This is a genomic window from Cyanobacteria bacterium FACHB-DQ100, assembly GCA_014695195.1.
In the GTDB taxonomy this organism is placed as follows: domain Bacteria; phylum Cyanobacteriota; class Cyanobacteriia; order Leptolyngbyales; family Leptolyngbyaceae; genus Leptolyngbya.
The window spans coordinates 1-49,977 of the sequence record JACJNW010000015.1 but is presented as its reverse complement, the minus strand read 5'-3'; the positions used below and the strand labels follow the sequence as shown (position 1 = coordinate 49,977).

Annotated in this window: 44 protein-coding genes and 4 pseudogenes; 30 read left to right on the top strand and 18 right to left on the bottom strand. The window is 48.1% G+C overall.

Annotated features, from left to right (window positions below; all coding sequences use genetic code 11):
- The first annotated feature begins 205 nt into the window (after nt 1-205).
- Entirely contained in the window at nt 206-463 is a 258-nt protein-coding gene (locus tag H6F51_04000) for a hypothetical protein (protein ID MBD1821660.1), read from the top strand.
- Between the two features lie 42 nt (nt 464-505).
- Here H6F51_04000 and H6F51_03995 read toward each other — a convergent pair.
- Both H6F51_03995 and H6F51_03990 read right to left on the bottom strand, forming a co-directional pair.
- Nucleotides 506-634, bottom strand: a pseudogene (locus tag H6F51_03995) (IS982 family transposase).
- Between the two features lie 105 nt (nt 635-739).
- Nucleotides 740-2,320, bottom strand: coding sequence for a DUF4070 domain-containing protein (locus tag H6F51_03990; GenBank protein MBD1821659.1), 1,581 nt, complete (start codon nt 2,318-2,320; stop codon nt 740-742).
- Between the two features lie 936 nt (nt 2,321-3,256).
- Between H6F51_03990 and H6F51_03985 the strand changes: the two genes are divergently transcribed.
- The 14 genes and pseudogenes from H6F51_03985 (at nt 3,257) to H6F51_03920 (ending at nt 20,350) form a co-directional block, all read left to right on the top strand.
- Nucleotides 3,257-4,063 (top strand): WecB/TagA/CpsF family glycosyltransferase, encoded by an 807-nt coding sequence (locus tag H6F51_03985; GenBank protein ID MBD1821658.1) that lies wholly within the window; start codon nt 3,257-3,259, stop codon nt 4,061-4,063.
- Nucleotides 4,064-4,085: 22 nt separating this feature from the next.
- Entirely contained in the window at nt 4,086-5,459 is a 1,374-nt protein-coding gene (locus H6F51_03980; GenBank protein ID MBD1821657.1) for an O-antigen ligase family protein, read from the top strand.
- On the top strand, nt 5,456-6,784 hold the full coding sequence (locus H6F51_03975; GenBank protein ID MBD1821656.1) for a flippase: 1,329 nt from the start codon (nt 5,456-5,458) through the stop codon (nt 6,782-6,784). The genes H6F51_03980 and H6F51_03975 overlap by 4 nt, the downstream gene beginning before the upstream one ends.
- A gap of 67 nt (nt 6,785-6,851) precedes the next feature.
- Nucleotides 6,852-7,496: an FkbM family methyltransferase gene (locus tag H6F51_03970; protein MBD1821655.1), complete on the top strand. Its 645-nt coding sequence runs from the start codon at nt 6,852-6,854 to the stop codon at nt 7,494-7,496.
- Nucleotides 7,497-7,512: 16 nt separating this feature from the next.
- Nucleotides 7,513-8,442 (top strand): annotated as a pseudogene (locus H6F51_03965) (glycosyltransferase family 2 protein).
- A 121-nt stretch (nt 8,443-8,563) separates the two neighbouring features.
- A complete protein-coding gene (locus H6F51_03960) occupies nt 8,564-9,817 on the top strand; it encodes a glycosyltransferase family 4 protein (protein MBD1821654.1) in 1,254 nt (417 codons plus the stop codon).
- Between the two features lie 50 nt (nt 9,818-9,867).
- Nucleotides 9,868-10,935: a glycosyltransferase family 4 protein gene (locus H6F51_03955; protein ID MBD1821653.1), complete on the top strand. Its 1,068-nt coding sequence runs from the start codon at nt 9,868-9,870 to the stop codon at nt 10,933-10,935.
- 58 nt (nt 10,936-10,993) lie between these two features.
- Nucleotides 10,994-12,256 (top strand): glycosyltransferase family 4 protein, encoded by a 1,263-nt coding sequence (locus H6F51_03950; GenBank protein MBD1821652.1) that lies wholly within the window; start codon nt 10,994-10,996, stop codon nt 12,254-12,256.
- Between the two features lie 46 nt (nt 12,257-12,302).
- Nucleotides 12,303-13,466: a glycosyltransferase gene (locus tag H6F51_03945; protein MBD1821651.1), complete on the top strand. Its 1,164-nt coding sequence runs from the start codon at nt 12,303-12,305 to the stop codon at nt 13,464-13,466.
- 6 nt (nt 13,467-13,472) lie between these two features.
- Nucleotides 13,473-14,372, top strand: coding sequence for a glycosyltransferase family 2 protein (locus H6F51_03940; GenBank protein MBD1821650.1), 900 nt, complete (start codon nt 13,473-13,475; stop codon nt 14,370-14,372).
- Between the two features lie 3 nt (nt 14,373-14,375).
- Nucleotides 14,376-15,533 (top strand): glycosyltransferase family 61 protein, encoded by a 1,158-nt coding sequence (locus H6F51_03935; protein ID MBD1821649.1) that lies wholly within the window; start codon nt 14,376-14,378, stop codon nt 15,531-15,533.
- A 6-nt stretch (nt 15,534-15,539) separates the two neighbouring features.
- On the top strand, nt 15,540-16,526 hold the full coding sequence (locus tag H6F51_03930; protein MBD1821648.1) for a hypothetical protein: 987 nt from the start codon (nt 15,540-15,542) through the stop codon (nt 16,524-16,526).
- A gap of 142 nt (nt 16,527-16,668) precedes the next feature.
- Nucleotides 16,669-18,123, top strand: coding sequence for an SLBB domain-containing protein (locus H6F51_03925; protein ID MBD1821647.1), 1,455 nt, complete (start codon nt 16,669-16,671; stop codon nt 18,121-18,123).
- 34 nt (nt 18,124-18,157) lie between these two features.
- Nucleotides 18,158-20,350, top strand: coding sequence for a polysaccharide biosynthesis tyrosine autokinase (locus H6F51_03920; GenBank protein MBD1821646.1), 2,193 nt, complete (start codon nt 18,158-18,160; stop codon nt 20,348-20,350).
- Nucleotides 20,351-20,672: 322 nt separating this feature from the next.
- Here H6F51_03920 and H6F51_03915 read toward each other — a convergent pair whose 3' ends face one another.
- The gene (locus tag H6F51_03915) at nt 20,673-21,230 is read right to left on the bottom strand and encodes a Uma2 family endonuclease (protein ID MBD1821645.1); all 558 of its coding nucleotides are present in this window, start codon (nt 21,228-21,230) and stop codon (nt 20,673-20,675) included.
- Nucleotides 21,231-21,327: 97 nt separating this feature from the next.
- Between H6F51_03915 and H6F51_03910 the strand changes: the two genes are divergently transcribed.
- The 5 genes from H6F51_03910 to H6F51_03890 all read left to right on the top strand — a co-directional run bounded on the left by H6F51_03910 (nt 21,328) and on the right by H6F51_03890 (nt 25,326).
- Nucleotides 21,328-22,200, top strand: coding sequence for an ABC transporter permease (locus H6F51_03910; GenBank protein ID MBD1821644.1), 873 nt, complete (start codon nt 21,328-21,330; stop codon nt 22,198-22,200).
- A gap of 187 nt (nt 22,201-22,387) precedes the next feature.
- Nucleotides 22,388-22,789: a hypothetical protein gene (locus H6F51_03905; protein MBD1821643.1), complete on the top strand. Its 402-nt coding sequence runs from the start codon at nt 22,388-22,390 to the stop codon at nt 22,787-22,789.
- Between the two features lie 36 nt (nt 22,790-22,825).
- The gene (gene cobQ, locus H6F51_03900; GenBank protein ID MBD1821642.1) at nt 22,826-24,295 is read left to right on the top strand and encodes a cobyric acid synthase CobQ; all 1,470 of its coding nucleotides are present in this window, start codon (nt 22,826-22,828) and stop codon (nt 24,293-24,295) included.
- Nucleotides 24,296-24,435: 140 nt separating this feature from the next.
- Nucleotides 24,436-24,675, top strand: a complete 240-nt coding sequence (locus tag H6F51_03895; protein ID MBD1821641.1) for a (2Fe-2S)-binding protein — start codon at nt 24,436-24,438, stop codon at nt 24,673-24,675.
- A gap of 66 nt (nt 24,676-24,741) precedes the next feature.
- Nucleotides 24,742-25,326, top strand: coding sequence for a hypothetical protein (locus tag H6F51_03890; GenBank protein MBD1821640.1), 585 nt, complete (start codon nt 24,742-24,744; stop codon nt 25,324-25,326).
- Here H6F51_03890 and H6F51_03885 read toward each other — a convergent pair.
- Entirely contained in the window at nt 25,323-25,757 is a 435-nt protein-coding gene (locus H6F51_03885; protein MBD1821639.1) for an SRPBCC family protein, read from the bottom strand. The genes H6F51_03890 and H6F51_03885 overlap by 4 nt on opposite strands.
- 70 nt (nt 25,758-25,827) lie before the next feature.
- Here H6F51_03885 and H6F51_03880 point away from each other — a divergent pair, with 70 nt between their 5' ends.
- Nucleotides 25,828-26,748 carry a HEAT repeat domain-containing protein gene (locus tag H6F51_03880; GenBank protein MBD1821638.1) on the top strand — a complete coding sequence of 307 codons (921 nt, stop codon included), beginning with the start codon at nt 25,828-25,830 and terminating at the stop codon, nt 26,746-26,748.
- Between the two features lie 112 nt (nt 26,749-26,860).
- Here H6F51_03880 and H6F51_03875 read toward each other — a convergent pair whose 3' ends face one another.
- The 6 genes and pseudogenes from H6F51_03875 to H6F51_03850 form a co-directional block, all read right to left on the bottom strand.
- The gene (locus tag H6F51_03875; GenBank protein ID MBD1821637.1) at nt 26,861-28,147 is read right to left on the bottom strand and encodes a pyridoxal phosphate-dependent aminotransferase family protein; all 1,287 of its coding nucleotides are present in this window, start codon (nt 28,145-28,147) and stop codon (nt 26,861-26,863) included.
- 211 nt (nt 28,148-28,358) lie between these two features.
- The gene (locus H6F51_03870; protein MBD1821636.1) at nt 28,359-29,246 is read right to left on the bottom strand and encodes a hypothetical protein; all 888 of its coding nucleotides are present in this window, start codon (nt 29,244-29,246) and stop codon (nt 28,359-28,361) included.
- Between the two features lie 41 nt (nt 29,247-29,287).
- Nucleotides 29,288-29,809, bottom strand: a complete 522-nt coding sequence (locus H6F51_03865; protein ID MBD1821635.1) for a hypothetical protein — start codon at nt 29,807-29,809, stop codon at nt 29,288-29,290.
- Between the two features lie 164 nt (nt 29,810-29,973).
- Nucleotides 29,974-31,047 carry an aromatic ring-hydroxylating dioxygenase subunit alpha gene (locus tag H6F51_03860; GenBank protein ID MBD1821634.1) on the bottom strand — a complete coding sequence of 358 codons (1,074 nt, stop codon included), beginning with the start codon at nt 31,045-31,047 and terminating at the stop codon, nt 29,974-29,976.
- 106 nt (nt 31,048-31,153) lie between these two features.
- Complete coding sequence (locus H6F51_03855; protein ID MBD1821633.1) at nt 31,154-31,381, bottom strand: ferredoxin family protein; 228 nt, start codon at nt 31,379-31,381, stop codon at nt 31,154-31,156.
- A 347-nt stretch (nt 31,382-31,728) separates the two neighbouring features.
- Nucleotides 31,729-31,923, bottom strand: a pseudogene (locus tag H6F51_03850) (DUF4278 domain-containing protein).
- Between the two features lie 226 nt (nt 31,924-32,149).
- Between H6F51_03850 and H6F51_03845 the strand changes: the two are divergent.
- Nucleotides 32,150-33,601 carry a glycoside hydrolase family 13 protein gene (locus H6F51_03845; protein ID MBD1821632.1) on the top strand — a complete coding sequence of 484 codons (1,452 nt, stop codon included), beginning with the start codon at nt 32,150-32,152 and terminating at the stop codon, nt 33,599-33,601.
- Nucleotides 33,602-33,718: 117 nt separating this feature from the next.
- Here H6F51_03845 and H6F51_03840 read toward each other — a convergent pair whose 3' ends face one another.
- Nucleotides 33,719-35,149, bottom strand: coding sequence for a phosphoglucomutase/phosphomannomutase family protein (locus H6F51_03840; GenBank protein ID MBD1821631.1), 1,431 nt, complete (start codon nt 35,147-35,149; stop codon nt 33,719-33,721).
- A 13-nt stretch (nt 35,150-35,162) separates the two neighbouring features.
- On the opposite strand from H6F51_03840, the gene H6F51_03835 reads away from it, so the two are divergent.
- The 7 genes from H6F51_03835 (at nt 35,163) to rpsD (ending at nt 41,341) form a co-directional block, all read left to right on the top strand.
- On the top strand, nt 35,163-35,414 hold the full coding sequence (locus tag H6F51_03835; GenBank protein ID MBD1821630.1) for a hypothetical protein: 252 nt from the start codon (nt 35,163-35,165) through the stop codon (nt 35,412-35,414).
- Nucleotides 35,383-36,519, top strand: a complete 1,137-nt coding sequence (locus tag H6F51_03830; protein MBD1821629.1) for an MFS transporter — start codon at nt 35,383-35,385, stop codon at nt 36,517-36,519. Before H6F51_03835 ends, H6F51_03830 begins: the two co-directional genes overlap by 32 nt.
- A 474-nt stretch (nt 36,520-36,993) precedes the next feature.
- Nucleotides 36,994-38,370, top strand: coding sequence for a PAS domain-containing protein (locus tag H6F51_03825; GenBank protein MBD1821628.1), 1,377 nt, complete (start codon nt 36,994-36,996; stop codon nt 38,368-38,370).
- 63 nt (nt 38,371-38,433) lie between these two features.
- On the top strand, nt 38,434-39,756 hold the full coding sequence (locus H6F51_03820) for a serine/threonine protein kinase (GenBank protein ID MBD1821627.1): 1,323 nt from the start codon (nt 38,434-38,436) through the stop codon (nt 39,754-39,756).
- A 75-nt stretch (nt 39,757-39,831) separates the two neighbouring features.
- On the top strand, nt 39,832-40,167 hold the full coding sequence (gene psb28 / locus H6F51_03815) for a photosystem II reaction center protein Psb28 (GenBank protein MBD1821626.1): 336 nt from the start codon (nt 39,832-39,834) through the stop codon (nt 40,165-40,167).
- A complete protein-coding gene (locus H6F51_03810; protein ID MBD1821625.1) occupies nt 40,167-40,661 on the top strand; it encodes a MogA/MoaB family molybdenum cofactor biosynthesis protein in 495 nt (164 codons plus the stop codon). Before psb28 ends, H6F51_03810 begins: the two co-directional genes overlap by 1 nt.
- 71 nt (nt 40,662-40,732) lie before the next feature.
- On the top strand, nt 40,733-41,341 hold the full coding sequence (gene rpsD / locus H6F51_03805) for a 30S ribosomal protein S4 (GenBank protein MBD1821624.1): 609 nt from the start codon (nt 40,733-40,735) through the stop codon (nt 41,339-41,341).
- A gap of 94 nt (nt 41,342-41,435) precedes the next feature.
- Here rpsD and H6F51_03800 read toward each other — a convergent pair whose 3' ends face one another.
- The 3 genes from H6F51_03800 to H6F51_03790 are packed head-to-tail and all read right to left on the bottom strand — an operon-like array spanning nt 41,436 to nt 44,101.
- Entirely contained in the window at nt 41,436-42,458 is a 1,023-nt protein-coding gene (locus H6F51_03800; protein ID MBD1821623.1) for a 50S rRNA methyltransferase, read from the bottom strand.
- A gap of 53 nt (nt 42,459-42,511) precedes the next feature.
- Nucleotides 42,512-42,931, bottom strand: coding sequence for a hypothetical protein (locus H6F51_03795; protein MBD1821622.1), 420 nt, complete (start codon nt 42,929-42,931; stop codon nt 42,512-42,514).
- Nucleotides 42,932-42,967: 36 nt separating this feature from the next.
- Entirely contained in the window at nt 42,968-44,101 is a 1,134-nt protein-coding gene (locus H6F51_03790) for an AI-2E family transporter (protein MBD1821621.1), read from the bottom strand.
- Nucleotides 44,102-44,291: 190 nt separating this feature from the next.
- Between H6F51_03790 and eno the strand changes: the two genes are divergently transcribed.
- Nucleotides 44,292-45,587: a phosphopyruvate hydratase gene (eno, locus tag H6F51_03785; protein MBD1821620.1), complete on the top strand. Its 1,296-nt coding sequence runs from the start codon at nt 44,292-44,294 to the stop codon at nt 45,585-45,587.
- A 23-nt stretch (nt 45,588-45,610) separates the two neighbouring features.
- Here eno and H6F51_03780 read toward each other — a convergent pair.
- The 4 genes and pseudogenes from H6F51_03780 to H6F51_03765 form a co-directional block, all read right to left on the bottom strand.
- Nucleotides 45,611-46,256: pseudogene (locus tag H6F51_03780) on the bottom strand (Uma2 family endonuclease).
- Nucleotides 46,257-46,341: 85 nt separating this feature from the next.
- Nucleotides 46,342-48,576, bottom strand: a complete 2,235-nt coding sequence (locus tag H6F51_03775; protein ID MBD1821619.1) for a glycoside hydrolase — start codon at nt 48,574-48,576, stop codon at nt 46,342-46,344.
- A gap of 71 nt (nt 48,577-48,647) precedes the next feature.
- A complete protein-coding gene (locus tag H6F51_03770) occupies nt 48,648-48,884 on the bottom strand; it encodes a NifU family protein (GenBank protein ID MBD1821618.1) in 237 nt (78 codons plus the stop codon).
- 88 nt (nt 48,885-48,972) lie between these two features.
- Complete coding sequence (locus H6F51_03765; protein ID MBD1821617.1) at nt 48,973-49,614, bottom strand: DUF3386 domain-containing protein; 642 nt, start codon at nt 49,612-49,614, stop codon at nt 48,973-48,975.
- Nucleotides 49,615-49,977: the final 363 nt, after the last annotated feature.

Here is a 49,977-nt window from a genome sequence, read left to right as displayed (position 1 = left end):
GGCGCTTAATCGCATGATTCAGATTGCCAAACCGGATAGCTATCACGTTGAAGCTTAATCTCGGCTTTTCTCAATCTCAGAACAGTCTCTTTTTCGATTCATGCAACAAAGCCTTGGGAACCTATTATTTTTCTGGATTTAAGCATCTCCCAAAAGTGTAAATTTGCAATAGCCTTTACCAAAGGGGCAGGCTCTCCTTTTGGTTGTGTCGCAAAAAATCCTGACTACGCTACAGAAAGAGCAGTTACACGCTAAAACTTCGACGAATGAGAAAGAGGCAGGGTTGGTCTTTCCAGTGCAGGTGCGACTCAAGCAGCATTCGGTTCGAGTGAATGGTCAGGAGGTTCCCCTTACCCCCGGCATGGCAGCCACCGCTGAAGTTGTCACGCGTCAGAAAACTGTACTCAGCTTTTTGCTAGACCCGATCACGGGCAGTTGGGATCGGGCCTTTTCAGTGCGCTAAGGGGAACCAGAGAGCGAAACTTTTTAACGTCAGTTCGACAGATTAGAAGATGGCAGGAGGCGGAGCAGGCAAGCCTTTTGGTTGCAAGTCGAGCGAGGGTAACTTGGGCTGATAGGTGTAGGCAATCAATCCTGCCAATAGGTTGACGAGGAAGTTCCAGCCACTGGGATGATCCGGCGGACAGGCGACCACCTGTTTGCTATAGCCAGTTTTGAGCAAAAAGTTACACAACCTGGTGAAATCAATGCCCCAAAAGCAAGCTCGATCGCATCGGGTCTAGGCGACTGCAACCGTTTCGTTCAGCCGGGGAGGATTGAGCGGATCATGTCCGATCTGCTGAGCAATGCGCTCTCTTGCCAAGCTACGGTATTCAGCAAAATGCTCCCCGGCTGCACACAATCCAATATAGAGATTCAGCGATCGCGGTCTGCGGCGGATCATTTCCCAGAGTTGCCGCCAAAACTGTGCACGAATGTCTTTTCGACAAATGCCCTGAAGCCAAATCACCTGCATGATTAATCGGAGTCCCTTTCCGAGTGGGAAATGTAAGCTTTGACGCAACCGTGGATTCGGAGCAATGTCTAGGCAGTGCTGAAAACAACGCTTTAGATAGTTCGCGGGTTCATACAATGTCCAAAGCGTACTGATATAGTCGTGAGCAATCTCATCGAGCGATCGAGTGGGATGAAAATTCATTAAGGTATTTTGATCACCGACCTCTAGGGCATCTTGGTGAGTCCGCCGCAGTCGGTTCTCTCGCTTGAGTCGTTCCCATAAATCGGTATTGGGAAGCGCCTGAAGAATCCCTAACATGGGTTGTGGAATCTGGGTTTCTTCCACAAACGCTCGAATGCGATCGCCCGCCCCCGATCGCTCTCCATCAAATCCGAGAATAAATCCAGCATAGATTAACAATCCTGCCTGCGCGATCGTGTGACACGCTTCAACTAAAGGACTGCGGGTGTTTTGATATTTACGAGTTGTTTGCAGACTATCTTGATCGGGTGTTTCAATCCCCAGGAACACCCCATAGAAGCCTGCTTGCACCATCAAATCTAACAGTTCTGGATCATCAGCCAGATTGACGGATGCCTCGGTGACAAAGGTAAAGGGATAATGATGTGCCTCCATCCACGGAATCAGATCGCGCAAGAATCGTTTAACATTGCGCTGATTGCCAATAAAGTTGTCATCCACAATAAACACTGAGCCGCGCCAGCCGAGATCATAAAGAGCTTGAAGTTCTGCGAGCGCTTGCTGCGGCTCTTTAGTCCGGGGCTTACGTCCGTAAAGCGTGATGATGTCACAGAATTCGCAGTTAAACGGACAACCCCGCGAGAACTGAATCGCCATCATCAAATAAGCATCTAAATTGAGTAAATCAAAGCGCGGAATCGGACTCGTGGTTACATCGGGCTTCTCCACGCTGCGAAAGACTCCTTGTTCTGCTCCGGTTGCAAGGGCAGCAATCCATTGTGGAACCGTCAGCTCTCCTTCATCTAACACAAGATAGTGGGCACCTGAAGCTAAAGCTTCTTCTGGCAGCGATGTCGGGTAAGGCCCACCCACCGCAACTTTCTTACCGCATTGCACTGCTTTTTGAATCAAGGCATGAAAATCGGTTTTTTGTGCCAGCATTGCAGACAGAATGACTAAATCACACCAGTTCCAATCGTCGTCGGTTTCGAGTTGCACATTGCGATCGCAAAACCGCACCTCCCACTCGGCTGGCAGCAATGCAGCGGCCGTCAATATTCCAAGCGGTGGAATAAAGGCTTTCAGTCCTGCCATCTGCATAAAGCGATCGTACGACCAAAACGTTTTAGGAAACTTGGGATAAAGCAAGAGCACTTTCATAGACCATTCTCACTAAGGATGAGGGGCAATCGTGCAGCACATCGTCAAGCGTAGCGACCAAAGGGGATACATTGCCCTTTGCAGTAAAAGTTGTAAAGTCTAGTAATTCATTTTGAGGTCACTTTATCAGTAATGTTAAAGAAGGTTATAAATTTTAAGATTCGCAAGACGTATTTTTGAAACGGCAATCGATCGGGAAGACGGGACGACGGAGCTTGCAGGTCGGCGCAAGCAGAAGCAACATTCCACAGCAGTGTTACCAGATCGCTGGTTTGAAGAAGTGTCGCACGACTTCGAGCATCGAACAACCAAAGGAATAAAATTCTCCTTTCTTCTTCAATGTGATGTAACACCTTAAACGGGGAACTCTACAGACATATAAATAAGTAAATGATAGCGAGGGAATCAGGGTGATGAGCTAATCCTGGAAGCAACGTTAGAGCAGTGCTATAGCGTTTTTAGACCGTGCTAGCTGTAACAAACTTCAAATAGTGAATCCACATGAGCTTAGGGTCTCAAGATCACTAAGACTATGCAGTTGTGGGGTAGCTTTGAAGGTCATTCAGATCTCAGTTGCCTCAGCGTAGCTATCTATCTGTTTTGGCGTACTGTCTACGCTCTCAGTAGAGCGGAGAAGCCGAATTCTCGGATTCGTGTGTTCAGAGTGTCGTTTTAGTTGATCTACATGGTGCTATGAATACTGCCTCAAATTAATCAGAACTAGAAGCTTAAGTCACTACTGCACCCTAAGAACAATTGGCTCCTATGGATACGAGTTTGAAAGAGACGTTTCCCTTCCTTGAGGTTGCCGAATTCTCGGATTCGTGTGTTCAGAGTGTCGTTTTAGTTGATCTACATGGTGCTATGAATACTGCCTCAAATTAATCAGAACTAGAAGCTTAAGTCACTACTGCACCCTAAGAACAATTGGCTCCTATGGATACGAGTTTGAAAGAGACGTTTCCCTTCCTTGAGGTTGTGGATGTTCGTGTTACTGCTTTAGATTTTGAAGGCCAAATTTCCTTAATGATGCAATGGGCGAAGCAGCAAAAGAGTAAAAGCGTTTGTGTGGCAAACGTCCATATGCTAGTGGAAGCCCGTCGAGATCCTGCATTTGCCGATATTTTGAAGAAGGCTGATCTCGTTACTCCAGATGGGATGCCCTTAGTGTGGATGTTGAGGTGGTTAGGGCAGCCCAGACAAGACCGAGTTGCTGGTTTAGATATTATCTTGGCGCTCTGTAGCCGTGCGATCGGAGAGGACGTAGGAATTTTTCTCCTAGGTTCAACACCTGAAATACTGGGACGCATGAAGGCGAGATTTGAAAGCGAGTTTCCAAATCTGAAAATTGCAGGTGCTGCACCACTGCCGTTTCGTCCTTGTACAGAAGCGGAAGAGCAAGCAATCGCGCAAACGATTAACGAGAGTGGCGCAGGATTAGTTATGGTTTCTTTGGGATGCCCTAAGCAAGAGGCATGGATTGCCAGACAAAGGGGTAAGGTGCAAGCTGTCATGATTGGTTTAGGTGGGGCTTTCCCGGTTTATGCGGGACTGAGAAAACGCACTCCTCGCTTGATTCAAAATGCTGGGCTGGAATGGTTATACCGTCTTATCCAGGAGCCAAAAAGACTATGGTGGCGGTATGCCAGCACAATTCCAATATTTATATTGCTGGCAGTGAAACAGCTAGTCGTATCTAAGGTATATCAGGGAAGTCTAATAAAGCAGACTGAGCAGATTTAACGAATCGCAGAAGGCAGAAGCTATGAGGGAGATCTTTTTTAATCCGATAGTCTTACTGCTCGTTGCAATGATTGGGGCAATCTACCTGCTGCTTTTTTCGTCTTGGGTGACGCGTGAGGAGAATAACCATCGTTTGCGCTGGCTGATTACATTTATCTTTCTATTTAGTGGATTGCATCCAACCGTTGCGCCATTCCCTTATTTTCAGCCAGAAGCGCTCGCTGGGTTCGATAAGTCTCCTGAATCTGCATTTGTGCAATTGACTTTCTATGGTGCGATTGCTCTTCTACTAAGCTCTTGGTTTAGGAATTTCTTTAGCGGCTTGCTCTACCTGGGCAGGAATCCGTTTTTGTTCGGGTTATTGCTCTTGGCGCTGTTGTCTGCTTTTTGGTCAGAGACTCCGATTTTATGTTTTAGGTACGGCTTGGTCTTTCTATTTGCGACTCTGTTCGCGATTCATATTGCTAGGGAGTACAGCTTTAAAGCGCTATGCGTCATACTCCGACGATTGGCATTTGTAAGCGGCATTATTAATTTGTGTTCGCCTGCGATCGTGCCCTCACTAGCAATTAAAGACAAAGGACTATCTGGAATTATGCCTTTTCCAATTGATCTCGGTAATTTTCTGGCGTTCGGTGTTGCGCTCTGGGTTTCTTATGGCTTAGATGCTCCTAAACAAGAGCGCTGGAAGGCATTTGCGATCGCAGGCTTTTTGGGCATGGTGATGTTAATGGCGAATTCTGCTCAGAGTATCTTTATCTGTGTTGTCTTAACGGTCTTAGTCATTGTTCTACAATCGGTGAAATTCTTGGATAGTAAATACTTTCCAGTGTTGCTAATCGGGGGGCTAATTTTAGCAATTGTAACCTCTGTGATTATGCAGTATTTACTTCCACTCATTTTCGCGGCTTTGGGCAAAGATATGTCACTGACAGGACGAACAGAGTTTTGGCCGCAACTGATCGATCGCTTAGAGCAGCATAATTTGTTTGTAGGCTACGGCATTAATAGCTTTTGGCAAGCTTGGCGTGGAGATGATGATCCGGCTCATGGCATTATCATTTATGGTGGTTTTATTCCAACTCATGCCCACAATGGTTTTATTGATTTAGCATTGAGTTTGGGAGTGCTTGGACTCATCCTGTTCTTTATGTCTTGGTTTGTCGGACTCGCTCAAGCAGTGAAGTACAGCCTGCAAAACGGCTCAGCAGATTGCAGTTTGCCACTTCTGATCTTGGTTTACCTAGTTTTCTTCAACGTCTCACACACACTGCTGACAGGTGCAAACTATATTTGGGTGTTGTATACGATCGCATTAAGCCGCTTGCAGATTGAATACAGACAGCAAAGAAAGTCGGCTCCTGAACTTCAATCTGTCAGGAGCTTACCGGTATGAATCAATCCTGGGTTCAACTTCTGCCTCCGTTTCTTCGCACTAAGCTGGAGGGGCGCTATACCGTACAAAAGATTCTTGGCAATACGGGATGGTTGCTTATTGATCGAATTCTCCGCATGGGATTGGCGCTGATTCTAGGCGTTTGGGTTGCTCGATACTTAGGGCCAGAGCAATTTGGACTGTTTAACTATGCGATCGCTTTTTCTGCGCTCTTCAGCCCCATTGCGACATTGGGGTTAGAGGGGCTTGTGGTTCGCGATATTGTGCAGTCTCCTGCTGATAAAGATGAAATTCTAGGTACGACTTTCCTGATTCGATTGGTAGGTGGCATTTCGGCTTGGTTGTTATCGTTGGGTGTAATTTACTGGATGCGCCCAAACGATGCCATGATCCAATGGCTTGTAGGAATTACTGCCGCAGGATTTATCTTTCAATCCTTTGACATTATTGACTCCTGGTTCCAATCACAGTTGCAATCAAAGTATTCAATTCTTGCAAAAAGCGCCGCCTTCATCTTTACGGTTGGGGTGAGAGTAACACTCATTCATATTAGAGCGCCCCTGATTGCCTTTGCTTGGGCAGCCTGTTTTGAGGGCATCCTAATTGCAATTGGACTAATTGCAGCCTACTGCTCTAGAGGATTTTCTTTGACCTCGTGGCGAGGAAATATCACTCGCGCTCGGACATTGCTGAAAAACTGCTGGGCTTTAATTCTGTCAGGCTTGGCGATCATGACTTACATGAAGATTGATCAGGTGATGTTGAATGAAATGATGGGAAGTGAAGCGGTTGGAGTGTATTCAGCAGCCGTGAAGCTGTCTGAGATCTGGTATTTTGTGCCGATGGCTCTGACTTCCTCAGCCTTTCCGGCGATTGTAGAACTACGATCGAAAGATATTGATCTGTACTATCAACGACTACAAGGTCTATTTAACTTTCTGGTACGGCTTGCTTATGCGATCGCGCTCCCAGTCACTTTTCTAGCAGGATGGCTGATTATGCTTTTGTTTGGCAGCGATTATGCTGCATCTGCACCCATCTTAGCAATTCACATTTGGGCAGGTGTGTTTGTGTTTCTGGGGGTGGCTCAAGAGTCGTGGAGCTTTGCTGAGGGGTTTCTCAAGCTGTCATTACAGAGGACTCTGATCGGTGCGGTGATCAATGTGCTGCTCAATTTTATTCTGATTCCAATTTACGCTGGAGTCGGTGCGGCAATTGCAACGGTGATTGCTTATGGATGTGCGGTGGTCGTAACAAACTTCGTTGATCCCAGAGCAAAACGGATTTTGGCGTTACAACTCAAAGCACTTTTCTTGGTTGGATAACTTCTTTGGATAACTTCTGATGAAAACACTTCCTATGCTGCTAAAAAACAATCTGAAAGACTTGAAAATGACTCTTCGGGATGGGCACTCCAGAAAGTCCTATTCGCAAGAAGGTGAGGATCTGATTTTGCATCGTGTGTTTGAGACTGTCGATCGTGGATTTTATGTGGATGTGGGTGCTCATCATCCTAAACGGTTCTCCAATACTTTCATCTTCTATCAAAGAGGATGGTCAGGTATCAATATTGACGCAATGCCGGGAAGTATGGAGCCTTTCAAACGCTTGAGACCAAGAGATATCAATGTGGAAGCAGCGATCGCTTCGAGTCCCAGAGAAATGACATTTTTTGTGTTTGATGATCCGGCGTTGAATTGTTTCGGTCGCGAACTAGCAGAACGAAGATGGCAGGGGGCTTACTCTTTGAAGCAGGAAATTCAGATTGTTACGCAGACTTTGGGGGAAGTACTGCACCGCCATCTTTCGACGGGGCAGAAAATTAACTTTTTGTCGATCGATGTTGAAGGCTTAGATTTGGAAGTGCTGCAATCGAACGATTGGTCAGCGTTTAGACCGGAGTATATTTTGGCTGAATGCGCTGAGATGGACTTGGAGCAGATTCAGAAAGGTAGTGTCTATCAGTTCTTGGCAGAGAGAGGATATTCTCTGTTTGCCAAAACGTTGAGTACCGCCGTTTTTAAAGCAAATGAATGAGTTACAGTTTGCAGCAATTTGAGAGAGCCGCATGAAAACCCCTGTTGCCTTGATCATTTTTAAGCGCCCGGATACTACGAAACGAGTCTTTGAAGCAATTCGACAAGCTAAGCCAGAACAATTGCTAGTCATTGCGGATGGTGCTCGCGTCGATCGACCCGGCGAAGCTGAAAAGTGTGCTGCGGCTCGTGCCGTGATTGATTCGATCGACTGGAAATGCGAACTTTTGACGAATTACTCCGACCTCAATTTAGGCTGTAAACATCGGGTTGCTAGTGGACTCGATTGGGTTTTTGAAACGGTTGAAGAAGCAATTATCCTAGAAGATGATTGTTTACCGCATCCGACGTTCTTTCGGTTTTGTGAAGAATTGCTCGATCGATATCGCGATGATCAGCGCATTATGTCGGTTTGTGGAGACAATGCGCGGTTAGCGACCCGCAGAACAGAGTATAGCTATTACTTTGCGCGATCGACCCCCATTTGGGGCTGGGCAACTTGGCGACGAGCTTGGCAGTATTACGATGTGAATATGGCGCTTTGGCCCACGATCAAAGCTGGAAACTGGTGCAAAGATATCTTGATTGATCCAAAAATTGCTAAAGCTTGGGAACACACATTTCAGTCTGTGTATGACAACTTAGTCGATACTTGGGACTATCAATGGACTTTTGCTTGCTGGGTGCAAAACGGAGTTAGCGCGATCGCAAGTACCAACCTGATTTCTAACTGTGGTTTTGATGCGGACGCAACTCATACGAAGGAATTTAATCCACGTCTAGCAAATCGACCAATTGAAGCAATGGAGTTTCCTCTGAAGCATCCACCTTTTGTCATTCGCGATACACAAGCTGAACATTCGCACTTTACGCAAGAGGCACCGAGTTTAGCTTTTCGTGCCAGCAGAAAAGCTCAGAGAATTCTCAAACAGTTAATCCATCACTAGAAGGTAATCTCAATTTTCTACATCCGCCACCCGTGGGAAATTTAGAGGGCAAGAAGCTGTCCTACCGAAACGAAAATCTCATTGAACGAACACTAGCCTAGTTATCTCCTTCAATCAAGATATGGAAGTTCTTCATTTAAGTTCCTCAGACCTTACAGGAGGGGCGGCTCGTGCTACTTATCGATTGCATCGCGGGTTGCGACAAGCTGGATACCGATCGCAGATGTTAGTGCAAGCGAAAAGCTCTCATGATCCCTCTGTTCTTGTTGAAAAGAAGTTCTTGAGGAAATTCAACGAGAAACTTTTAATCAGTGAAAGACTGGATGACCTACCCGCACGATCGCGCAGTCATTCACGATTTTCGCCGCAGTGGGTTCCAAATCGGGTCGTCTCTCAAGTCGCTCAACTTAAACCGAGTGTGATTCATCTGCACTGGATTTTTAAGGGATTTCTGAACATTGAGAACTTAGCGCAATTCCGCCAGCCTTTAGTCTGGACGCTGCATGATATGGCTGGATTTACAGGGGGATGTCACTATGCGGAACAGTGCGATCGCTACACAAAATCTTGTGGGGCTTGTCCACAGTTGCAAAGTTCACAGGAGCAAGACTTGTCTCGCTGGGTTTGGAATCGCAAGGCAAAAGCTTGGCGCGACCTTGATCTTGTGGTCGTGACTCCGAGCCGTTGGTTAGCCGACTGCGCTAGCCAGAGTTCTGTATTTCGTCACACTCCAGTTAGGGTAATTCCGAACGGACTGGATCTGCAAATTTACAAACCGTTTGATCGACCAGCCGCTCGCGATCGACTCAATCTTCCTCAAGACAAATTATTGGTGTTATTCGGAGCGCTCGATCCAACGAGCGATACTCGGAAAGGTTGGCATCTACTTCAGTCTGCTCTGCAAAAACTGAGGACAACCGAATGGAAAGATAGAATCGAGCTAGTGATTTTTGGAGCTTCACAGCCAGAAAAGACAGTTGACGTGGGCTTTAAGGTGCATTACTTGGGACATCTCAACGATGATGTCTCACTTGCGATCGCCTATGCTGCGGCAGAGGTGATGGTTGTCCCCTCCGTACAAGAGGCGTTTGGGCAAACTGCATCCGAATCTCTAGCCTGTGGAACACCTGTTGTTGCTTTCGATGCAACTGGCTTGAAAGACATTGTTGATCACCAAGTTAATGGCTTTCTTGCAGCAGCTTACCAACCGGAGAGCTTAGTTCAGGGAATCATCTGGGTTTTAGAGGATTTAGAGCGCCATCAATTTCTGAGCGAAAATGCACGAAAAAAGGCGGAAACATCCTTTTGCTTAACCCTGCAAGCTCAGCAGCATATTGCACTTTACTCAGAGCTAGTCGAGAAAACTGTGAGTTAAGAGATTTATAAGTTCAGGGGGCTGAGGAACTACATTGAGTGAGAAGCAAAATGACGATCGAGAAAAAACTTCTACTAGTGACATTTCCCGTGGATCTGGGAAATCGAACCAATGAGAAGCGGCTGATTTCAATCTTTGAGAACTATTTAGATCTGAGGGTGCATCAGTTCATTCCAAATCAGGCCCAAAGAGGAGTGCCAACAACTAAGTTCGCTTATGCTTCTGTTATTGCAAGACGGTTCTTAGGGTCTTACAACCTCTGTCGAGAAGTGCTAAGAGCTTATCAAGAAGGCAGAAAAGTTTTATTTCATGGGATTAGCCCTGCGCTTTTCGCCTATCCGGTCACACGCAAGCAGAGTAGCTATATCGTCACGGATTGGACTAAGAAACTATACGAACCTTTCTTAAACGCATCGTTGTCTCCAAGTTGGTTGACTGCCACCCATCGGGAAGTGATGAGTGCTCAACGCTATGTGTTTGGACTGACTGATGCAGTGATCGAAGGAATTCATCAAGATTACCAGATTCCCAAAAGTAAGCTCAGGAAAGCAAGGTTGCCATTCTGTCCTGATCTTGATTTGTTCATCCCATCGCCTGAACGCTACGATCGGGAAATTCGTCTCTTGTTTGTAGGGGGCGACTTTCAGCGTAAGGGTGGAGATGTTTTGCTGCGTTGGTTTAAGCAGCTTGACAATCCGAATGTGAAACTGACGATCGTGACAAAACAAGCTGTAGAATCTCACCCCAATCTTACAGTCAAAACCTCTGTGGATTATGGGCAGACTGAGCATATTAACTTATTCGGAAGTCACGATATTTTCGTTCTGCCAACAACGCTTGAAGGTTATCCATCGGTGATCGGTGAGGCGGGGTGTGCTGGACTTGCAATCCTAACGACAAAAAATGCTCTGGGTGCGCCTGAGATTATTGTCAATGGAGAGAATGGCTACATCTGTAGCTCTCAGGAAGACCTAATTCAGCAGTTAGAAGCGCTGATTCAAAACAAACCCATGATCGAATCGATGAAGCGCAAAAGCCGCCTGATGATGGAAGAGAAGTTTGCGGAGGATTTGGTGCTAGGGGATTTTATCAATTGCATGTTTGGGAATCAAGCTTAAGGCAAAGCATTTGGGTATTAATAGTTGAAACGATGGGATGATTGCGGCAGGTTGAACTATGGCTGCTCAGAAACTGAGAATATTGCTCTCTGCATTTGTCTGCCACCCGGACAAGGGATCAGAAGAAGGCGTGGGTTGGAACTGGCTAAAGGAGTTAGCAAAAGAGCATGAAGTTTATGCGCTCATCTCTGATTTTTTAGGACAAGAAGAACCTGTAAGAGCAGCAGTCGATCGATTGCCTTACCGCGATAACATTCACCTCATTTTTATTCCAATGCCACAAGGGTCTAAGCTCATGATGGCTCTTTTTCCACGGTTTGAATTTTACAATCTATGCGTTGAATGGCAAAAACAAGCTTTCATCGAAGCACAAGAGCTGCTGGAAACCGTGACGATCGACCTTGTTCATCATGTTACTTATGGTTCGTGGACAATTCCGAGTTATTTATCGCGGCTTCCTAAACCTTTCATCTTAGGCCCGGTCACTGGGAGCCAAAGTGTTCCTCTCGTTGGCTATTCGTTCTTGCCAGCTAAGGGAATCGTCCAAGAAATGATCAGAATGGCTTACTTTATCTGGACAAGATTAACATCCGTTGCAGCCAGAGAGACAGTCAGGAAAGCTGAGCTTGTTCTATGTGGCAACTTGGAAACACTGAATGAAATTCGCAGGATGCGAGATTCTGAGACAACTTTCTTAATGTCAGATTCAGGCATTCCTAAGCTGCCTGAGGGTTTGTCCAAAACTGAAAAACCTGAGTCTGCTGAAATCTGCTTACTTTGGGCGGGTTTGATTGAGCCGCGCAAGAATTTTGGACTTCTTTTACAGGCATTACAACGCCTACCAAGCAATATTTCTTGGAGATTGCTGGTTGTAGGTAGCGGAGTGCTTCTGCCTTATTGGAAAAAGAAGGTTATTCAGGCGGGATTACAGTCGAAAATTGAGTTTTTAGGACAAGTTCCTTATCGGGAAATGAGCGGCTATTACCAGCGAGCAGATATCTTTGTGTTTCCAAGCTTGCGTGAGGGTTCACCCAATGTGATTCTCGAAGCAATGGCTTATAAGTTACCTGTAATTGGTTTGAAACTGAATGGCACTGCAACCGTTTTATCTGAAGACTGCGGGATCTTAGTAAATGTAGGAAGTAAGAAGCAGATTGTGCATGATTTCGCCAGTGCAATCACCAGTCTTGCTGAAGCTCCAGAACTCCGACGCAAGATTGGCGAGAAGGGTTACGAACGGGTCAAGTCTTTCTACACCTGGGAGCAACGCGGAAAAAAAATGTCCTTCCTCTATCAATCCGTCCTGAACACGGCTTCCTAGTTAATTTGTTGCTTTGTTAGAAATTCAGCAATGAGACGCGCTATCTATGAAAATCTTAAACTTAACCACCGCAATTCCTAGCAGATACGGGACTGGGGCAGATATCGCATCTCAGCATTTTATCGATGCGATGAAAGCACTAGGTCATTCGGTTTCGATCGTTGGTTATCGTCGCTGGGGCGATCGTCATCCTTACGGCAAAGATACGATCGAAGTTGGTGAACGCCATATTGAAACGTCATCTGCCGGAATACATTCACTACTTTGGGCTGCGATCGCCCTGTTTCGACAGTTGCCCTATAGCTCAGCGAAATATTACTCAAATCGCTATGTGCAAACGGTACGATCGTTGTTATCTCAACAGCATTATGATGTGATTGTACTGGAGCATTCGTCTCAACTTTGCTGGTTAAAACCTGCCCTTGTCGAGCCTAGTAAGATTGCTGTTTTAGCCCACAATGTAGAACATGAAATCTATCAACAACGCCTCAAATCCAGTGTCGATCACCTGAAAAAACGGGTTTATCAGCGAGAAGCGCAGTTAGTCAAACAAATGGAAGCGAATCTTGCTGCGACCAGTGAAGCAATCTGGACGCTGAGTTCGCATGATGCAAGCTACTTTAGGCAGTTCGATAAAACGGATTCAGTGAAAGTATTTGAACTTCCCGTCAATGTTTCTCCAGTGAATCCGACTCATCGCAAAACTTACGACATTGGCATGATTGGGAGCTGGATCTGGAAACCTAATGCAGATGGATTGTGCTATTTCTTTGACCAAGTTTATCCGCATCTCCCGGCTCACTGTTCGATTCGGGTTGCGGGTCGAGGGGCAGAATGGATAAAGGACAAGTATCACAATGTTGAGTATCTAGGATTTGTAGAAGATGCTCAAGCATTTTTAGCAGAAGCAAGGGTGATCGCCATTCCTTCTATTTGTGGCGGCGGAGTGCAGCTTAAAACCTTAGAAGCGATCGGGCTCGCTCTACCCGTTGTGGCAACTCCGTTTGCCCTACGGGGATTAACAACTCTACCAACAACGGTCTACTCTGCCGAACAGCCAGGGCAATTTGCTCAAGCTATCCAAACTGCGATCGCTCGCTCGATCACGCCTGACGACCTCGAATCGGTCAAGACCTGGGTTGAAAATCGGTACAACCAATTTCTGCACAGTGTAGAGACTGCCTTGACTCTGCTCACCCATGAGGCTTAAACAACAATGAGACAAACAACGATCGCGATCCTCCTGACCTGCTACAATCGCCGTGAAAAAACGCTGCGGTGCTTGCAGGCTTTATCTGAACAAAACCTTCCGCCGGGGATCGAGTTAAAGCCTTATTTGATTGATGATGGCAGCACGGATGGCACAGCAGAGGCAGTGCGCCAAAACTATCCCAATGTTCGGGTGCGCCAAGGAACCGGAAGCCTGTTTTGGAATGGAGGAACGCGACTTGCCTTTGAAACGGCACAGGCAGAAGATCCGGATTACTATTGCTTGCTAAACGATGATACGATGCTCTATCCTTATGCTCTCAGAGCTTTGCTAGAGGTATCAGATAAGCTTGCAGCACAAGGAGAGCAGAAAGCGATCGTTGTTGCCTCTACCCTTGATCCTGATACCAATCAACCCAGCTATGGTGGAGTTGCTCAAACCTATTTTTGGCATCCCCTCAAGTTTCACCAAGTTAATCCTGATTTAAAGCAACCCCGGCGTTGTGACACCTTTCACGGCAATTGCGTTTTGATTCCGCGTACGGTGGCAGCCCTAGTCGGAAACTTCAACCCAGTCTACACGCATAATCTAGCAGATCATGATTATGGTCTAAGAGCGCGCCGTCAAGGTTGTTCGATTTGGATTGCACCCGGCTACTTGGGAACCTGTTCTGCAAATCCCCATCGAAGCCGAATGGTTAAGAGTGATTTAGCTGGGGTAAAGTTAGAGCAAGTGAACCGACCCAAGGGATTTGCGCTAGAAGATGTAACGCTGCATTCCTTTGAGGAGTGGAAAGCATTTTGTCGTGAAAATGGTGGAGTGTTCTGGTTATTCTACTGGCTGCTGCCTTACCGTAGATTGTTTTGGTTAATGTTGGTGCAACGAATGTCTTTTAGTGTTCGTTAGTTGATGCAAAATTCCAAGCTCTCTAGTAACTTCAATACGATCGTGAGAACCTTAATTACCAATATTCCTAAACTTCTGCCTAAGCTCAAAAGAAAGCTTTCTGAGTGGTCACTGGGTTGGTTCTTTTCGTTGTTGTATGCACCCAGTGAGGTTGCATCAATAGATCAGCTCGATCGAGTTGAGGTGAAGCATGTTCATTCAGAATTGATAGAGCAACCTTATGCAGTCTATACCATTACAAAAGGTAAGCTGTTTACCGATCGTCATGTATATATTGCAGTATCGTGCGATCGATTCCTAGTTCCCGGTGCATCCTGGCAATGGAAAGACGGCATCATCTTGCCGCCTGAGCAAAATCCTGTATTGAGCAAAGGAACACCGCGATCGATCAGTCGCTTTCGTAAAAGTGTACTCTCGCTGCTAACAGGTGGCTCTGGCAATTACAACTATTATCATTGGCTCTATGACGTTCTTCCGCGAATTAAGCTCTGTGAATCTGTGCTAGATATCGATGAGGTGGACTATCTTTTAGTTCCAGATCTTCGCTACCGTTTTCAAGCTGAAACGCTAAATTTGCTGAGTCTCAAAAACAACTTGATTTCTAGTGCTAAAGTTCAACATCTCTGTGCTGAGCAGCTTATTGTTACCGATCATCCCAATCCAAACTTCGCCAATCCGCCGTTGTGGATTATTAACTGGCTCAGAGAAACATTCTTACCAAAAGCAAACTTAGACCTGAAATTTAATCAGCGTGTTTACATTGAGCGCGGAGACTCTGTGAATGGACGACGTTTACTCAATGAAAATCAGGTGTTCGCATTTCTAGAGCAGCAAGGCTTTTCACGCTATCGTTTATCAGATTTGTCTGTCCTGGAACAAATTTGCTTATTTCATCAGGCTGAGATCATTGTTGGCGTACATGGTGCAGGCTTTACCAACCTCACTTTTTGTCGATCGAACACAAAAGTAATCGAGCTTTTTAGCCAAGAGTACACTCCAAAAGTGTACGAACAGATCGCAAAGCATAATCATCTCGTTTATACGTCATTAGTTACCGGCGATATAGAAGCAAGTGAATCTCCCCTTACGGCTAACTTCTCTATATCTTTGGCATCACTTCGGGAACACTTACAACGAGTGATGTGCGAGTCAAGGAGCTAAGCAACGATGCCTTATCAATTCTACGGGCTTCTGCATTTCGCAGAAAATGAGAACAGTGCAGTAAACTGTGCTGTGACTTCCTTTAATGAACAAATTCTGATTTATCTCAGAAATGCAATCAGTTTGTCTCGATCGCTTAGAAGTAGAGGCATCAGTTTTATTGTCCTGACGAACCAGAAGCAAGAGATTGAGCGGTTATTAGCGCAAATTGGACAGCCAGGAATTCTGGAAATTCAAGAGCTGTGCTTCAATATGCAGCTTCCACATGGTTTGAGTTTTTTCTCATCTCACTTCAAATTAGAGGTTTATCAATATCTCGCTTCCCTTGATCCACAGTCATATTCCTTGCTGATTGATTTAGATGTTCTTGCAGTCAATCCGCTGCCACGCTGCTTTGAGTACATCGTTGAACATCAAGTTCCGCTTTACTACGACATTTCGGATCAAATGATCCCCGCTTATAGTCACGATCGGCTCCTCACCGATATTCAAAAGCTCATGCCAAGCCCAAGCGAAGGCAGATGGTGTGGTGGTGAGTTCATCGCAGGAAACCCTGATTTCTTCAGCGCTTTATCTATTGAGGTTCAGAAAATTCTAGATACATACATCAGTCAGATCGATGTGCTTTATCATCAGGGCGATGAATTAGTGACTTCTGTTGCTTTAGAGAAGATGCGGCAGCAGGGTTATGTGATGGCAGATGCAGGAACGCTGGGCATTGTTTGGAGATACTGGAGTACGCCTCCACTTCATCCCCAGAGAAATCTTGACTACATGAAAAGCTGTTTTTTGCTTCATCTGCCCACAGATAAGAAGTTTCTAGCAGAGTTAGATGAAGAAGCAGCAAGCAATCAAGACGCTTTTCTCAAAACGTACACAACCTACCATTGGCAAAAACGGAAACGGCTGAGCAGGCAGAAAAAGCTGTCTGGAGTTAAGGGATTGGTCAAACAGTATTTGCAACCTTTAAGAAGCAAGTCAGCATCAATTTAAATCCGCCAGTCTGAGTTGTAACCTTCATCAAGCGATCGTGTGAGTCGCTTTGATGGTTTATGGCAGCGATCGGGCTTACTGTTCAATAGGCTCTTACTCCGTGCCTCTTATTGACAGCGAGGCGAAACTTGAGATGAAACTTATGTCTTTTACTCGGTTCTATCAATTCTGCTCTGTGGCAGGCTTGGTTCTACTTGCAGGCAACCTTGATGCAGGATTCGTCTACAGCGCCGAACCTTCTGTTGCGACTCCTTCCATTGCTGCTTTGATCGATGAATCCTACACCTTAGGAGCCGGGGACTTGGTACAACTTGATATCTTCGATGCTCCCGAATACAGCGGTCAAAACGCCCGTTATCAAGTTCTAATTGATGGGAGCCTCAATCTTCCCCTCGTTGGTAGCGTTCCCGTTAAAGGACTCACCCTGAATCAAGCAGGCAAACAAATTACTCAGAAATACTTGCGCTTCTTTCGTCGTCCCTTGACGACTGTTACTCTGGTTACCCCCCGCCCGCTTAGCATTACCCTCACCGGAGAAGTCAATCGCCCCGGTTCTTACCCAATTCCTCTTACGCCTGCGACTCCCACTGCTACGCTTTCTTTTCCGACTTTAACCAGTGCACTCAAACTCGCAGGCGGTATCACTCAGGCAGCCGATATCAAAAATATTCAAATCCAAAGGATCAGCGGCAACAATCGCCAAACTCTGACCGCGAACTTAGGAAAATTTTTGCAATTGGGCGATCGTACTCAGGACGTAACCCTCCGAGATGGAGATTCGATTGTGATCCCGACAGCCACCAAAATTGACTTAACCGAATCCGCCCAGCTTGCTAATTCAACCTTTGCAGCCGATCGCGAACCGATTACGATCGCAGTGGTTGGCGAAGTGTTTCGACCTGGCGCTTATGTCGTAGCTGGGAATATCCGCACGGGAGCCGCAGGAGTTCCCGGTGCGACGAATCAAGCGACGATCGAGCCATTTCCGACCGTGACTCGCGCCATTCAGAGTGCAGGCGGTATCAAACCCCAAGCGGACATCCGCCGCATCCAAATCCGCCGCTTAGCCCGTAACGGAACAGAGCAGACCTTTGAAATTAACTTGCTGAAGTTATTAAAAGAGGGAGATCTGCGCCAAGATGCCATTTTACAAACAGGAGACACGATCGCAATTCCAACTGCGACTCAACTCACTCCTGCTGAAGCGGCTGAGATTGCAAGTTCTAGCTTTTCACCGGATACGATTCGCGTCAATGTGGTGGGTGAAGTGAAACAGCCTGGAACCGTGCAAATTCCGCCCAACACTTCGCTGAATCAAGCATTGCTGGCGGCTGGTGGTTTTGATCAACGCCGCGCCAAAACAAGAGCGGTCGATCTGATTCGATTGAATCCCGACGGAACGATCTCACGTCGTGCGATCGCGATCGACTTGTCCCAGGGAATTAACGATCGCACCAATCCCGCGATGCAGAACAACGATATTATCGTCGTCGGTAGATCGGGGATGACCAGAATCGGAGATGGGATTAATTCAGTGTTAGCCCCAGTCGGCAATATTTTCTCAGTCTTCAACATTCTGAAGCTTTTTGGGCTGTGATTGAGGGGCGGATCTCGTCAACTATGTATGGGTAATGCAGTCAAAAACCGAGATGAATAAACCGCCAAATTCTCTTTCACCTTTGCCCGAAACGAATGGCAAATTCTCGCAACCCAGGATCGAGACTGCAACTGCTCATGAGGTCGAGCAGGAGAAATGGGACTTAGGCTGGCTGATTGGAGTTGTCCGCCGACGTGGGTTTTTGATGGCACAAGTAACTATAGGAACCACTGTGCTGGCTGGGGGAGCATTTCTATTAATGACTCGATCGGCTCCAGTTCAGTATGCAGGTAAGTTCCAACTCCTCGTTGAACCGATTACAGCAGAAGAGCAACTGGCACGCTCTTCCACTCGTGCTCAAGGGTCAGAAGTTACCGATGCTCAACGGATTAATATCGATCAATCTAGCTTAGATTACGAATCTCAAATTCGGATTCTGCAAGGCCCGAAACTACTAGAGCCTGTGATTGATCAGCTTCGCCAACGCTATCCCGATACTACTTACGACACCTTAATTCAGAAGCTAAAAATTGCTCGAATTATTACACTCACATCAGATAAACGTGAACAAGGAACTAAGTTAATTGAAGTTAGCTATCAAGATACTGATCCAGAGAAAATCGAATTTATTCTGAATCAACTTTCTCAGGTTTATCTAAAGTACAGTCTAAAAGAACGCCAATCCACCATTCGACGTGGGGTTCAATTCATTGATAGTCAGCTTCCACCCCTGCGGCAACGAGTAGAGACATTACAGCAGCAAATTCAAGCGCTTAGGCAACAGCACAGCATTGTTGATCCTGAGCAGCAGAGCCGATTACTGGCTGAAACTGAAGGCAAATTGCGACAAGTTGCGGCAGATAATCAAACTCAAATTGCGGAGGCAGAAGCGAAACGCAATACTCTACTGCGACAATTGCAGGCGGCGAGTCCTCAAACCGTCTTAGGCGAAACGCCCTACTATCAAACGCTGTTAACGCAGTATCAGCAAATTGAGGGGCAGATTGCGATCGAATCGGCTCGTCTCAAACCGGATAATCCCGCATTACAGGCACTACTTGAAAAGCGGCGCAATCTACAAGATCTACTAAATCAAGAAGCAATCCGGGTTGTTTCAAAGGCAGGGGATGCGGTGACGGTCGCAGAAGCGCGTCGTCAGGCGATCGATCAGGTGAAAGCTCAGGTCAATCGCGAAGTTCAACAGTTACCTGCGATCGCTCGTCAGTACAGTGATTTACAGCGCGAATTAGCTTTAGCAACAGATAGTTTGAATAAGTTTGCCACCCGACGGGAAGCTTTGCAGATTGATGCTGCCCAGCAAGAAGTTCCTTGGGAACTGACGATTCCGCCTCGCTTAGATCGAGATGGCTCAGGTAAACCGATGAGGACTAACAGCATTAATAAGGTGCGATTTCTCGCATTAATTGCGGTCTTGGGAGTGTTGCTCGGAATTGGAGCCGGGTTTCTGGTCGAAACCCTTCAGGATGTGCTGCATAGTCTGGATGAGGTGAAGCGTACTGCTCGATCGCCTGTGTTGGGGGTGATTCCGCATAACAATGCTCAGCCTCCAATCGTTTCTACTCCAATGATCGAAGCATTGCGATCGCTGTCGAAAAATCTCCGTCTCTTGAGCAAGAATCAAACCTCAATACGTTCTCTGATGATTACGTCTGCCGAGGTGGGAGAAGGCAAAACGACGATCGCGCTAAATTTGGCAATGACTACTGCTCGGATGAAACAACGAGTCTTGCTTGTGGATGCAAATTTGCGTCATCCTCAGGTTCATGAGCGCTTAGGATTGCCAAATCAGGTAGGACTGAGCGATCTGCTGCTCGGTGATCAGGAGCTTCAAACTGTTGTGCAATTTCTTCCTGGCTATGAAGACTTAACGATTCTGACGGCGGGACAAGCTTTCTTTGATCCAGTTGAAATGCTTACCACGAATCGCATTGAGCCTTTGTTCCAAAAATTTCAGATGATGTTTGATTTGATTATTGTGGATGCGCCGCCTTTACTAGGCTTAGCAGATAGTGGGTTGATTGCGGCTCAATGCGATAGTTTAGCGCTGGTGATTCGGTTAGGAAGAACGAATCGATCGTCGATCGCTGCCGCTTTAGAAGAACTGAAGTTTGTGTCAACGCGGGTACTTGGAGTGATTGTGAATGATGCACCACAAGCGTCATCCTTGCCTTTTCGCGATTCCAGGCTTGTGCATAAGCCTTCATAGGTCAAATTCATTCTTCGCGCGGCGATCGCTGCTGCCCTGCACAAACACCATCTTCGCGGTTTTCACTCACAGTTCTCACTCGCACTGTTCTCGCTTCAAACAGCAACACTTGTGTTCAGAAGCGAAACATTCCTACTTTAAGCAAGACTGCTCCCACTTCAAACAGCAACATTCGTGTTCAGAAGCGAAACATTCCTGTTCAGAAGCGAAACATTCCTACTTTGAGCAAGACTGTTCCCACTTCAAACAGCAACATTCCTGTTTTTAGCTCAATTTGTCCCAGTTGACGCACCAATCTTGCTGCTCAAAACCTCAAACGGCTCTAATCCTCAAACACAGGCGACCAGAGTTCCGAGATTTGCACCTCCCAACCGGGTAACAGATCCGGAACCGTCAACACATCCCCATCTTTTAGCGTCACAGGTTCAATGTTTGATCGACGCACTTCCACCCATCTCTGCTTTGGGTGAATCAAGATGCCCACTCGCGTCCCCTGTTCAAGAAACTGATCAATCTTGGCGCGTAATTTCTTCACGCTATCACTTGGAGACTTTACTTCGACCATTAAATCCGGTGCAAGTTCCGCAAAAGTTTCAGGACTTTGGCGCAATCGCTCTGCTTGTACAAACGAGACATCCGGAGCGCGTGTATCTGAATTTGGTAAAACAAATCCTGCCCCTGCTCCAGTTACTCGTCCTAGCTTCCGAGGTTTTACCCAATTGCGTAACTGTGCATTGAATTCTGATGCCACTTCATCAGACTCGTAACCGGATGGACTCATTAGAATAATTTCTCCGTTGATTAGTTCAATTCGGTAGTCTCGCTCACCCTGAGCAAGTTGGGCTTGTACGATTTCTAAGTCTTTCGCTGTAAGAGACATAACAACCTCCTGAGAACTCACCTTCTATTTTCGCCTGCGATCGAATCCCTTCTCAATGCCAGTATCATAGGCAAATCGTTTTACGATCGTGCCTCTCATGACCTCGATTCGTTTGCCCCGCTTTCTCAATGCCACAGAACGCCCCTCGCTCTCGCGTCAAATGATGCGAATCGGCGCGGCGATCGTGCTCATCTTTGTCGCTATTGCCTTGTTTGCCCCAATTCTGCAAGCGATCGGGCTTATCCAAAGTCCGACTGAATTTCTCGATAATCCCCCTCATGCTGCACCCAACGCTCGGCATTGGTTTGGCACATCAAGCTTGGGATACGATGTTTTTTCGCGGACGCTGTTTGGCACACAAGCAGCCATTCAAGTGGTCATTCTCGCAACGGCATTGAGTTTAATCGTGGGTGTGCCGTTGGGAATGGTGAGCGGCTATCGGGGCGGAAAGCTCGATCGTGCGCTACTTTTTTTGATGGATACGATCTACACGCTGCCGGGGTTACTGCTCTCGGTCACACTGGCATTTGTGGTCGGGCGGGGGATATTAAATGCTGCGATCGCGCTAAGTATCGCTTATGTTCCACAGTATTATCGCGTCGTTCGCAATCAGACCGTGAGTGTGAAGACAGAGCTATTTATCGAAGCGGCTCAAGCGATGGGGGCTTCAACCTGGCGAGTGTTAAAAAAATATCTGTTCGCCAATGTCATTCAAAGCGTTCCAGTTCTGTTTACACTGAATGCCGCAGATGCAATCCTAACGCTGGGGGGTTTAGGCTTTTTGGGATTGGGTCTGCCCGATGAAGTGCCAGAATGGGGGCATGATCTTAGAGAAGCACTCGATGCCCTCTCAACTGGGGGAATTTGGTGGACAGCCTTATTTCCGGGATTGGCGATGACTCTACTGGTGGTAGGACTATCGCTGTTTGGAGAAGGACTGAATGAGTATGTCGATCGTAAAACTCGCTAAATCTCCCCTGATTTGCCAGACTTCACCCGGATTCAATTACACTATCGAGAAAAATACTCTAGCTTGCCTAAAAAACTCGATCGTTTATATCCCGTAAAACAGAAATTTTTTTGTCAATAATAGAGGCTGATGTAAACAATTCTTCAGACTTTTCTTCAGACTTTATTCCACCGCATCCCGATTACTGATGACCCCGACGACCTCGAACCCCGACTTCCGCTACCCACAGAAAACCCTCGATCGAGCCACCCGCGCTGTTCGATGCGCTCCGTTTCGGCTCAAGTTCTATGCAACGATGCTAACTCACAGCGTTTCACTCGGTGCGGTTGCTGGCACTCCTGGCATTCGGAATCAGCACAGTAAACGAATGCTCTCAGAGCTTGCCGCAGACGGGGAACTCCTCTGGCTCATCCAAGTCGGCATTTTACGACGCGAAGTAGACGGACAGGGACTCACCGACAGTTTTCGCCTGACTCCGCTGGGTCGGCAACTGGTGCAGCAATGGCAATCCGTCGGGGGGTTTGGTAAAGCTAGCTTGGGCGATCGCATTCTGAATGTGATGCACCGCTGGTTCCGGCTTCCGTTTTAGACCGACTTATTCCGCTTACCGATCGGAGGTGAATTAATGAAAGCAGTCATGGTTGTAGGCACGACCTCGCACGCCGGAAAATCGATGGTCGCAACTGCGCTTTGTCGAATTCTGGCGCGAAAAGGGTTTCGGGTGTCGCCGTTTAAGGGACAAAATATGGCGCTAAACGCCTACGTCACTGCGAACGGAGGCGAAATTGGATATGCTCAGGCAGTGCAAGCTTGGGCGGCGGGAGTGCAGCCTTGGGTGGAGATGAATCCGATTCTGCTGAAGCCTCAAGGGGATATGACTTCTCAAGTGATCATCAAAGGACGCGTTGCAGGGCGAACCAGTGCGGTTGAGTATTATCAAAATTTCTTTGATATCGGCTGGAGCGCGATCGAAGACTCACTCCGACGCATCAGCGAAGAATTCGATCTCGTAGTCTGTGAAGGAGCAGGCAGTCCCGCCGAGATTAACCTTAAGCATCGCGACTTAACGAATATGCGGGTGGCGAAGTATCTGAACGCGCCGACGATTTTGGTGGTGGATATCGATCGCGGTGGCGCGTTTGCTCACGTCGTTGGGACGCTAGAACTGCTTGATCCTGATGAACGAGCGCTGATTAAAGGGGTCGTGATTAACAAATTCCGGGGACAGCGATCGCTGCTCGATTCAGGAATTGAATGGCTGGAGCAGAAGACCGGAATTCCGGTGATCGGGGTGATTCCCTGGCTCGATCAGGTGTTTCCGGCAGAAGATTCGCTTTCCCTGTTCGATCGTAGTTCTACAAAAGAGAGGGGCGATCTGACGATTGGGGTAATTCGCTTACCTCGCATCGCCAACTTCACCGACTTCGATCCGCTTGAAGCAGAACCTTCGGTGAATGTGAAATATGTCCATCCGAAGCAATCGCTGGGGCATCCCGATGCGGTGATCATTCCCGGATCGAAAACGACGATCGCGGACTTGATCGCGCTGCACAAAAGCGGTATGGCCGAAGAAATTCAGAACTACATTGCAGCCGGAGGAACGGTACTCGGCATTTGCGGCGGATTTCAGATGCTGGGTAAAATTCTTGCCGATCCCGAAGGCATCGAAGGACAAGAAGGGCGCTATCGGGGTTTAGGGCTGCTGCCGCTCAAAACAGTGATCGCAGGTCAAAAAATCGCCCGCCAGCGCAATGTGACTTCTAACTATCCGCAAGAAGGTCTACCCGTTTCAGGCTATGAAATTCACCAGGGCAGAACCCGCTTGCTCGAAGAAGCAGAAGGCACACAGGCACTCTTTGACGATGCGAATCTCGGTATTGTGGATGAGAGCCAATCGGTGTGGGGAACTTATCTGCACGGCATTTTTGATAACGGGCCTTGGCGACGTGCCTGGTTGAATCGATTGCGGCAGCAGCGCGGATTGCGATCGCTGCCCACCGGAGTTGCCAACTACCGCGAACAACGGGAGCAAATGCTCGATCAGCTTGCCGACTCGATCGAACCGCATTTAGACCTCAAGCCAATTCTGCCCTAAAAAACAAGCGCACCAGATAGCCTGAATGCGCTTTTATCCCTAACCCTTTCGGTGCAACGTACCCGTTTGTCCTTGATTTATACAGTAGAGGCAAAAACCTCGAAAGCCATTGGCGTTTAGACATTCTTTAGAATTTTGTTATGAGTGTTTGCATTCGTTTTTTGCCGGATGATGTGACGGTGGATGCTGAAGTGGGCGAACCCCTGTTGCAAGTTGCCGATCGTGCGGGAGTGTCCATTCCCACAGGCTGTCTGATGGGATCGTGTCATGCCTGCGAAGTGGAACTCGATGACGGGGAAACGGTGCGAAGCTGTCTCGCTTCGGTTCCCCCCGGACGCGAGACGCTGACCATCAATCTCTTCTTTGATCCAACCTGGTGAGATTGCCGATGCTCGATGGTGGGGGATTGGGGATACTATGATTCAGCTTTCTCAATCTTCAAATTCATGCAGTACCCCTTAGAACTGACCTTCAAATTTTGGTCACTCACGCCGCAAATGACGATCGCCGATGCTGGAGGCAATCCGGTTTTCTACGTGCGGCAAAAGCTGTTCAGGCTTAAAGAAGTGATCAATGTGTTTGCGGATGTCCATCGATCGCAAGAGCTGTTTACGATCAAAGCCGATCGCATCATCGATTTTTCCGCTCGCTACAATTTCTCAGACCCAAGCGGAAAGATCGTTGGAGCGCTCAAGCGGCGCGGATTGAAATCTCTCTGGAAAGCTCACTTTGATATTTTTGATGGCGAGACGGTCGCGTTTACGATTCAGGAAGAGAATCCCTGGGTGAAAGTGATGGATTCGCTGTTAGGCGATTTGCCCTTTGGTAGCTTCTTCACCGGATATCTGTTTAATCCGACTTATTTAGTGAGCCGCCCTGATGGAACTGTGGTGATCAAGCTATCCAAGCTCCCCACGTTTTGGTCGCGCAAATTCACGATTCAGCAAGTCGATCGCACGAACGATCGCGAACAGGCTCAAATCTTGCTCAGCTTAATGATGATGATTTTGTTAGAGCGCGATCGCGGTTAACTTCGCGCATAATCGCGGAATCGATCCAGGTCTGCTTGAATGTTGGACTGCACAAAGCGATCGACCATTGCGTTGTTCATGATCTGAGCCAAAAGATCGGGCACAGCATAAGAGAGCGTCATTCTAACAATGCTGCCCTCGGCTCCGCGATCGTAAAACCGGATTGCTCCGCGATTCGACAAGCCACTGACTGATTCCCACTGAATAATTTGGTTGGGGATTTGCTTGGTGACGCGAGATTGCCAACTAAACTGAAGTCCGCCTGTACTCAGCGTCCAGCGCGAGAGATCGGGCTGATCTTCGGAAATTTTCACCGAGGTAATCCAGTTCATCCAGTTGGGCATCTGTTCGAGATCTGACCAAAGGCTCCACACTTTGTCGATCGATGCCTCGACTTCAACTTGGGCGGAGTGTTCTAACCATTGAGACATTTAAACAATTCCAGCATCTTCGCGTACTTAAGACAAAATAATAAAGCCGAATTTGCATGGAAGTAAGGATATGGCTCAAAGTTTACTCGCGATCGCAACATTTGTGGCACTGATTGGGGGAGTTATTTTCGGGGTGTCCCGCTATGAAAAATCCACCACAAGACGCGAGGACTCAAGCGGACAGGTAATTCAGTCTATTCCAGAACTGAAGATTGACCCTGAACCGATTCCCGTCGTCCCAGTTGCCGAAGAAATCTCGACTCCGGCTGAAGTATCAGCACCGATCGCAGAAACAATTGACGAGGCTCCAGAACCCACCGAAGAAGCACCGATCGCAGAATTGAGTCTAGAAGCAGAAAGCACCGAAACGCTAAAAGTAGAGGAAAGGGTGGCGGAAGCGCCGATCGACGATGCCCCGGAACCCAGAGGTGAAGTCGTTGAAGTCGTTCTCCCACCAACCATTCAAGATTCAAAACGTCCAGAAGATGAAGTCGAACCGAGAGAGCAAGTCGTTTCCGTGCTTGTCCCACCGACGATCCATGATCCAAAGCGTCCGAATGATGGCAAGCTTGAAGACTTGACTCAGGATCTGCTTGCTTGGGGACAGTCTAAGGATCTCAAGCACATCTCGAAATTAGTTCAGTACACAACTTATGCAGAACCGCTTGTGCGGGGAACGGCTGTAGTTGCGCTCGGTCAAATTGTCCGTCATCATGCGGTTCGAGGTGAGGTAGAGCAAGCGATTCCCGTTCTTGGCAAACTGACGCTGGATTCTGATCTGAAGGTTCGGCTGTATGCAGTGCAGGCGCTAGGACGCATTCGATCGGAGAAGGTTTTACCGTATTTAGAAAAAGCGTTGCAGAGTCCATCGGGGAGCGTGGTAAAAGCGGCGAATGGTGCGATTCAGAATCTGAAGTTGCAATACGGGAAAACGCCAGCGATGCAGGTTGCTCAAAAGATGCTGGAAAGAACGAAAAAGACATCGGTTTAATTGGGGGGGGCGATCGATAATCCCGATCAACAATCAACCCGGTAGAGACGCGATTAATCACGTCTCTACCGGGTTTGCAATTCGCGTTTCTACCGATTTTGCGATCGACGCATCACGCGCTAATCGTGGCGGTGTCTTGCTTGTACATCAATTCCCGCACCTTCACCATACCCGCGACCAGGCAATCCATCTCCTCGCGAGTATGCAGCGCGTTCACCGTAATCCGAATCCTCGGTTTCGCAATAAACCAGATCGGCGATACCCAAATCCCCAACTCCAGCAATTCTCGCGCAAACAGCTTCGGATTCATCTCCGGCGGCAGCAGCACCGGAACAACGTTCGTTTCCCCGATCGCTTCAAATCCCTGAGCCGCTAAACGCGATCGCAAATATCGCGTACTATCTTGCAGGCGCGACACCAATTCTGGCTGCTCCTGCACCGTGCGGAAACTCTGCAATGCTGCTGCGGTCAAAGGCGGTGCCAGCGAACAAGTCCCGATCGAGGTCGGCGAACAATTCAGCAACGGCTTTAGCTCTGCAACATGAGTGCTAATCGCTGCGCCAACCGATGCCCCAAACTTCGCAAACGTCGAAAGAATCAGCGGATTAACGCCGCGATCGATCGCATCTTGCGGCTTCAGTCCGAAATGCTCGTAAATCCCGCGCCCCGTCGCACCAATCGCGCCCGTCGCATGAGCTTCATCCATCAGCAGCGTACTATCGGGATAATTCGCCAAAATTTCGATCATCTCTGGCAAGGGTGCAATGTCACCATCCATCGAGAACACCGCGTCCGACACGACCATAATGCGATCGTCGGGACGAGCATGGCGCTTCAGCTTCCGCGCTAGATCTTCCATATTGCAATGGCGGTATGCCTTGACGCGGACTCTGGGACTATAGCCGAAAAGTTTTCCCGATCGCGTTCCGGCGTGAGCCAAAGCAGACACAATACAACCGTGATTCAACACATCAGTCATCACCAACGTTTCGCGGGTATGCTGAAACCCAGAAACGGGGATCGCCAAATGACAAAAGGCATCCATCAACGCCTGCATCGCCATCCACGCATTCAGAAATAGCTGGGTATGGGGTAAATGCTTAAAGCTAGCAATCTCGTCTTCAAGCTGACGATGCAAGTCAATCCGACCACTGAGCACCGAGGTTGAGCTATTCGAGGTGCCGTATTGGAAAATTGCATCGATCGCGGCTTGTTTCACCGATTCGTTTTGGGTCAGTCCCAGAACATCGTTTGTGCAAAAAGTCAGAACGGTGCGCCGCTCTCCGGTTTCAGCCTCCTCAATCTCCACCATATTCCCCTGGCGTTGATGACAGAGATACTCATCCGGGTCGAGTTCACTCTCATACCAACGCCGCACGTATTCCTTAACAACTTGCACAGTTTACTCCTCTCACCTGCATGACGTTCGCGATTTGCTTCTGACTCAACAGTATATTTGCAGACGAGAAATTTCGCCCACAAACGCATCGTGTTCGATCGACGGTCTCAAACATGAGGCGTGATATCAGCTTATCAGGGACTCTTAGCAAACGAAATAAACAGCGATCGTTCCAGGGGTAAGATCGCTGTTTATCGTCAGATTGCTGTCCCTAGATTTCTGCGACTGCTCGCTCTATCAGACGACGCGCTAAAGTTTGCGTTCCCGTGTGGGTGTAGTATTTGACGGACACATCGAGAAATGCGCCGACGTAATCGAGCTTGTCAGCGGTGATATCGATCGCGCCGCGAACGTGATCGAGCAAAGTTTGCTGAGTCAGATTGCGCGAGGAGACAAAATCGCCCATCCAACCTTTGACCGAATCAAAACTCTGTCCGATAAAGTTTAACTGTCCGGCAGAATCACCGCCAGGGATCAAGGGCTTGACGCTCTTGAAGGATTGGTTCTTTTCGAGTTCGTCTGGGGTAGTTTGGCTAATCGTAGACAAGCCTTTCTGGATAAAATCGCCGCCGAGCGGGATTAAACCGTCAAAGCTCACCAAGGCTGCCATCCGCATCAGGGATTCGCCGCTGTAGTCACCGAGTGCCGCCAGGAAGTCACCGATACTATCGCCAGGGATGCCGTTGATTTGGCAGAAAGCGACAAGTTCGACGACGAGCTTGACGCAGAGATCGAGGCTCTGTAGTTTTTCGGGCTTGGGAGTGAGATTTTTGAGAAATCCCAGGAACGAGATGTCTTGTCCGACTTTGTTTGCGAGTGCAGCGGCTCCGAGTGCGCCTGCGGCGTTATCCACGGTCTGATACAGCCACAGGGCGCGTTGATAGCCTTGAGACTCGTCGTTGTAGAGATAAACGGCGCGTTCTCCGATCGCTTGAATCAAGCTCTCGTCGGTTTCACCTGTAACCGTGCGAATCGTGTTGGTGAATCCGGTGAGATTTTGCCACTGTCCGGGCACGACAAAATCAAGGGTTTGAAGCGCCTTGACGGTTGTGCCGCGGGTGGGAAGTTCATCCACCAGTTCAAAAATGGGTTTACTCATGAAAATTCCTATGATTCGTAGTTCAGTATTCGCTGAATGCCCTAGCCCTTAAGTTGCGACAAGCCTCTGAGGTCAAATTTTGAAATCCACTTTTCGCGCTCTGCCTGGGTAAACGAGGGATCACGCGATAAGACTTTGACTTGATACTTACCCACTAAGACTCCGGTTTGGGTATTGCCCATCGTCATTGCAGGGAAGCCGTTAATTTTCTCGGTAGTGTTTTGATACTTCGCAGCCGCAGCAGGCAGGCTAGAGGTATCGGAAATGGACAGCATGGCTAAGTCTTTGCCGTCTTTTTTCAATTTGGCTTCTGCGAAGCCTTTTTTCTCCTGGGTGTAAACGCGCTCATACCCTGCACCGGGCTTGGGGAAGTATTTGTTAAATTGGCTACCTTGAGTTGCCTCTTTGGAAACAGCCGTCACCTTCGGTTTAGTGCTTTCTTTTTGCGCTTCGGCAAATCGGGAGGGTTCTTGAGTTTGGCAGCCTGTGACGAACAGGGCGATCGCAAGCATTACCGCCACAACGCTGCGCCGCCAGTTTGATAAATTCAATCGATGTCTCATAGGTTTGCTGAATAGTAGTCTTCTCGATCGATGTACGACGACCCTTGAATTGCTGCAACCCACTTAGGGATGAGTTTGTGTCACAGCACGGTTTAGAGGAGCATTTGACACTGTAGGAGAATTTTTGCAGCCCATCGCGCTTCGTAAGGAAAAAAGAATATTCGCTACCGGGAAATCATCTCAGAAGATTGAAGGGTCTGCTGATAGCGATCGTACTGCTTCACAATCAGACGCTGAACGGCAATAATCGCGGGATTGACTTCGACATAGCGCCGTTGCGGATTTCTGAGATAGTTTTCTTGTTCGCTTTCGATCATTTCAATATCCTGGTGCAAGAACGGCAAGAAAAGTAAATGCAAGACTACAGGCTGCAATACTCGACGCACCGCATTTAGCAACCAAACGGGAATCGGTAATCGCAAAAATAACATTGCAAACGATCGACTCTCTGTTTCAGAAATCGGTAATCGCATTAGGTACAGAGCAGATACACCTTCGAGCTTGCTGATGTAGTTAGGATACTGATAATCGACGGAGATAATTTTTGTGGTGACACCGCCCGATTCGCTCAGCCCTAGAAACTTGGTCAAAATGCCTTTGTAAGACACCTGATATTCTGCGGTGACAGCCTTATCGGTCTCGCGCAGTTTCAGCAGCACCGGATCAAACCAACCTTGAAGATTCTGGTGCAAATAACCGTGAAACACATCCATTGTGTTTTCGTTACAGATGGAAAAATGCGCTTTGAACTCTGCCCCGATCGGCACCATAAAGCACTTCGGATCATCGTATTCGGGAATTTCTGGAACCGAGGCTAAATGAGCAAAGGCACGATCGCCCGGAAACAGCCAAATCAAGCCGTATCTTTCCTGCACAGGGTAGCTCCGCATTTGAGCACAGGGGAGCTTTTGACCTTCGCCCCAGTAGGGAATGCCCACACAGTCGCCCTGCCCGTTAAATTCCCACCCGTGATAGCCACAAACGATCGCATCGCCCTGCACCTTGCCCTTGTCCATCGCCACACCTTTATGCGGACAGACATTTTCGACGGCTTGAACTTGATTTTGGGAATCGCGGTACAGGGCGATCGACTGATTCCAGATGCGAATCGGGAGAATCTTTCCGGGCTTGAGATCCTTTGCCCAAGTCACCGCATACCAGTGGTTTGGATTAATTCCGACTTCACGCACTCGATTTTGAATAGTTTGTCCCTGAAGTGTCGTCGCCAATTCGAGCATCACTTATCCTTCCTTGGAATTCGTGGAATCATGTTAACAACAAAATAAAGCCAACAAAAAAGGGGAACTCTGTCCCCTTTTGAGCAAAAACCTAGATCACCAGAAATTAATTCGGCGTAGATTGCAGATCGGGACGCTCTTCAGGCACGATCGCGCCTTCAACTGGACAGACTTGCAAGCAGATGCCGCAGTCGATACAGGTCGAAAAATCAATCCAGTACCAGTCTGTTCCTTTGGTATTTTTTCCAGGACCTTCATGAATGCAGGCAACCGGACAGGCATCGACGCAATCCGCAACCCCTTCACAAGTGTTTGTAACGATCGTATGAGACACAGTGTTCTTCTCTCTGAGCAAATCGACATTCGGATAGATCTATTCTCGTATATGTTTCTGCCCAATTGCCCAAAGTCGGACTGAATTTGAAAAAATGCGTTTTTGCAAAAAAAGAGCCGCGATCGCGGCTCTGTGCGTGAAGAGTAAGTGAAATTGAGTTAGATGAGATGGCGACGTTCTGCTTCAAGCAGTGCCAGTAAAGCCTCATCGCCCTTCTGACGAGCACTCTCGATGCGGCGCTGCAAATTTCGCTGCAAATTCGCACGATGCGTTGAAAGCAGATCTTTTGCTGGCTGCGATCGTCTCACATTGCTAAGCGTCGGCTTACCGTCTGGATAGCCCATCCAGTAGCGATTGCCGCGATAAATCAGTTCACGTGGTTGTTGTTCAACTGCCGATCGTACAGGGCGATTCGGGTCGAGTTGGTAGCGGTTGCCGCGATAAGTTAGCGTGATCGGCTCATGGGACTGAGAAAAGCGATCGTCGCATCCGCGCTGAGTGGGGTCATATTCGTATTTAACACCACGATAAATGAGTTTCATAAGTCGCCTCGAACAATGGAAATGAAGTGAGATTGAGGCGCGTTCCTTCAGGAGAACCCCTTACTTCCGTCCTTGGCCCATAGCAATTAGCGCATAGCAAGGATGAACGTTCATATCTGTATTATAGACTACGATTTGTAGAATTCCTAAACTTCTACCAATAGTTAGAGAGCGATTTTCACAGGGATCATTACCGTACTATTGATGTGATCGATGTCGCCTTTTCATGCAGATTCAGACACCAGACTGGGTAAAGAACGCGGTTTTTTATCAAATTTTCCCCGATCGATTTGCCCGCGCCAAGCAACGGCATAGAAAACTGCTCAAGTCGATGCGTTGGGAAGATTGGGATGCGACTCCGACGCTGCAAGGCTACAAGGGGGGCGACCTTTGGGGAATCATCGAGAAGCTTGATTACATTCAGGATTTGGGCGTGAATGCGATTTACTTTACGCCAATTTTCCAGTCTGCTAGCAATCACCGCTATCACACGCACGACTATTACCAGGTCGATCCGATGTTGGGTGGCAATGAAGCGTTTCGCGAGTTGCTCGAAGCGGCACATGAGCGAGACATCAAAGTTGTACTGGATGGTGTGTTTAATCACTCCAGTCGCGGCTTCTTCTTTTTCCATGACGTTTTAGAAAACGGTGATCATTCGCCTTGGATCGATTGGTTTAGAATTCATCAGTTTCCGCTGCATCCGTATACGGGAGAGTTTCCGGCAGGGTATGAAGGCTGGGATAACAATCGCGCTTTGCCTGTGTTCAATCACGATAATCCGGAGGTGCGAGAGTACATCATGGAAATCGCGGAGTATTGGATTAAATTTGGCATCGATGGCTGGCGGTTAGATGTGCCGTTTGAGGTGAAAACACCGGGATTCTGGCAGGAATTTCGCGATCGCGTCAAAGCCCTGAATTCTGAAGCCTACATCGTCGGCGAAGTCTGGGGTGACTCGCGTCAGTGGCTCGATGGCACCCAGTTCGATGGCGTGATGAATTACTTGTTTGCAGGCCCGACGATCGCGTTTGCTGCGGGCGATCGTGTGGTATTGGATCAGGTTCAAAGCCGGGATTACCAGCCGTATCCGCCGATGTTTGCGGGTGAGTATGCTCAAAAGATGCAAGATTTATTGAAACTGTATCCTTGGGAGATTCAGCTTACGCAACTGAATTTATTAGCAAGCCATGACACAGCACGGTTAATGACGATTGCAGGCGGCGATCGTCCTAGCATTGAGCTTTGTACTTTGTTATTGATGACGTTTCCGGGTGCGCCGAGTATTTACTACGGTGATGAAGTGGGATTACCAGGCGCGATCGATCCAGATTCTCGTCGAGGTTTCCCGTTAGAGTCAAACTGGGATTACAAAATCTATGAGTGTCACCGTCAATTAGTCAAACTGCGCCATGCTTATCCTGCTCTGAGAACGGGGGATTACAAGGTGTTGTATGCCGAAGGAACAACCTACGTTTTTGCGCGAACCTTAGACGATCAAACGGTGATTATTGCAGTGAATGTGGGAACCGTTGCGGTGAAAGCTGCGATTCATTGGAATAAAACGGGACTTAAAACGCATCCGAATCGCATCGTTTACGGCAATGCAGAATTGATTTGGAATGAGCAAGAGTTAGAGATTGATCTGCCTGAGCGATCGGGCTGTATTGTCATCTAGCAGAGCATAAGTCCATAGAACTGGCTTTGATGTTGAATCCGGGTAGCCCCTAAATCTCGCACGAGTGGGAGATTTAGGGGCAGTCAGCCGCTCAAACCGAAGCGGAAAAATTCGTCCTCAACTCGCCCAATCACGCGCCCAATTTAGCGTTTGGTGAACCTGGTCGATCGTTGCCGCTTCGCAATACAGCCGCAAAACGGGTTCTGTCCCACTAAAGCGAATCAATAACCAGCTTTGATCCTCAAGCCGGAACTTATAGCCATCGTCAGTCTGACAGCTAATTACCACTTTTCCAGCAATGGTTTGCGGGGGTTGTGTTTTCAACTGCTCTAGAAGTTTGGCGCGGACTTCCATGCTGGCAAGAGGCAGATCAATGCGATCGTACTCTGACAAAAATCCGGTTCTTTCCTGTAAACGGCGGTAGAGTTCGCCCAGATCGGTTCCCGTTTGTACCACAGTTTCGAGAACATACAGCGCCGACAGTAACGCATCGCGCTCTGGAATGTGATGACCATAGCCGATCCCGCCGGACTCTTCTCCGCCGAGTAGAACTTTGGTTTCGAGCATTCGATCGGCAATGTATTTGTAGCCGATCGGCGTTTCGTGTACAGGCAGGTTGTAAAGCTTGGCAACCAACGGCATCAGATCTGAACCGCTCACCGTTTTGACAAATTCGCCGCTAAAGCCTTTTTGCACCAGATGCTCGATCAGAATCGGGATCAGAATCTGAGAACTGAGAAAATTCCCTTTGGCATCAACTGCGCCAACACGATCGGCATCGCCATCAAACACTAAGCCCACCGCTAAACTATTTCCGTCAAAATTCTGAATCGTCTCTAAAATCTTTGGCAAATACTTCGGTAGCGGTTCTGGTGCGCCTCCTGCAAACAGGGGGTCGCGATCGCTGTTCAACTCATGAATTTCCACACCGAGCAATCGCGCTAATCCGGTCGCTGCGGCTCCGTGCATCACATCCGCAAACACCGTGACTTTCCCTTGCTCGATCGCCGTTTTAATCGCTGTAGTATCCACAAGCGATCGCAGTCCTTCGCAATAGCTCTCCCAGGGATCAAACGTGCTGAATGTTCCCGGTTGCACATCAGGCGCAGGCGCACCACTCGCTAACAAGGCTTCGATCTTCTTCGTCACTTCCGGCGGCACTGATCCCCCGTGGGCGCTTTTGACTTTCAAGCCTGAATAGTTGCCAGGATTGTGGCTTGCCGTAATCACGATCGCGCCCAACGCATTCAGCTTCTTCGCTGCCCAACTAAAGGCAGGAGTCGGCGCGAAACTTTCAGAAAACAACACATCAAAGCCAACTTTGCGAATCGACTCTGCCGCAGTGCGAGCGAATTCTTCGGATAAAAATCGGCGATCGTAGCCCACAATCACGGTGTTGCTTCCGGTTTCTGCACCGTAAACCTCAGACAGAACTGCCGCGGCGATCGGGGCGACGGTCATGACGCGATCGAACGTGAAATCAGCAGCAATCACGCCGCGCCAGCCATCGGTGCCAAACTGAATCGGATTAATTGTGGTAATTGTCATCGGCGCGTGAGCCATGCTTGCACTTCTCCTGCTGCAAAAGGGTTTGAAACAAAAACAGTGTAACGGGGATATCTCGGACTTTATCGAGTTTTATGATCTTTCTCCAGTTTCTTTACAGAGCGCCTCAAGGCTTCCAGGACACTTCAAAATTCCTTTACTCCTCGCTCCTCAATTACCCTTGCAATATAAACCTCACCGTTCTTTCATTTATGCGTTCTTCACTGGTTTGGATGATGGCGATCGCGTCGGGCGCAACGGTCGCTAATTTGTACTACAATCAGCCGCTTTTAGCCAAAATAGCTCAACAGTTCGGAGTTTCGGCAGCAGAAGTCGGAGTGATCCCAATGTTGACGCAGATTGGCTATGCGATTGGAATTTTATTCATCGTGCCGTTGGGCGATCGCATGGAGCGGCGACGGCTAATTGTCCTGGTGACGGGATGCGCCGCGATCGCGCTCTTGCTGGCGGCACTATCGACGAATTTAGTGGGATTGAGCCTTGCGAGTTTTGCGATCGGGGCGAGTACCATTGCTGCACAGATCCTCGTACCGTTTGCCGCGCAACTGTGCCAACCAGAGGAGCGCGGCAAAATTGTCGGTCGGGTGATGGGTGGCTTATTTATCGGCATTCTGGTCGCAAGAACGCTAAGCGGGTTTGCCGGAGAAATCATCGGTTGGCAGGCAATCTATGGGTTTGCTAGTGGTGCGACGGTGCTGTTGGCGATCGTTTTAGCGAAACAGTTACCCCGCTATCAATCGAGCTTGAAAATGACCTATCCAACTTTGCTGCGATCGATGTTGGAGCTAATTCAGAGAGACCCTATACTACAAGCGACTTCTTGGATTGGGGCGATGTCGTTTGGGGCGTTTAGTGCCTTCTGGAGTACGCTTGTGTTTTTGCTCGAACAACCGCCGTATCAGTATGGCAGTGATATTGCAGGGTTGTTTGGATTTGTTGGCATTGCGGGTGCAGTAGCGGCGGTGGTGGTTGGCAAAATTGCTGATCGTCGGAGTCCGGGCTTCACGCTAAGAATCGGAGTTTTGATGACGATCGCAGCGTTTCTCGTGGTTTGGGCCTTTGGAAAACAGCTAGGCGGATTAGTCCTCGGTGCGATTTTGCTGGATTTGGGAGTCCAGACGAGTCAAATTTCAAATCAAGCAACGCTTTACAGCTTGCCTGCGGAATATCACAGTCGCTTAAATGCGTTGTACATCACGCTTTATTTTGTTGGCGGTGCAATTGGATCGTATTTAGGCACTTATGCTTGGAATCGGTTTCAGTGGTCTGGCGTATGCGCGATCGGCTTTGGGATGATGCTGCTAGCAGGATTAGGATTATATTGGCGACAGCAGCGCTTAACAGCCCATTGACAAGTTTTGTATTTGATCTTTGTATGTATTTGATCTTTGTATTTGATCATAGGAGTTGATCGTAGTGGTAGCACAAGAGAATTGAGGGAATGATAAGGAAACTTTTCTCAAGATTGCTCGGTTGTGCCCTGTATGAGTTCTAATTCGGCTATAGAGATTGATGTGCAAACGATCGCCGCTAACGCTCCAGGTGCAATCTTTCGGTTAAGCGCGATCGGGAACGAGTACAGAATTGATTACATCAGCGACGCGATCGCTGATCTCGTTGGTGTTTCTGCTGCGGTGATTACAAAAGATTTTGCCGTGTTAGAAAACCAAATTGATCCAAGCGATCGTGATCGCTTTCGAGAATCTTTAAGAAAGGCAATCAATCGTGCCATTCCCTGGAGCTTTGAGGGACGAGTCAAGCAGAGATGGATTCAAATTACCGCAGCGCTCACTGAGATCAATCAGAGTGAAACCATCTTTTGTGGAATGATTACCGAAATAACAAGATATAAACAGTCTGAAATTAGACTAAAGAAATCACATAACAAATTAATTACAGAATTATCAGGTCAAGTTGCGAAGTTGCAGCAAAGCCAGAACTTGCTTAAGTGTATTATCAACAACACAAGAGCTAGTATCTTTGCCAAAGAATATCGCAATACGAACGGAACGTATATATTGATGAATCGAGAATTTGCCCATCGATTCAATCTCGATCAAGACCGCGATCTAGGCAAGACCGACTACGACTTTTTTCCGCCTGAGATTGCAGCGGCATTTCAAGTCGCCGATCGTGCTGCGATCGCGTCTGGGACTTCGATTCAGCTTGAGGAAATTGAGCCCCATGAAGACGGATTACATATTGCGATCGTCGTCAAATTTCCCTTGTTTGATGAAACAGGACAAGCGTTTGCGATCGGTGGGATCGCAACAGATATCACTGATCTCAAACGTGCCAAAGAAGCCTTAGAGCAAGCAAACGAAGTTTTAGAAAGTCGGGTTGCAGAGCGAACCACCGAACTGTCTCAAAGAAATGCAGAGCTCGAAGCAACGCTATCCAGCTTAAATCAAACCCAAACGCAACTCATTCAAAGTGAAAGGATGTCGAGTCTGGGTCAATTAGTTGCGGGAATTGCTCATGAAGTGAATAATCCTGTTAATTTTATCCACGGAAATTTGCGTTATGCAGATGCTTACACTCGCGATTTAATTCGGGTTATTCAACTTTATCAAAAACACTATCCTGAACCGATCGCGGAAATTCAACACACCATTGATGAAATTGATCTCGGCTTTTTGCTCGATGATGTTGCTAGGGTGTTTGCTTCAATGCGAACAGGTACGACTCGCATTCAAGAAATTGTCAAATCGCTGCGATCGTTCTCCCGATTAGATGAAGCAGCACTCAAAACCATTGATATTAACGCTGCGATCGAGCAAACCTTAACGCTATTGCAGCACCGATTGAAAGCTCAACACATTACAATCGTTAAACACTATGGAACTGTTGCACCCATTGACTGTTATGCCGGACAACTCAATCAGGTGTGGATGAACTTGATTAACAACGCGATCGATGCGATCGAAACCGTAGAAAATCGCACGATTGAAATTTGGACAGATCAACAGTCTGACCAAACTGTAAAAGTCCGAATCCGAGATACAGGCATCGGTATTTCAGCAGAAATTCGACCCCGCATTTTTGATCCATTTTTCACAACAAAACCAGTCGGCAAAGGAACCGGAATGGGACTCGCGCTCTCGTATCAAACAATCGTCGAACAACATCGCGGTTCGATCGAGTGCTTCCCCGTCTTGCCTCAAGGCACAGAATTTATCGTCAAACTCCCCAGCTTCAGCTAAAGAAAAGACGGAATCGCTATGATCGAAAGCGAAGTCGGTAAAGACGGTAGGGAGCCTCGATCGATGCTGAGTGCAGGACAAACGCTGTACGATCGCTATCAACTTCAAGAAAAATTAGGTCACGGTGCAGGGCGGCAAACTTGGCTGGCGATGGATTTAACGGCTCAGTCGCAATCTGTGATTGTGAAACTGTTGGCGTTTGGGGAGCAATCGCAGTGGGATGATCTCAAGCTGTTTGAGCGTGAATCTCAGATTTTGCGGCAGTTGGATCACCCACGCATTCCGAAGTGTCGGGATTCTTTTTCGATCGACGATCGCATTCTCTGGTTTGGCTTGGTGCAGGACTACATTCCGGGAACTTCGCTGAAGCAATTAATTCAGGAAGGCAAGCGATTTTCTGAAGCGGAAGTGCGACAAATTGCGCTGGAAGTTCTAACAATTCTGCGCGATTTACATGGTCTCAATCCCGCCGTTCTGCATCGTGATATCAAGCCCAGTAATCTAGTTTTGGGCACGGATCAGCAAGTGTATCTGGTCGATTTTGGAGCGGTGCAGGATCGTGCTAATGTCGAGGGTGCAACCTTTACGATCGTTGGAACTTACGGATATACGCCGATCGAGCAGTTCGGCGGTCGTGCTGTTCCCGGTTCTGATCTCTATGCGTTGGGTGCAACGTTGATTCATTTACTCACCGGAGTCTCCCCAGCCGATTTACCCCAGCGACAGCTTCGGATTCAATGGCGCGATCGTGTCACATTGCCGCCCGCGTTAGCAGATTGGATCGATCAGCTCACCCATCCTGATCTAGAGCAGCGATTCCAGACAGCACATGAGGCGATCGATGCCTTGAATCGTTCTGAAACTGTGTTTTCCTTTCCGCCGGTTGAACGCCCAAAAAATACGCGAGTCCAGCTGATGCGATCGAAAAAACGGCTAGAAATCGTTATTCCCAAGCATCCCGAAGAGAAGGGCTTAAATCTTCCAGGCTTGATCAAGCTAGGCGTTGCATCGCTGGGATTAACGTTTATCGTGCCGATGATTTTCCTGATCCTGTTTTTCGGCGTGCTTAGCTCTGCAACCTGGATTCTCATTTTGGGAGCGCTGATCTTTTTGCTGTTTATGAGTCCGACGTTTCAGCGGACTTATGTCAAGTTCGATCGCCGAGAATTCGTCGTCGAAACTCAGCGCTTCAAAACCGCCAGCAATCGGATGACAGGCATTACCCGCGACATTCGAGAAGTGCGGCGCGACTCAAATGGCTTAATCACAATCACATCAGGGCCGTATCGTACCGGATATCGATTGCACCAGTTTGGCGAAGAACTCACCGATTTCGAGCAGGCTTGGGTACTGAAAGAGATTCGATCGTGGCTGAAGCTTAAATGAAAAATGAGAAGCCTTTGTTAAGTTACGCAAAGATGGGAGAATAGAGCCAATCCAAAATACTCATCGATTCGCATCATGGCAGAAATCCAATTTTCAAGAGGCATTACCGAAGAAGTGATCCCAGATGTTCGTATAACCCGCTCCAAAGATGGAACCAACGGAGCCGCCACCTTCATCTTCGAGAAGCCAAAAGCGCTAGAAGCTGAAAAGACCGATAGCATCACCGGAATGTACATGATCGACGAAGAAGGCGAACTGCTCACCCGCGAAGTCAAAGCCAAATTTATCAACGGTCAGCCTGCGGCACTCGAAGCCACCTACATCATGAAATCGGTGGAAGATTGGGATCGCTTTATGCGGTTTATGGATCGCTACGCTGAATCCAACGATCTAGGCTTTACAAAGTCGTAATGTCGCATCAGCCCCACCCGGATAAAGCTGCGATCGCCGTTTCCTGTGCCGTGATTACCGTCAGTGACACCCGCACGATCGAGACCGATCGCAGTGGTCAACTGATCCAATCGCTGCTCAAACAATCCGGTCACACAATCGCGCATTATGCGATCGTGCCCGATGAACCTGATCAGATTCGTGCTCAATTCGTCAATCTATTCGCTGTCGATGCGGTGATTCTCAGTGGTGGAACAGGCATCGCCCCAAGAGACACCACCTACGACGCGATCGAACAACTCCTCGAAAAAACGCTGCCCGGATTCGGGGAAATCTTTCGATCGCTGAGCTATGCCGAGATCGGATCAAGAGCGATCGCATCGAGAGCGATCGCCGGAGTTTATTCAAACAAGCTGATTTTTTCGCTCCCCGGCTCATCGAATGCGGTAAAACTGGCAGTAGAGCAACTGATTTTGCCGGAATTAGTGCATCTGGTCACTCAATTGAAAAAATAATTGAAGCCGCGAATTCCGCGTCGTATACTAGAAAAGTTGTTTAAATCTCCGAGTCAAACGAGGAACGTTCAATGTCGCGATATCGAGGCCCTCGCCTTAGAATCACCCGTCGTCTGGGAGATCTTCCCGGACTCACCCGTAAATCTGCACGCCGCGCCTATCCACCCGGACAACACGGACAAGCGCGTAAGAAACGCTCAGAATATGCAGTTCGTCTAGAAGAAAAGCAAAAGCTTCGCTTCAACTATGGAGTGAGCGAAAAACAACTGCTTCGCTACGTGCGGAAAGCCCGCCGTGCAGCAGGTTCGACTGGACAGGTACTCTTGCAACTGCTGGAAATGCGGTTAGATAACACTGTGTTCCGTTTAGGAATGGCTCCGACGATTCCCGGCGCACGTCAACTAGTGAATCACGGTCACGTTACGGTCAATGGTAAGGTTGTAGACATTGCGAGCTATAACTGCCGTCCGGGAGATGTGGTTGCGGTGCGCGATCGCGATCGCTCTCGCAAATTGGTCGAAGCAAACCTGCAATATCCGGGTTTGTCTAACTTGCCGAGTCATTTGGAGTTCGACAAGAACAAGATGACTGGGAAAGTGAACGGAGTCATCGATCGCGAATGGGTGGCGCTGCAAATTAATGAACTGCTGGTCGTTGAGTATTACTCACGTCAGGCGTAAGATTTTTCCGAAATTGATATTCTCCGCGGCAATTGAATATCTTTGACAGCCTCCCGCGCCCCGTCAGCGCTGGGAGGTTTCGTCGTATTGTGGGTTATTCTGGCGCTGTTCGCATCGCGACTGTCACTTCTTGCCGATTGTGAAATAGATTTCTAATTCCAATCACTTCGTAATGGTCTTCGAGCAGTGCGATCGCATTGTTAATCACGCTCTTTACCCCTTTACTGGGCAATTTCAGAGTCATGATCGCCATGCCATCTTCTTTAAGCGTTTTACTTGCTGCAATCATGTTTTTTGCAGAGTCAACTGCATCCATTCTCATATCATTGACGATGAGATCAAAGCGATCGCGGCAGTTTGGTAAATACTGTTGTACAAGCTGACGGTGATGAGTGATGTTTGAATCCAAGCGCAGCGATTCAGCTAAATCACCCGGATCAACGGCAACCACGGATAATCCAAGCTTTCTCAGAATTCTTGTCCAACCGCCCGGACTTGCACCAAGATCGAGCGCTAATCCTGCGGTGGGAAGATTGAGATTGAAAACATCGATCGCTTCGAGCAACTTAAATTCGGCTCTAGAAATCTGTTCGTCTTCGTGTGCAAATCGGTGCATTCCGCCTGCCCAATTGCTCAAGTTATCTGAAGCATTAGAAAATCCCAGATAAGCAGTTGTGCTATCACAGAAAATTGAAATAATTTGGACTGGATCTTTTGCTTCCACCTTCAAGCCTGCATTGATTAAATCATCAACAAGAGCGTTTCTAAGTTCAGATCGATTGATGTTTTTAATAGAAGAACGAACTTGAATCGAGAGCGTTTCAGCTCGATCGAACAAAGGGATTTGAGCCGCGATCGCCGCTCTTAACTGTGTAATTTCAAGCGGAATTTTGTCATTCACCGGGCAAAGATGTCTAATGAATGCAGCCTTTGTCTTTAGAATTCGGGGTGCTAAATCGCGGAAATCTAGAGTGTCTAATTGAATTAAGCCCACTCCTTGATCAAGCCATTGCAGCAATTTTGAGCCTCGATCGCTTTGCTGAATTTCGTTCAATGCAACTTGAGCAAATTCGGGTGATGCCGTGAAGATAACTTGAGAAGTTGGGGGCTTTTGCATGAATTTACGAGGCTACAGAAACGAGTAATAGTCCTATCGCATTTAGCTTTGAGCTAACGTCTCACTGTTCCTGTAAATCCTGCTGCTTTGAACTGCAACAACTTCAACGGCAACGGTTGATTCTCAGGCACATTCACCTGAAACTCAAACTCACTCACACCTGGCGGAACTTCCTCGATCGCGCCCAACCGGGTACGGTTCTCGATAATCGGATCGTCGTTCGCATCATAAATTCGTCCGAAAATATCGGCATTGACGATCGTCTTATTCGTGGGATTGGTCGCCTTTCCAAACACAATAAAGCATCGCGCCGACTGCGGCACACCGCCCGCTGTAACTGCGCCTTTCGACATCTCCGCCGAACATTCTCGATACGACAAATCCGATAGCTTGATTTGAATCAACGCCCACGCGTCCGAGATGCTCGTTAACCAAATGACTGCCGACAGTGCAACCGCAATCCACGCTCTCATAATTCAGAACATTCCAGATGTGACACAGGAATTAGTTTACCGCGAACCCTCCTCGTCGCTGTGAGTTTCTTCGGGTGAATCAATCCCGGCTTTCGCTTCTGAAAGTTGCTGCAAGTCTGTCTCCGCATCAATTAACTCTGCCTCAAGTTCATCTTTGCGCCAGCGATCGAGAACGTCGTGCACCAATGTTTCTCGTATCCAAATCTGTCCCACAATCACCAATGGAATCGCTAAAAACAGACCGAGAAACCCAAAGGCAATGGCAAACACAACCTGCGAAATTAACGTTACTGCGGGCAAAAGTGCTACCTGCCGCGACATGACAAACGGAACCAGCAAATACTGTTCAAGCTGCTGAATCAAAATGTAGACAATCAAAACGGCAACCGCTTTCCACGGGGCATCGAGAAGTGCGACTGCGATCGGCGGAATCACACTCAACACTGGGCCGACATTCGGAATTGCCTCTAAAAGTCCCGCTAGAAGCGCATTCGCCAACACCAGCGGCACACCCAAGATCAGCAGCGAAATTCCGCTCACCAACCCAATCACGACCATATTGATCAAAATCCCGATAATCCAGTTCACGAGCGACACTTCGCACAGTGAAAGAATACGATCGGCTCGTCTCCGGTAAAACGAAGGAAATAGCGCAATGAATCCTTGACGATACGGTTGAGGATTAATCAACAGCATAATCGTCAAAATTAATACTAATAGAATATTCAATAGTACCGTTAACGCATTCGAGAACAGCGCGAAGAAATTTCCCACAACCCTAGTCGCCAACGGTTGAATCTGCCGCACTAAGTCATCCACACCAGGCATATACTGCGAATACCCTGGAACCATCTGCTGCATCTGATCAAACCAGCTTTGCACCCGATCGAGTCCTCGCGGTACCAGTTCGACTAGCTGCTGAAACTGAGTGATAAACGGTGGCACAATCAGCCCGATAAACAAAGCCGTTAACACCAGCAGCGTCACGATCGAAATTAGCACCGCTCCGCCGCGCTTGAGTCCAAATCGCTGCAAAGACTTCACCAAGCTACTCAGCGCCGTCGCAAACACCACGGCCGCAAACACCAACAGCAACACCTGGCGAAGCTCCCACAGAATGTAAAGCGCGATCGCAAACGCCAAAAACCCAATCCATCTACCGAGTCCCACCGTTTTCACTCCTTACCGAAACCTAATCGAGTGTACTGCTCAGATTGAATTTAATTCCGGATTTTTTCCACTTCCCTGCGACCGGGATGTGAAGCTCGCTACAAGAATTGTTCAGGAAGGGCGTATTCTAGGCAAAGGCAAAATTGATTTGCCCGAAAATGCTGCCTTTTTCACTACAGGTTTGACTATTATGATTGATGCCCTAGACACAGCGATCGAATCCATTCGTGCCCGTGAAATTCTCGACTCACGCGGTCGTCCGACGATCGAAGCCGAAGTCACTCTGGCGAATGGTGCTTACGGAATTGCTCAAGTTCCGAGCGGAGCTTCGACTGGAAGCTTTGAAGCCCACGAACTCCGCGACGACGACAAAAGCCGCTACGGTGGAAAAGGTGTTCTCAAAGCGGTCGAAAACGTTGAAACGTCGCTGGCTCCGAAGTTGATCGGGCTGGATGCCATTAATCAGGAGCTAGTCGATCGCACGATGATCGCAATCGATGGTTCTCCGAATAAAGCAGCTTTGGGCGCAAATGCAATTTTGGGTGTGTCGCTGGCAACCGCAAAAGCAGGTGCAGACGCGCTGGGACTGCCGCTTTACCGCTATCTCGGTGGGCCGTTATCGAATGTATTACCTGTGCCCTTGATGAATGTGATTAATGGTGGTGCTCATGCAGACAACAACGTCGATTTCCAAGAATTCATGATCGTTCCGGTTGGGGCACCGACGTTTCGAGAAGCGCTGAGATGGGGCGCGGAAGTGTTCGCATCGCTCAGTAAAGTGCTGCACGATAAAGGCTTGCTGACGGGTGTGGGTGACGAAGGCGGTTTTGCTCCCAACCTCGAATCGAATCAGGCAGCCCTCGACCTGTTGATTTCTGCGATCGAGAAAGCGGGCTACAAACCCGGCGAACAGGTTGCCCTCGCGCTGGATGTGGCGGCGAGTGAGTTTTACAAAGATGGGCAATACACCTATGATGGAACCGCTCATAAACCCACTGAGATGGTAGATTATCTGGCACAGTTAGTCAGCAGTTATCCGATTGTATCGATCGAAGATGGGTTACATGAAGATGATTGGCAGCACTGGCAGTTATTGACCGAAAAGATTGGTAGCAAATGCCAATTGGTTGGGGATGATTTGTTTGTGACAAATATCACGCGACTGCAAAAGGGAATTGAACAGAAAGCAGGAAATTCAATTTTGATTAAACTGAATCAAATTGGATCACTGACGGAAACGCTACAAGCGATCGATCTCGGTGCGCGGAATGGTTTCCGATCGATCATCAGCCACCGTTCCGGTGAAACCGAAGATACGACGATCGCGGATCTTGCAGTTGCGACCCGCGCGGGACAAATCAAAACCGGATCGCTGTGTCGCAGTGAACGAGTTGCGAAATACAATCGTCTGCTGCGGATCGAAGACGAGTTAGGCGATCGTGCGGTTTACGCGGGAACCGTTGGCATGGCCCCGAGCTACAAATAAGGGAAATGAGGAGCGATCGCATCTCAGCAATCGCTCCTCATTTCCGCTAAATTTCCTGTTTTACTGACTTCTGTTTCTGAAAAATTTATATTGCGGTAAACATCATTCAGCGAGATCGAAACCGGGATACTTTTTAATCGAATCTCACGATCTTCCGCATCTAAATCGTGAAGTAGCCAACGTTTAGCTGCTTACTTTGTGAAATGTTTCACTCGAATTCGATTTTGGTCAACCAGAACATATTCGACAAAGCTACGAATGGTGCGGTAACTCGCGAACTTTCCTAATCGATCGTAGTCTTCTGTCGATTGAGACAATACTTCAATAATGACTTGAGGATTCAGAATGATATCGCGACGATTGTTGTAATAGGCCACTTCACCGACTACAACCATGATATCCGGCTAGGTCTAAAGCTGCTCTTGCGGAATCCACAACTTCACATCCCCGATAAAGTTCTCAAACCCCGTCTTGCACCTTAGCCGCAAAATGTAGCGCTGCACTCACATTTCGTGCAATTCGGTTGTGATTTGTTGTGCCGATAGCAGGAGGCGCAATTTCTCCCTGTCGGTATTCGCTTCGGAATTCTGCTTGATCTTCCAAAGCAAGGTATTCTTCTGGCGTATAGAGGCGCGGCTGGATTGAGGCTGACGGAGAGAGGGCAGTCATCGACGCTGATCCTACAAGTTGGTTTTCTCAGTTTAACGTGGTTCAAAAAAGCGATCGTCTAACCATCCAGACGATCGCCAATGTGTTATGGAACCACGATCGCAATCACTTCATCTTCTGGCAACACTTGCCGATACCGTCCCCCTTCCGAAAACACCGCAATCAATTGCAGCGAGTAATCCGGCTGGACTTGCAGGTCTGCCCACGGAATCGCAATTTCAACACAGCGATCGACTCCCAATTGAGCGCGGCTTGCTTTCGACTGCCACCGGAAATGTTCACCTGCTTCCTGCAACCAAATCGTTTGAGTCAGCAAATTCACACCCAAATGGTGATGAAAGTGATAGTTCAAAGGCGCTTGATTTGGAACATCAACTAATGGGATGGGACTATTGTGCATCGGTTGATTCGCGTAGTACCAGAAGAGATTCAGCTCTGGTGGAATATCTTTCCCGATTTGCACTCCGGTCTGTAAATCCAAGCGCAAATAAAAATTCAAGTGATCCACACCATACCAGAGTCGCTGAATTGAACTACTTTGGTGCATGGTTCCCCGCGCACCGCCGACTTCAAGTCGTCCCGCTTTGTCCCAATCCTGCTCATCTCCGCGACCGTCGATCGCGGGGTGAATAAATCCTTGTGGTGCACTATCGCCCCGCGCTTCATGCACTTCGACCGGACGACGCACATTCTCAGGAACGGGTTCATTCAGCGATCGATACAACGCCGCTAAATGCTCTCGAAACAATTGATCAAACATGGCATCCTGATTCGAGGAATGTCCTTCTCCAAACCACCAAAACCAATCTGATCCTTCTGCTGCGTAGAGTGCTTCCCAAGCTTCAGGATTATTCTCCTCCGTTGCTTCAGGATGATTTGCCAAGGTTTGCCTTGCAGCAGTCAGCAAGTCCCAAGCTCGATTCTTCGCTGGATCTCCGATCCAAGTAGTGAAACTTCCATCCACCCACGAGCCACTATGAAGCTGATCGGCTGCAATCGTCTCAGTCGGCGGGAATTGCTCAATAAACTCTGAAACGGTCACTAATTTGATCTCAGAGTGATCGCTCAGCGTTTGATAAAGCATTTCCAAGAACGGCTTACCGTCTTGTGGATAGAATTCCCAACAGTTTTCACCGTCTAATGCGATCGTCACTAACCAGGGCTGATCATTGTTCGGTTTCAACGATCGCGCGATCGCCTCCAAATGCCCCACTAAATCACTAACCGCTCGTTTTGGCTCCATTGCACTATACGTAAAGCCAATCAAATCCGACAACCGATGATCGCGGAAGACGATCGCTAAATCTCCCGCAGGTGTTTCCAATCGATACGGACGATACAACTTTTCAGGATCATAAACATTCCCGGTTTCGTCCCGGTGGAAAAAGTGTTTCAGCGACCAGCCTAAAACCGCTTCATCCGAACACAGCCAATTAAAGCCCTGCTTCGCCACATACGGCAGCATCTCAGGACTGACCGACTGTTCTGAGGGCCACAACCCACGCGGCGATCGACCAAATCGATCCTCATACATCAGCCATGCTTTTCTCAAATGCCGCTCAATATCCGCCGGATACTGAAACCGCGATTCGGGCAGCGTCATATTCGGAACCGCAATCCGCCCCGAATTGGTATCTGCCAACAACGGCAAGATCGGATGCGTGTAAGGAGTCGTCGTCACCTCAAGTTGTCCCGCTTCCTGCATTTTGCGATGCTGCGGAATAATGCGGCTCATGATTTCGCGATGTTTTGCGATAATGCGCTGTCGATCGCTCAACGTAAAGCCTTTCCCCTGCTCTAACCAAGCCGCAATCTCTGGGTCATCCCAAAACAGTGGATCAATCCACGCTAAGTTATGCCACGCGAGTAAATCACTAAAATCTAGAGCATTCCAATGCTCTAGACACCAACCTCGTCCGCGATCTTGTCGCTGTTCGTAAAGCTCTACATAACGCGGATGCGGCGCAATCAACGTATGGCGATTCGCATCAAAGAAATGCTCAATCACGAATTCCTTGAGAGCGCGATCAAACTGCTCTACAGGCGTAACCGTTGCCGTCAGATACGGATCGAGTGCCGTTCCTGCCACATAGTCCTCAATCTGCATCATCAGAGATGGCACTAGGTTCACCGTCTGATGCAATTTCGGATAGCGCTCCAGAAGCAACACTAAATCGAGATAATCTTTTGTGCCATGAAGACGTACCCAGGGTAAGCGATATTGCCCTTCAGACGGAGCGTAATAGTTGGCATCCCCTCGGCTTTTGTAGAGAGGTTGATGTTGATGCCAGATAAATGCAACGTGGAGCGGATGCGGCATAAAAAACGGAGGCAAAGGATTAGACCTTTAATAGTCTATCCCTTGCCTCCATTTTCAATATAAGGATTTGCCTACAAAACTTGTTCGACTTCAGCAATTTCTGGAATCATCTCGCGCAAGCGGCGTTCGATCCCCATTCTCAGCGTCATGGTCGAACTCGGACAGCTTCCACACGCACCTTGTAAGCGCAGCTTCACGATCGGACCGTCCAATTCCACCAATTCCACATTGCCGCCGTCTGAGATCAAATACGGACGCAGCTCATCGAGAACGGTTTCGACATTTTCGGGCGTTAGTGTCAAAGACATAATTCACCTTCTAACAGCTTGACAACTTTAATCCTAACTCTGAACGATCGTTCAGAGAGTGCGGGTCTTGCACTTGATTGAGTGCGGTTTATACCCGCTCTAATAGCTGCACATTCGTAAACAGAAATTCGCTCTTATGCTGCTCAGTTGTAATGGTGCGGCTCGTCAGAATGTAATATCCGCCAATTTGTTCGTAAAGATCTTCAAACTCACTCCTCGCACCTTTGACAGCTCCCGTTTTCGGATCGCTGTAAATCGAATCATAGCGGTGCGACAAATAGCCATTTCCAGTGTCGTGACTACTAAAGGTGTTAATTGTCACAACCACTCCATGAATATGGCGGTGAACGAGACTCACTTCATTGTTGCGAACCTTGTAGCGATCGCCTTCCGACTTACCACCTACTAAAATCTCAACGCCTCCATCGGGATCAGTTGCACCTAATGTAAACGTGTTCTTCCCATGCGTTTCTTCAAACGCCCGACGAACCCGGTGAACTGCAATTTCCCAAACTTGACCGTGAATTGCCTTTTTACCTTCTCCCTCTTCGATGTCAGTCACATCAAAAGTGAAATCGGCATTAATGCGACATTTTGCATGGTAAGTTTTGTCGCCTTCGCGGTAAGTCACGTCTGCCGTATAACCGGGGAAGTTTTCGTCCCAGGTGTACCGATTTTCGTAAGCAGCCTGAAACAAGGCACGCGCATCGGTTTGCACAGTGGTGGTCATAGCATCTCCAACAAAGTCACTCCCTTTAGTTTAAAGAATTTGACACGAATTCGCCTAATTTTGGGAAGCTGATATCAGCCCATAAAAGAGAAAAATTGCGATCGTGCCTAAAAACTGTTGAATACTTCTTCAATAATTGGGATCAAACGAGATCCGCAAAGAAAAGACACCAGGAAACGTCCAAACTAGAATTCGAGACTTCCTGTAAGGTCTTGCCTCGTGCTGCCAAGTTCTCAAACACTTTGTGCTGACGTGAGTTCGACGGGGAGGTAGCGCGAAAAGAAAGCTGAGACTACGTTTGAAAGAGCTGTAACGTTCTTTCGAGTCTCAGCTGTGGAAGTTTGGCTTCAAGCTGCACCTGAT

Excerpts from the sequence above, each read along its gene's own strand:
- H6F51_03990 (MBD1821659.1), bottom strand. The coding sequence starts at position 2,320 with ATGAAAGTGCTCTTGCTTTATCCCAAGTTTCCTAAAACGTTTTGGTCG.
- H6F51_03985 (MBD1821658.1), top strand. The coding sequence starts at position 3,257 with ATGGATACGAGTTTGAAAGAGACGTTTCCCTTCCTTGAGGTTGTGGAT.
- H6F51_03980 (MBD1821657.1), top strand. The coding sequence starts at position 4,086 with ATGAGGGAGATCTTTTTTAATCCGATAGTCTTACTGCTCGTTGCAATG.
- H6F51_03975 (MBD1821656.1), top strand. The coding sequence starts at position 5,456 with ATGAATCAATCCTGGGTTCAACTTCTGCCTCCGTTTCTTCGCACTAAG.
- H6F51_03970 (MBD1821655.1), top strand. The coding sequence starts at position 6,852 with ATGACTCTTCGGGATGGGCACTCCAGAAAGTCCTATTCGCAAGAAGGT.
- H6F51_03960 (MBD1821654.1), top strand. The coding sequence starts at position 8,564 with ATGGAAGTTCTTCATTTAAGTTCCTCAGACCTTACAGGAGGGGCGGCT.
- H6F51_03955 (MBD1821653.1), top strand. The coding sequence starts at position 9,868 with ATGACGATCGAGAAAAAACTTCTACTAGTGACATTTCCCGTGGATCTG.
- H6F51_03950 (MBD1821652.1), top strand. The coding sequence starts at position 10,994 with ATGGCTGCTCAGAAACTGAGAATATTGCTCTCTGCATTTGTCTGCCAC.
- H6F51_03945 (MBD1821651.1), top strand. The coding sequence starts at position 12,303 with ATGAAAATCTTAAACTTAACCACCGCAATTCCTAGCAGATACGGGACT.
- H6F51_03940 (MBD1821650.1), top strand. The coding sequence starts at position 13,473 with ATGAGACAAACAACGATCGCGATCCTCCTGACCTGCTACAATCGCCGT.
- H6F51_03935 (MBD1821649.1), top strand. The coding sequence starts at position 14,376 with ATGCAAAATTCCAAGCTCTCTAGTAACTTCAATACGATCGTGAGAACC.
- H6F51_03930 (MBD1821648.1), top strand. The coding sequence starts at position 15,540 with ATGCCTTATCAATTCTACGGGCTTCTGCATTTCGCAGAAAATGAGAAC.
- H6F51_03925 (MBD1821647.1), top strand. The coding sequence starts at position 16,669 with ATGTCTTTTACTCGGTTCTATCAATTCTGCTCTGTGGCAGGCTTGGTT.
- H6F51_03920 (MBD1821646.1), top strand. The coding sequence starts at position 18,158 with ATGCAGTCAAAAACCGAGATGAATAAACCGCCAAATTCTCTTTCACCT.
- H6F51_03915 (MBD1821645.1), bottom strand. The coding sequence starts at position 21,230 with ATGTCTCTTACAGCGAAAGACTTAGAAATCGTACAAGCCCAACTTGCT.
- H6F51_03910 (MBD1821644.1), top strand. The coding sequence starts at position 21,328 with ATGACCTCGATTCGTTTGCCCCGCTTTCTCAATGCCACAGAACGCCCC.
- H6F51_03905 (MBD1821643.1), top strand. The coding sequence starts at position 22,388 with ATGACCCCGACGACCTCGAACCCCGACTTCCGCTACCCACAGAAAACC.
- cobQ (MBD1821642.1), top strand. The coding sequence starts at position 22,826 with ATGAAAGCAGTCATGGTTGTAGGCACGACCTCGCACGCCGGAAAATCG.
- H6F51_03895 (MBD1821641.1), top strand. The coding sequence starts at position 24,436 with ATGAGTGTTTGCATTCGTTTTTTGCCGGATGATGTGACGGTGGATGCT.
- H6F51_03890 (MBD1821640.1), top strand. The coding sequence starts at position 24,742 with ATGCAGTACCCCTTAGAACTGACCTTCAAATTTTGGTCACTCACGCCG.
- H6F51_03885 (MBD1821639.1), bottom strand. The coding sequence starts at position 25,757 with ATGTCTCAATGGTTAGAACACTCCGCCCAAGTTGAAGTCGAGGCATCG.
- H6F51_03880 (MBD1821638.1), top strand. The coding sequence starts at position 25,828 with ATGGCTCAAAGTTTACTCGCGATCGCAACATTTGTGGCACTGATTGGG.
- H6F51_03870 (MBD1821636.1), bottom strand. The coding sequence starts at position 29,246 with ATGAGTAAACCCATTTTTGAACTGGTGGATGAACTTCCCACCCGCGGC.
- H6F51_03865 (MBD1821635.1), bottom strand. The coding sequence starts at position 29,809 with ATGAGACATCGATTGAATTTATCAAACTGGCGGCGCAGCGTTGTGGCG.
- H6F51_03860 (MBD1821634.1), bottom strand. The coding sequence starts at position 31,047 with ATGCTCGAATTGGCGACGACACTTCAGGGACAAACTATTCAAAATCGA.
- H6F51_03845 (MBD1821632.1), top strand. The coding sequence starts at position 32,150 with ATGCAGATTCAGACACCAGACTGGGTAAAGAACGCGGTTTTTTATCAA.
- H6F51_03840 (MBD1821631.1), bottom strand. The coding sequence starts at position 35,149 with ATGACAATTACCACAATTAATCCGATTCAGTTTGGCACCGATGGCTGG.
- H6F51_03835 (MBD1821630.1), top strand. The coding sequence starts at position 35,163 with ATGCTTGCACTTCTCCTGCTGCAAAAGGGTTTGAAACAAAAACAGTGT.
- H6F51_03830 (MBD1821629.1), top strand. The coding sequence starts at position 35,383 with ATGGCGATCGCGTCGGGCGCAACGGTCGCTAATTTGTACTACAATCAG.
- H6F51_03825 (MBD1821628.1), top strand. The coding sequence starts at position 36,994 with ATGATTACCGAAATAACAAGATATAAACAGTCTGAAATTAGACTAAAG.
- H6F51_03820 (MBD1821627.1), top strand. The coding sequence starts at position 38,434 with ATGCTGAGTGCAGGACAAACGCTGTACGATCGCTATCAACTTCAAGAA.
- psb28 (MBD1821626.1), top strand. The coding sequence starts at position 39,832 with ATGGCAGAAATCCAATTTTCAAGAGGCATTACCGAAGAAGTGATCCCA.
- H6F51_03810 (MBD1821625.1), top strand. The coding sequence starts at position 40,167 with ATGTCGCATCAGCCCCACCCGGATAAAGCTGCGATCGCCGTTTCCTGT.
- rpsD (MBD1821624.1), top strand. The coding sequence starts at position 40,733 with ATGTCGCGATATCGAGGCCCTCGCCTTAGAATCACCCGTCGTCTGGGA.
- H6F51_03800 (MBD1821623.1), bottom strand. The coding sequence starts at position 42,458 with ATGCAAAAGCCCCCAACTTCTCAAGTTATCTTCACGGCATCACCCGAA.
- H6F51_03795 (MBD1821622.1), bottom strand. The coding sequence starts at position 42,931 with ATGAGAGCGTGGATTGCGGTTGCACTGTCGGCAGTCATTTGGTTAACG.
- eno (MBD1821620.1), top strand. The coding sequence starts at position 44,292 with ATGATTGATGCCCTAGACACAGCGATCGAATCCATTCGTGCCCGTGAA.
- H6F51_03775 (MBD1821619.1), bottom strand. The coding sequence starts at position 48,576 with ATGCCGCATCCGCTCCACGTTGCATTTATCTGGCATCAACATCAACCT.
- H6F51_03770 (MBD1821618.1), bottom strand. The coding sequence starts at position 48,884 with ATGTCTTTGACACTAACGCCCGAAAATGTCGAAACCGTTCTCGATGAG.
- H6F51_03765 (MBD1821617.1), bottom strand. The coding sequence starts at position 49,614 with ATGACCACCACTGTGCAAACCGATGCGCGTGCCTTGTTTCAGGCTGCT.